The sequence below is a fragment of the Ruegeria sp. YTSA075 genome (genome assembly GCF_059610245.1).
This window is the reverse complement of the sequence record NZ_JBXWNG010000004.1, coordinates 169675-223703: the sequence shown is the minus strand read 5'-3', so window position 1 is coordinate 223703 and position 54029 is coordinate 169675. Positions and strand designations below refer to the sequence as shown.

The following is a 54029-nucleotide window of genomic DNA, read 5'->3' as shown; positions in this document are numbered from 1 at the left end:
TGGTGGGGTGGATTGCCCGCGAAACTGAAAGGGTTGATCGACCGGATGTTCATCCCAGGGCGCACATTCGACACGCGCAACACGACGAAACTGGGTTTTCCAGCCCCAATGCTGACCGGGCGTACTGCGCGCGTAATCCTGACCTCAGACACGCCCGGCTGGTTCATGCGCCTGATCTATCGCCAAGCGCTCATCCGTCAGGTGCGTGATCAGATATTGGGGTTTGTCGGTTTCAAACCAACGAAGTTCACTTACTTCGCCGGTGCCAGCTATCCAAAAGCCGGCAGCGTCGAGCGCTGGATCTCGAAGGTTGAAAAAATTGGGGCGGCGGCGGTTTGATCGCTATGCTTACCACATCGTTTTGGCGGCGCGCGGAGCCCACGCCTGGTCATAGCGTGCGCCGCCCTCCTCACCGTCCGACGCTTCGGCCAGAATCTCTCCCACCGTTGGAAGGTCTTGGGATTCATCATCGCTCGACCAGGTTTTTGCCCGCATCAGCGCACGGGCGCATTGCGTGTAGATTTCCTGGATATCAACGACAATCACGGTCGCCGGACGTTTGCCGTGCTTTTCGAACTGCGCGCGCAAATCTTCATCAGCCGTCAGCCGTGCCGACCCGTTTAAACGCACCACATTGTTCGAACCCGGCACAAAAAACATCAACGACACGCGCGGGTCACGCACGATATTGCGCAGCGAATCCAAACGGTTGTTTCCTCGCCAATCCGGCAGGGCCAGCGTAGCGGGATCCAGTTCCAGAACCACCGGGCCATCGTCACCGCGCGGGCTGCCATCTACGCCTTCCGGGCCAACCGTACTCAGAACGCATAGTCGGGACGCCATAATCCACTTACGATAAAGTGGCGTAAGCTGTCGCACCACCTTACGCAAAGATGGCGCGCCCGGTGTGCCGTAGAGCCCTTCTAACGTGCTTAGATCGTCAATGAACTGCATCCGGATCAAACCCCACTTCTTGCATCAGCGCGTCAGAACGTGTTTCGATTACGTTTTCTAGACGTTCCAGAAATTCTTCGCGTTCTACACCGGGCTCAATGGGTTCAAGGAAGTCTACAATCGCAAGGCCCGGCTTGCGCATGAGACCCGTACGCGGCCAAAACACGCCCGCATTTGTCGCCACAGGGACACAGGGAAAACCCAACCCTTCGTACAAAACGGCAGTGCCAACTTTGTAAGGTTTCTTGGCCCCCGGTGCGACGCGGGTGCCTTGCGGATAGATGACCAGCTGACCGGGTTCGGTGAATTCTTTAGCGACGTCCTTGACCATCTTGGCCACTGCGGCGCCCTTCTTGCCCCGGTTCACGGGAATACAGCCCAAACGGCGCGCATACATCCCGATGATCGGGGTCCACAACAGCTCTCGCTTCATGATGAACTTGCCATGCGGGATAGCGTTGAAGATCATGATGATATCGAGAAAGGATTGATGCTTGGCACCGATTACAACCTCACCTGTCGGCGGTGTTCCGCGTACTTCGCTGCGAATACCCACCATCCAACGCGCCAGCCACAATGTGCTGCGCGCATAGGTTTTGCAGGCCCTTGATGCCCCCCGTTTTGCAAAAATCGCATAGGGTAAAAATACGATGCCTAGAATCAACATCCAAAGGTAGATCACGAACATAAAGACCAACGAGCGGAACCATTGAACAGCCTTGGACATCAGGAAAGCTCCTTCAACTTGCGGCGCGCAGCGGTCCAGGTCGCGAAGAAAGCGACAACGGCACCCAGAATGGGGATCAGCACGGGCAACGCCCAATCCCTCCCCTGAAATCCGACGCCGGACAAGAACCCTCCGGCATCCGAGGCTTCGGGCAACAGCAGAACACCGATCATGCCCAGCATTGTGCCCACCGCTGCACCGAACAGCGCGCGATAGGTGAACCGACGCACAAAGGCGCCCGCTATAAACCGGTCGCGCGCACCGACCTGGCGCAGCACCTCGATGATCTGCGCATTCGCCGCCAGCGAAGCATTGGCCGCTAATGTGATCATGGCCGCCGTTGCCCCGCCAATCAAAAGGATCGAAATCCACCCAAGACGTCGCAGAGACGTCGCCGCATCCACCAAAGGTTCGCGCCATCTTGTGTGGTCATCGAGAACGGCACCCGGCACCTCGGCCCCCAGGCGTAGGCGCAGGCCAGCGGCATCCAGTCCAGGCTCACCCTCTACAATCTCGATCAGTTGTGGGATGGGCAGCGTATCCAGCGGCAGATCCGGCCCGAACCAGGGCGACAGCAACGCAGCCTGTTCATCCGCAGTCAGTGCACGGGCTGATGCCACACCCGGTGTCTGGTTCAGAACAATCAGCGCGGCCTCGGTCTGGGCGGCCAGTTGCTCGGCAGGGGCGTTGATCCGCAGCGTTGCCGCCCCGGCCAGTTCCGAGGCCCAGCGATCCGCGATCCGGCCCGAAGCCAGAGACAAGGCCAACGCAAAAACCGTCAGAAAAGCCATCGCACCAGAAACAAACAGCGTCAGATGGGCGGTATAACCAGTGGGCGGCACCACCCGATCAGCGCGGCTGTCGCGGCGCAGCAGGTTTCGGATGTCACCCTTGCTCATAGATCTGCCCCCGCCAGCTGCAACCGGCGCTGCGAAATACGCAGCACGCGGGCCTGAACCTGGCTTTTTGCGGCGCGGATCAGGCTTAGATCATGGGTTGCGATCAGGACGGTTTTGCCCATTTTGTTCAACTCGACCAGAAGGCGCAACAGACGCTGCGACATCTCCCAATCCACGTTTCCCGTGGGTTCGTCCGCCAATACGACATCGGGTGACAGGATCAGGGCACGCGCCAGTGCCGCACGTTGGCGTTCACCTCCGGACAGTTCGGGCGGATGTGCGTCTAGCCGGGACCCCAATCCGACCCATCCCAGCAGTTCCGACAGGTTGCTTTGTTCCTCGGCCTCGGCGCGGCCCGAAACCATGAGCGGCAAAGCCACGTTTTCTGCCAGCGTCATGTGATCGAGAAATTGACAATCCTGATGCACAACACCAATTCGGCGGCGCAGCAACGCCATCTCATCGCGGTCCAGTGCTGAAATATCCTGCTCAAAGGCGCTCAGACGCCCCGAAGTTGGCAACAACGCGCCATAGCACAGCTTTAGAAATGTGGTTTTACCCGCACCAGAGGGACCCGTCAGAAAATGAAACGAGCCCGGCTGCAATTGCACCGAGACGTCGCTCAGCAATTCGCCGCCACCATAAGTGTAGCTGACATTTTCCAGCTCGATCACACGTGCCCCCTTTTTATCTGCTCTTCTTGCCCGAGCGCGGGTGTGGTTTCAATGCCTGTACCGAGTCCAATTGGTGACACTTGGACCGCGAAACCGAAAACGCGCTTTGCTGTTGGGTCTTAACGGAATAACATGCCTGAAAAAACTATTATCCGCCGAATTGTCGGCCGGGGAGGCAGCATGCGTCTTACATGTCCGAATTGCAGTGCCCAATATGAGGTACCAGACGAGGTCATCCCCGAAGAAGGCCGCGATGTGCAATGTTCCGCCTGTGATAAGACATGGTTTCAGGCGAAATACCCCACCGATGAAACACCTGAAACAGCTGGGGTGGAAACCACCGAACTCAAGGCCAAGCTGTCTGAGCTCGAGACGTCGACACCTGAGGAAGAAGACGACTCAGGCACTGACAGGTTGCCGGTCGAGGAAGCCTTTTCCGACCAGGAACCGGAAGTGGCCACGGCTGAAACCAAGACTTCTGGAAATATCGACCCCTCTGTTGCCAATATTCTTCAGGAAGAGGCCGCGCGCGAATCCGAACTTAGGGCGCAGGAAGGCAGCAGCCTTGAAACGCAGCCTGATCTCGCATTGGATGTCGCACCAATTCCGAAGGTCGAACCCAAAACGCCAACCGCATCAGAAACATCCCAAGATGCCGGTCAGAAAGAAGCGTTGCCGGATGTCGAGACGATCAACTCCAGCATGTTGGCCGAAGACCCGGATGCCGTGCAACCAGCACGCAAATCCGGTGGCTTTGTGCGCGGGTTTGCATTTGTTCTCATCATCGCGGTGATCCTGTATCTGATTTACGGCAATGCGCAGCAAATCAGCGAAGTCGTCCCACAGGCCGATCCAGTGCTGAAACCTTACGTATCTCTGGTCGATCAGGCGCGTATCTGGCTTGAGGCACAGGCCGGATCAGGCGCGCCACAGAACTAACGGCCTCAGAACCGTTCCAGCAGCCGTTTCAGGTATTCCAGTTCAATCGTGGGCCGGTCCGTTTCGCCGGTCCGGCGACGGATTTCGTCCAGCAGCTCACGCGCACGGCGGTAGACATCTTCGCCTTGCAACAGATTGTCATCCGTCGAGATCGACCCTGCAGCCCCGGGGTTTCGGCCCAGTGGGTCACGGTTATTCGCCTGGGCCTCGCCTTCCTCGGCGCCTTGGCCAGGCTGGTTTTGCTGGTTCTCGGCCAGCGCCTCACCTAATGAGCGCATGCCTTCGCGCAGGGCTTCCATCGCCTCGGATTGGCGATCTATCGCCTCGGCCAGATCGTCGCCGCGCAGGGCCTGTTCGGCCTCATCCATGGCCCGACCCGCACGGTCCAGCGCATCACGGGCGGCTTCACCTTCCTGCGTGCCCGCACCTGGCAGGCCCTGTTCCTGACTCCGCAATTCATCGCGCAGCGCCTGTTGGCGATCCGCCAGACTTCCCTGACCGGACTGACCTTCTCCTGCCTGATCGGAATCCTGACCCTGACCACCCTGCCCTTCGTGGCTTTGACCCCGACCCTGACCACCATTGCGGCCTTCGTTGCCCTGGCTCTCACCGGCCTGACCGCCCGGATTGAATTGTTCCTGCAAATCGCGGAAGGCCTGATCGCTCAGCCCTTGTTGTTCGCGCAGTGTCTCGGCCAGACCTTCCATGGCCTGTTGCCCCTCAGACTGGCCGCCCTGACCCTGACCTTGGGTGACGCGCATGTTCTCCATCATCTGCTGGAACTCTTCCAGCGCCTGCTGAGCTTCGGCCATGCGACCCTGTTCCATCAGTTCCTGAATACGGTCCATCATGGCCTGCAGATCATCCTGCGACATCTGCAGCGACTCGCCATTTTGCCCGGACTGACGTTCGCCATCTTCGCCATTCTGTTGCGCCAGACGCTGCAACTGCTGCAGATAGTCTTGCGTCGCCTCGCGCAGCTCCTGCATCAACTCTGCAATCTCCTCATCGCTCGCGCCGTTTTTCATAGCCTCGCTTAGGCGTTCCTGCGCGCGGCGCATTCGCTCAAGTGCGTTGGCCAAGGTACCGTCTTCGATAAGAACCGCCAGATCCCAAAGGGCTTGCGCGATTTCATCCTGCTGAGGCTGCTTCAGCCCGTATTGATTGAAAGCTTCCAAACGACGCAAGAGAACGCGCAGTCGTAGGTAGGCCGTATCCGAGCGGAACAAACCCTCGGGCTGATGCGAAACGGCCCGTAACACCTGAGCGACTCGCACCCCATTTTCGCGCGACCATAGCAGATCGCGGCGTTGTTCGATCACAGCCGCCGCCAGCGGGTCAAAGAACCGGCGCGCAGGCAAGGCGGTCAGATAGGGTTCGGATTGCGATTGCTGATCCGCCGCATCGCGCGCCATCAACGTGATCCGCACCGGCAGATGCGCCCAAGGATGTTCCGAGAAATCTTCGATCAGGTCTTCGGTGAAATCGGCCCGGTCGCCGGTGATGGGCATGGGCAATTCAATCTCGATCACCTCGCGCGGCTCAGGTTCTGTGGTCAAACCATACCGGCGATCTACGGCATCCAGATCAAGTTCGATCAGGGCAGAGCCAGAGACAACGCCATAGTCATCGCTGGATTGAAACGGCAGTTTCATCTGCCCGCCTGCTTCGGCCTCGGCCCGACCTGCCACGTCAATGGTCGGAGGGGCATCGCCAATCACGTCAACAACCCAATCCCGGCCTGCGGGTCCTTCGATCCGCAATTGCCCCGATTGAGTGACAACAAAATCCTGTTCTGGTTCAGTGGCAGCTTCGGTTCCAGTGACCGAACTTGTTTCGGTCAGGCTGTGCGCACCGACCTCGCCATAAAACCTCAAAGTAACGCTACTGCCCGCAGGCACGGATAGGGTGGGGCCCGACTGATCGGCAAGATAAAGCGTTGGCAGGCCGGTATAGCGCGGTGGCTCGACCCAGCCTTCCCAAGTCGGTCCCTGGCCGGCGATAGCTGTTCCCGGCGTCATCTCGGCGACGGAGCCAATGCGCCAAAGTGATCCGAACAGCATGGCGACAACCAATGCCAATAGAGCGGCATAGCGCAGGGCATATGGATCGCGCGAAGCAAGGCGCAGATCAGGTTTCACTGCCTCGGCCTGAGAAACGCGCTGTGCCATCCGCTCCTTGTGCGCCTGCCATAAAGCAACCGAATCCGCATCCGTCGCCCCGATGGCCTGGTCATCGATCAACGCCTGAATAGGGCGTCCGGGCAAAGCCTCATCCAAGCGCACAAGCGCCTCGGCGCGCGTCGGCCGATGGAATCGCCGAAGCCCAACAGCCGCAGCCACGCTCAGCGCGATCAGGCTGACTGCACCTGCGGCCCAGACAAATTCAACGCGAACCTGATCCTGAATGCCGAGCATCAAAGCAGCCAGAACGGCCATCAAAATCGAGAAAAACGGCCAGAATGCACGCAAAACCTGCTCGGCCAGCATCCCAGCATGGGTCAGCCAGAGCGATCGTCTTGGTATCGGCAGCTTCATTTTATCGCGCAATGCGGGCCTCCTGATCGGGCCCTTACGCTGATTGCGTCAAAGCCACATAGGTATGGTATCGCGGTTTATGATTTCGTCAAAGCTTGGGCGTTCACGAATAACTGCAAATTGATCCCCATGCACCAGAACCTCGGGGATGAGGGGTCGCGTGTTGTATTCGCTCGACATCACCGCGCCATAAGCACCGGCACTGCGGAACGCCACCAGATCGCCCGCATCAAGCGGCGGCATGTTGCGCTGTTTGGCAAATGTATCGCCGCTTTCGCAGACTGGGCCGACGATGTCATAGGGTTGTTGTTCAACGCCAGGGACAGGTTCCTGAACGGCTATAATGTCGTGATACGCCTCGTACATCGCCGGGCGGATCAGATCATTCATTGCGCCATCAAGGATCAGAAAATCCCGACCCTCGCCGGATTTCACATAGATCACCTTGCTCACCATCAATCCGGCATTGCCCGCGATCAGACGTCCGGGTTCGATCTCAATTTCACAATCCAGATGGCCCAGCGTCTTCTTGATCAGCGCGCCATATTCGACAGGCAGCGGCGGCGCATCATTAGAGCGCGCATAGGGAATGCCCAAACCGCCCCCCAAATCGAGACGGCGGATATTGTGCCCTTCGGCCCGCAACTGCTCGGTCAGTTCAGCGACCTTGGTATAGGCAAGCTCAAACGGCTCCAACTCGGTCAATTGTGACCCGATATGAACGTCAATCCCAATCACTTCGAGCCCCGACAAGCTGGCGGCCAGCGCATAAACCTCGGATGCGCGCGAGATCGGAATGCCAAATTTGTTTTCGGATTTACCTGTCGCAATCTTGGCATGAGTCTTCGCATCCACATCCGGGTTTACTCGGATTGTGATCGGCGCAACCATCCCCAGCGCTGCCGCGACCGCGCTGATCACCTGCATCTCGGGTTCGGATTCCACGTTGAACTGACGGATACCGCCGGTCAGGGCAGTCCGGATCTCATCTGCCGTTTTGCCGACACCCGAGAACACGATCTTATCGCCCGGAACGCCTGCGGCCTTGGCCCGCAGGTATTCCCCGCCCGAAACAACATCCATCCCGGCGCCTGCCTGTGCCAATGTCTTCAGGATGGCCTGATTGCTGGCCGCTTTCATCGCGTAGCAAACAAGGTGATCAGTTCCCTCAAGCGCATCATCGAACAGCATGAAATGACGCAGCAAGGTGGCTGTCGAATAGACATAGAACGGGGTTCCGACCGCAGCTGCGATTTCGGAGATCGGGACATCCTCGGCGAAAAGCGCGCCGTCGCGGTAGAGAAAGTGATCCATATCTGCGCGCTTAGACCAAAACGGCCCCCCGGTTCAATGGTTTCGGGCCGTCATAGCCCGGTACGGCCCTTTAGAACTCGGTCGAGACGCCAGCACGTGCATAGCCGGATACGGAAATGCCGGACTGTTTTGGCTCTGGCTTAGGATCAGGGCGCGACGCAGATGTCGGTTCGCAAGCCACCAAAACGGCAAGCACAAAAATTAGGCCGATGGTTCGCATATGCCGTTCTCCTTAGAGTCTGTACTGCCGGTGTTGGATTTCAGATCAGACACCCAGATAAAGGCCAAAGCCGCCCTTGCGCAGGCCAACGCCTCCGCCAACATGTGTCCCGCTGGACCCAACGCCAACGCCCAGGCTGGCCGTCGGCTGAACGGGTTCGCCATCGGCACCGCAGGCTGCCAAGGCAAACCCAGTCAAGATCAGCAGAATGACCCGAAACATACGCATCACACCAGCGCCTTCCATCGTTTGATCTGAGCCCGCACCTGATCAGGCGCAGTCCCCCCATAAGATTGACGCGAGTTTACCGAGTTTTCAACGGTGAGGACAGAATAGACGTCATCGGTGATATCAGCGTGCACCGATTTCATATCCTCAAGCGTTAGGTCGGGCAGGTCGCAACCCTTGGTTTCGGCCATCGCGACCAGCGATCCGGTCACGTGGTGCGCATCGCGGAACGGCAGGCCCAGCACACGGACCAACCAGTCAGCCAGATCGGTTGCAGTTGAGAACCCCGACCCTGCCGCTGCGGCAAGGGTTTCGCGGTTGGCGGTCATATCCTTGACCATGCCCTCCATCGCGGCCAGCGCCAGCATCCAGTTGTCGGCGGCGTCAAAAACCTGCTCTTTATCTTCCTGCATGTCCTTGGAATAGGCCAGCGGCAGGCCTTTCATCACCATCATCAGCGCGGTATTGGCCCCATAGATGCGGCCCACCTTGGCGCGGATCAGCTCGGCGGCATCGGGGTTTTTCTTTTGCGGCATGATTGACGAGCCGGTTGAGAACCGGTCGGACAGGGTGACAAAGCGGAACTGGGCCGAGGACCAGATCACCAGCTCCTCGGCAAAACGCGAAAGGTGGACGGCGCAGATCGAGGCGGTGGACAGGAACTCCAGCGCGAAGTCGCGGTCGCTGACCGCATCCAGTGAGTTCGCGGCGGGGCGGTCAAAGCCCAGCGCCTCGGCAGTCATGTGACGGTCGATAGGGAATGATGTCCCGGCCAGCGCGGCGGCACCAAGTGGGGATTCGTTCATCCGGGTGCGCGCATCGCGCACTCGGCTGAGATCGCGGCCAAACATCTCGACATAAGCCATCATGTGATGGCCCCACGTCACCGGCTGCGCCGTTTGCAGATGGGTAAAGCCCGGCATGACCCAATCGGCTCCGGCCTCAGCCTGCGCCAAAAGCGCGCGGATCAGGGCCAGCAATCCGGTTTCCGCCGCATCGAACTGATAACGGACCCACAGCTTGAAATCGGTCGCAACCTGATCGTTGCGCGACCGGCCTGTGTGCAGACGGCCTGCGGGTTCACCGATCACCTCTTTTAGCCGTGCCTCGACATTCATATGAATGTCTTCCAGCGCGGTCGAGAACTGAAACGAACCGGATTGGATTTCTGACAAAACGGTGAGCAGCCCTTCCCGAATAGCCTGCGCATCACTATCAGTTATAACGCCTGTGGCAGCCAACATGGCGGCATGGGCCCGCGAGCCTGCGATGTCCTGGGCTGCCATCCGCTGATCGAACCCGATCGAGGCATTGATTGCCTCCATGATCGCGTCTGGACCGGCGGCAAAGCGGCCGCCCCACATCTGGTTCGAGGATTGATCGGTCATGAAAGAAAACCCGGAGTTGATATGCGCCTGTTTCGTCTGATCCCCCTTTATATGGCCCTTGCGCTGGGTGCAAACGCCGCTTTGGCCACCGATGCCGAGACATTGGGCCCGCTGCGTGAGGATAGCCTGAAGCGACTGATCCTGCACAAAGAGCCAAAACCGGTCGAAGCGGTTGAGTTCGAATTGGAAGATGATGGCAGCACGGCCACTCTGGAGGACTATAAGGGCAAATACATCCTACTGAACTTCTGGGCCACCTGGTGTGCGCCTTGCCGCAAAGAAATGCCCCAGATCGCTGAGCTGCAGGAGGAGTTCGGCGGTGACAGGTTCGAGGTGCTGACACTGGCCACCGGGCGCAATTCGCCCGCCGGGATCAAGAAGTTCTTTGACGAGAACGGGATCGACAATCTACCCCGCCATCAGGACCCCAAACAGGCAGTTGCGCGTGAGATGGGCGTTATCGGTCTGCCAATCACCGTGATCCTTGATCCGGACGGCAATGAGATCGCGCGTCTGATTGGCGATGCCGAATGGAACTCGGATAGCGCGAAGGCGATTATCTCGGCTCTCGTCAACGCTGAAAGCTAAGAAATTCTGCTCTAAACCGTTAGAATCATAATACTCTCCCGCCGTTTAGTCAGGAGAGTATTTTATGAAGAGTATCACGACACTTGCCGCCGCGACCTGCATTCTGCTTGGTGCGGCGATGGCTGCTGACGCCAAGGACATCAAAAAGGAAAAACAATTCCTGGATGCGGTTGCAGGCAAAACGCTGACCGGAAACGGGGCGACCCTGGTCATCTCGGCCGACGGAATACTGTCTGGTAAACTGAAGGACGGTCGAAACGTTGCCGGGGCCTGGGTTTGGAACAAACGGTTCTGGTGCCGCAATCTGGTTGTTGGAAGCGATACACTGCCGCAGGATTGCCAGACCGTTTCGCTGGATGGCAATCAGGTGACGTTCACTCGCAACAAAGGTAAGGGTGACTCTGGCGGGACCTACACGATCAGCAACTAATATCAGTTTGAGTGGATCAAGTTTTGAAGGGGCGCAACCACCACGGCTGCGCCCCTTCGCCGTTCCGCCTTACGCCACGCCACCTTTGACAGCCGCAAGGGTCGGCTGCACTCTGGCCGCGGGAGGGCCAAATGCCGCTGGATATTCTTCTGGTGCTGGTGGTCGGAGGAATCGCCGGTGTCACGCTTTTGCTGCACCTGACAGGCCGATCGCAGTTGCGCGATCTGACACAGGAAAACACGCGTCAGGAATGGCTACGCCATTTCCCGGACGATGACGTCATTGATCTCACAATTGCCCATGATGGCCATACAGCCCTGATCCGGACCGTATCCGGCACCGGTCTGATTTGGTCTTTTGGCGCGGATACCGTCGCCCGACACCTGCAGGATTATGACCTGTTGGACCATCCCGACGGGTTCGAAATCCAGTTTCACGACTTTGCCACACCCAGATGCCTTGTCCATCTGGACGAATTCGAACGCAGCCATTGGCGTAACCTGATGGAGCCCGCATGACAGATCAGATCACCTTTCCCGACGCCGTCCAATGGGCCGTGCCCTTTTTCATCGCTGCCATTCTGGCCGAGTTCTTGTGGATCGCTGTCAAAGGCCGGGGTGGCCGGTATGAGACACGCGATGCGGTAACCTCATTGATCATGGGGGCCGGGAACATCGCCTCGGGATTTCTTCTGGGGTTCATCGCCTATGCATTCTTCATGTGGCTGTGGCAGATCACGCCGCTTGATCTGGGCACCTCGATCCCGGTGATCATCCTGTGCTTTGTGCTGGATGACCTGCGGTACTACTGGGTGCATCGGTTCGGTCATCGAATCCGCTGGGTCTGGGCCAGCCATGTGAACCATCACAGTTCTCAACACTACAACCTGACCACCGCTTTGCGGCAGACATGGACCTATACGTTCACCTTCATGATGGTGGTCCGCGCACCGCTGATCCTGCTAGGTTTTCACCCGGCCATGGTGCTGTTCGTGGGTGGCTTGAACCTGATCTACCAATTCTGGATTCATACGGAGGCCATCGGCAAAATGCCCCGCTGGTTCGAGGCGGTGATGAACACACCCAGCCACCACCGCGCGCATCATGGCCGCAATGCCCGCTACCTGGATTGCAACTATGCCGGCGTCTTCATCATCTGGGACAAGATGTTCGGCACCTTTGTGCCCGAGCAGGAAGATGACCGGGTCGATTATGGGCTGGTTCACAATATCGGCACGTTCAACCCGTTGCGCGTGGCCTTTCATGAATGGGTTGGTATTTGGCGCGACGCCACGCAACCCGGCCTGACTTTGCGCCAACGGCTTGCCTATTGTTTTGCACCGCCCGGATACAGCCATGATGGCAGCCGGGACAGTTCGGACCAAATCAAACAGAAACACCTGGCACGGCATCCAGAAGACCACGGAACGCCCGGTTTCCAGCATCTCGGAGAGAGATTGCCCAATCTAAAGGCAAAACAACACTGAACTGTGCGTGATCGCGCAGGCCTGAGCTTGAATTGCCGGTTGCAAGTGCCATATGGGGTCCATGGTTTAAAACAACGAGTGACCGGAGACCCGCACATGACCCGCTTAACCACCCTTTCGATATCCGTGGGTCTGATGGGTCTGATGCTCGCCATGATCGCCGCGCTTGCCAGTGCTTTAGCCGGTTTGATCGCGTTGGGTTTCCTGATGATGCTGTTGGGCTTTACCGGTGCCGTGATCGGGGCTGCGGCCACTTTGGTACGCGCTGAACACTCGGCCCGCTGAAACTTCACCCATTTTAACCGCAGATTCACCTGTTTGCCCTGACACTGGGACCGAAATTCTATTCGGACATGTTCAGGGAACCGGCGCTAATGCGGGACAAGAAACTTGCGGATTTACCCGAAGGATCGGACAACCCGTTAAACTCGGCCATCTCGGCGCGGGATCGATCCGTGGTGAAAATGGCGACCGAAGCGGTAAAGCATAAGCAGTGCAAGCTGGCCTTTCAGCCTGTTGTACAAGCGCAATCGCCTGGTGGCATTGCCTTTTACGAAGGCTTTATCCGCGTGCTGGACGAAACCGGGCGTGTGATCCCGGCGCGAGAGTTCATGCCGCAGGTGGAAAACACGCCTCTGGGGCGCGAGATTGATTGCATCGCGCTGGAACTTGGGTTGCAGACGTTGGTGCGAAACCCCGACATACGCTTGTCGATCAACATGTCCGCGCGCTCAATCGGGTTTTCGCGCTGGGCAAAGGTACTGGATCGATTTCTGAAACGGGACGAGAGCGTTGGTGAGCGGCTGATCCTGGAAATTTCGGAACAATCCGCCATGCAAGTGCCCGAGCTTGTGATCGACCTGATGGATCGCCTGCAGGAACGTGGCATTGCCTTTGCGTTAGACGACTTTGGCGCCAGCGATTTTGGTCTGCGCCATTTTCGTGAGTTTCTGTTCGACGCCGCAAAGATTGATGGCCAGTTCATACGAGGCATAAGTGAACAGCCCGACAATCAGGCGCTGGTGCGCGCGTTGATCCAGGTCGCACAGGAATTCGAGATACTTGTAACCGCCGAATCGGTTGAAAACCGCGCAGATGCTGAGTTTCTGCGCAATAGCGGTGTCGATTGTTTGCAAGGTTTTCTGTTCGGAGCGCCCTCAGTCGCTCCACCTTGGAAGCAGGAAAACAACTCCAAAACAGGATCTTAAGCAACAATCGGCCTGGCTGCTTCGCTCGCGTAATCGGCTGAGACAAGCTGCCCGTTGCTGCATATGCAGCATTGCGATATGCCATAAAGCGCTGGAGCGGGGAACTTGGGGCGCTCTTGTTTTGTCAGAGACCTCTCTGCCACCTGCGCCGTCAGATTTCCCAAAGGACCTTGACGGTAAAGGACTGACTATATGACCAACGTAGTAATCGCATCCGCCGCACGCACAGGCGTGGGCAGCTTTAGCGGTTCGTTCGCGAACACACCTGCACATGATCTGGGCGCTGCCGTTTTGGAAGCGGTCGTGGAACGCGCCGGGGTGGACAAGGGCGAAGTAAGCGAAACCATCATGGGTCAGGTTCTGACGGCCGCTCAGGGCCAGAACCCCGCCCGCCAGGCGCATATCAATGCGGGCCTGCCGCAGGAAAGCGCGGCCTGGGGCATCAATCAGGTATGCGGCTCGGGCCTGCGCGCTGTGGCTCTTGGTGCGCAGCATATCCAACTGGGTGATGCAGACATCGTCGCCGCCGGAGGCCAGGAAAACATGACCCTGTCGCCCCACGCCGCCGCGCTGCGCGCCGGTCACAAAATGGGCGACATGAAGTATATCGACACGATGATCCGCGACGGTCTGTGGGATGCCTTCAACGGCTATCACATGGGTCAGACCGCCGAGAACGTCGCCGAGAAATGGCAGATCAGCCGAGACATGCAGGATGAATTTGCCGTGGCCAGCCAGAACAAAGCTGAAGCTGCGCAGAAAGCAGGCAGGTTCGCTGATGAAATCGTGCCCTTCACCATCAAGACCCGCAAGGGCGACATCGTGATGGACAAGGATGAATACATCCGCCACGGCGCGACCATGGATGCAATGGCCAAACTGCGCCCGGCCTTCACCAAGGACGGCTCGGTCACCGCCGCCAACGCCTCCGGTCTGAATGACGGCGCCGCGGCCACGTTGCTGATGTCGGCTGAGAATGCCGAAAAACGCGGTATTGAGCCTCTGGCCCGTATCGCATCCTATGCGACCGCCGGTCTCGACCCGTCGATCATGGGCGTTGGCCCGATCTATGCGTCGCGCAAGGCGCTGGAAAAAGCAGGTTGGTCGGTTGACGATCTGGATCTGGTCGAAGCCAACGAAGCCTTTGCCGCGCAGGCCTGCGCTGTAAACAAGGATATGGGTTGGGACCCGTCCATCGTAAACGTCAACGGCGGTGCGATTGCGATTGGCCACCCTATCGGCGCCTCGGGTTGCCGCGTTCTGAACACGCTGCTGTTCGAAATGAAACGCCGCGATGCAAAAAAGGGTCTAGCAACCTTGTGCATCGGTGGCGGCATGGGCGTTGCCCTTTGCGTGGAGCGTGATTAAGTGCGCTGAAAACCAGATAAAAAAGGGCGTCCACCGGGCGCCCTTTTTTGTTACAATCGGATCATATCCCTTTGATGCGACAATATCTCCGAACAGAAAGACAGAACGATCACGAAACGATATTGCGCATCTCTGACTCTCAGAGTAACAGAATTACCAAGACGTTTAAATTTGAAGGAGTCCTAAATGGCACGTACAGCACTCGTCACCGGCGGTTCCCGCGGCATCGGCGCAGCGATTTCCAAGGCGCTTAAAGCCGAAGGGTGTAATGTTGCAGCGACTTACGCAGGAAACGATGAAGCCGCAGCAAAATTCACCGAAGAAACCGGCATTGCCACATACAAATGGAACGTGGCCGACTACGACGAGTCCAAAGCCGGCATCGAAAAGGTCGAGGCCGAAGTTGGCCCAATCGACATCGTTGTGGCAAACGCGGGTATCACCCGCGACGCGCCGTTCCACAAAATGACGCCCGAGCAGTGGCATCAAGTGATCGACACCAACCTGACCGGTGTGTTCAACACGGTCCACCCTGTCTGGCCTGGTATGCGCGAGCGCAAGTTCGGTCGTATCATCGTCATCAGCTCGATCAACGGTCAGAAGGGTCAGTTTGCGCAGGTGAACTATGCCGCGACCAAGGCGGGCGATCTGGGCATCGTGAAATCGCTGGCGCAGGAAGGCGCGCGTGCGGGTATCACCGCAAACGCGATCTGCCCCGGCTACATTGCCACTGAAATGGTTATGGCCGTGCCAGAGAAAGTCCGTGAATCCATCATCGGCCAGATCCCGGCAGGCCGCTTGGGTGAGCCAGAGGAAATCGCACGCTGCGTCGCATTCCTGGCCTCAGACGATTCGCAGTTCATCAATGGGTCGACCATCTCGGCCAACGGTGCTCAGTTCTTCGTCTGATCACACTCAGTAGTAACAAAAAACGGGCCGGTCCTGTTGGACCGGCCCTTCTTTATCCCGTAAGATCACGCGCGCTGTGATCAGCGGGAACCAGTTAACCAGGCCCAAAGTTGGTGAATGACTTTGCTGCGTTCTTCATGGGCGCGACGGATCGCATCTTGAACAGACGGGTTGGTCGTCATCTCGATCATGGCATATCCTCTTGGCTAAAGCTGAACTTGACTTGCACCCAAGATGCCGCTTGATTTCCAGATACACAAACGAGAGTTTTCGACTGTTCACATAAGTAAATCTTAACCGATATGTCCGACAGACTGCCCCCTTTGACCGCTTTGCGCGCCTTTGATGCCGCCGCGCGCCATATGTCATTTGCCAAAGCTGCGGATGAGCTGAACGTAACGCCCGCTGCGCTGTCTTTTCAGATCAAGTCACTAGAGGAGCATCTGGGCCACCCTCTATTTCGGCGCTTGAATCGCGCGGTGGAACTGACCGAAGCTGGCAAAGCACTGGCCCCCGGTACAGCAGATGGTTTTGCCGCGCTCAAATCTGCATGGGCTGCGACGCGCAGATTGCACGACAACACAACGCTGACCGTCACGGCCGGGCCAGCCCTGACGGCGAAATGGCTGGCCCCGCGCCTTTATGATTTTGCGCGCGCCTATCCGGAAATCGATCTGAGATTCTCGGCTACCCTTCGCAATATGGATTTGGAACGGGACGATGTGGATGTCGCAATCCGCTTTGGCTACGGTCAGGATGACGGTTTGTACTGCCTTCCGGTTCGCAAAGAGTGGCTGACCCCGGTCATGACGCCGGAATTGGCCGAGCAGTTCAGAACCCCCGACAGCCTGCGTGACGCACCATTGATCCATGATGACTCAATTGCGTTCCTAAAACCGCCCGCCGATTGGCCCGCCTGGTTTCGCGCAGTTGGCGTGGATTTCATACCCACACATGGCGCGCATTTTTCGAACGCGGATCACGCGATTGATGCTGCGGTTGCGGGGGTTGGTGTCGCTTTGGGGCGACGGGCGATGATTATCAAGGATATGACCGAAGGGCGATTGGTCGCCCCGTTCAAAACCGCCATCGAAACCAAAGGGCGGTTCCGGTTTCTGTGCCTGCCCGGTGCGGAAAACCGGCCACAGGTGGCCGCATTCCGAGATTGGTTTCAGGCCGAGATTGAAAAGACCGCCCACATCTCGGATGAGTTCACGATCATTCCTGTAGAAGACGTTTTAGCCAAATGACAAGAAACCGCGCTACTGCCATCGGATTCATCGCTGTTCTGCTATGGGCCTTGCTGGCGTTGTTCACGGTCGGCTCGGCCCCAACCCCACCTTTGTTGCTGAACGCCATCTGCTTCAGCATCGGCGGTTCTCTGGGTTTGATCTGGACATGGCGATCCGGTGGGTTTTCCAAACTGCGCAGCATCAGTTGGAAAATCTATGCATTCGGTGCTGTCGGCTTGTTCGGATACCACGCGCTCTACTTCTCGGCCCTGCGCATGGCTCCGGCGGCAGAGGCCGGGCTGATCGCCTATCTCTGGCCCCTGCTCATCGTCCTGTTTTCTGGATTGCTACCGGGTGAGCACCTGAGACCGGGTCATCTGGTCGGGGCCTGCCTCGGCTTTGCCGGGGCCGCGCTGATCATCACCGGCGGTGGAAGCGCGGGCTTTCAGATCGACCACCTACCGGGATACGCGCTGGCGTTCCTCTGCGCGCTGACATGGTCGGGCTATTCGGTTCTGTCCCGCAGACTGGGCGAAACGCCCACAAGCACAGTCGCAGTGTTCTGCGTGCTGACCGCCATCGCCTCTTGGGTGCTGCATTTCGCACTGGAAACGACCATCTGGCCAGATACGACCCTTAGCTGGGCCTCGACCCTGGCGTTGGGTTTAGGGCCTGTGGGGTTGGCGTTCTATGTCTGGGATATTGGGGTCAAACTGGGCGACATACAGATGCTGGGAACCAGCTCTTATGCAGCACCATTGCTTTCTACTGTTGTATTGGTTGCTGCCGGGATCGCCATGCCGACATGGACATTGGCGATCGCGGCGGTACTGATCACCGGCGGCGCTGTGATTGCGGCGCACGCCAGCCTAACTGGTTAAGCTGACAGGCGTTCGATCTCTTCTTTTAGCTTGAGTTTCTGCTTTTTCAGCTGGGCGATATGGAGATCATCGATGCCTGGCGAGCGTTGGGCTTGTTCCACTTCGAGACCGAGAGATTCGTGCTTCTTCTTCAGTTCCGTCAGATGTGCGCTCACGCTCATGGCGATCCTCCTTAGTTACGTGTCTAAATGTCACGTAAGAAGTTGAGCACATCGTTTCCACCCTGTCACGCTGCAGGCGCACAGAATCTGTAATAAATCCGACAAATTCGGCTGGTCATCGCCGAGCGGTATGAAACGGCCCCATGGCTGCACCATCCCTCAGCACCGCTGAAATCTCGGGGGTATAGCTTTCGCCATCCCGTTCGTGGCGATCCCCCTGATGTAGAATCAGCGAGGCATGCAGACGGAATGCAGCGCGTCCACCCTTGCGGGCACGCAGAATGACCAGTTCGGCTTCACGCCCTGACCGCGCCGCCAAGGGCTGCGCTTCGACCGAGCCAAGCTGGCCCTGGCAAGCCATCAGCATATCCGGCAGGCGATCGGCTCTTTGGATCATGTGTAGATACCCACGCTGCGCTAGGCGTTTGGTGGCCACGTCGATCCAATTGGCCAATGGTGTCTGTTCACCCAAGGCAACACTGCGCCCTGAATCTAGGGCCGGGCTATGGGCACCAGCGCGGTAATAGGGTGGGTTTGCGATTACATGATCAAACTGGCGTTGTTTTAGCTCTGGCGGAAGTGCGGCCAAATCGGCGGTTACAACGTCCAGTGCAATGGCGTTATCTGCGGCATTTCGACGTGCCAGATCCGCGTAAGGCGGCTGCAACTCTACCCCAAACAATTCCAACCCTTGCACGCGTGCCGCGAGGCAAAGAATGGCCGCCCCGGCCCCGCATCCAAGCTCCAACACTGATTGTCCACTGGTGGCCGGAACCGACGCGGCAAGCAAAACAGGGTCTACCCCAGCGCGATACCCGTTCACAGGCTGCCACAAGTGCAACCTGCCGCCCAAAAACGCATTTTGGCTTAGGTCATGATCCTCGAAGCAGATCATCGCCCCAGCGGGACCTCATTGTCGCGCATTACGCGTTCGGCGCGGGTCAGGTCATCCGCACGGACCATCAGACGGCGGGGGAAGATTCCGATACCGCCTTCGAGGATGCTCATATTTACGTCCATCTGAAAGCAGTCTATATCCTCGCCTTCAAGAAGAGCGGATGCAAAGGCCAAGATTGTCGGATCGGTGCTGCGCAATAGTTCTTTCATGGGGATGGATGTAAGGGCAAGGCATGGCAGAAGTCGAGCCTTGTATCAGGAGTGTGATGGACGTCAGCACAATCTCGAAACCGCACGAGCGGCTCGCCGAAATTCTGACCGGCGAAATGGAGGCGGTGAATACGCTGATCCGGACGCGGATGGCGTCTGAGCACGCGCCGCGCATCCCCGAGGTGACAGCGCATCTGGTCGAGGCAGGCGGCAAGCGCCTGCGTCCCATGCTGACATTGGCAGCGGCACGGCTGTTTGGCTATACGGGCGAACATCATGTGCGTCTGGCTGCAACGGTCGAGTTCATCCATACCGCAACCCTGCTGCATGACGACGTGGTCGACGAAAGCGCCCAGCGGCGTGGACGGCCCACGGCGAACCTGCTTTGGGACAATAAATCCAGCGTGTTGGTGGGCGATTATCTGTTCTCCCGCAGCTTTCAGTTGATGGTCGAAACCGGATCGCTGCGTGTTCTGGACATTTTGGCCAACGCTTCGGCCACGATTGCCGAGGGCGAAGTGCTTCAGATGACCGCCGCGACAGATCTGGGCACGGATGAGGCCGTCTATCTGCAGGTTGTGCGCGGCAAAACGGCGGCGTTGTTCTCGGCAGCGACCGAAGTGGGCGGTGTGATCGCCGGGGCGGCAGAACCACAGGTCAAAGCTCTGTTCGATTATGGCGATGCGTTGGGTATTGCCTTCCAGATTGCTGATGATCTGCTGGATTATCAGGGCGATAGCAAAGCGACCGGCAAGAATATCGGCGACGATTTCCGCGAACGGAAGTTGACCCTGCCGGTGATCAAGGCCGTGGCGCAGGCCACGCCTGACGAGCGCGTGTTCTGGGAACGCACAATTGAAAAAGGACGGCAGCAAGATGGCGACCTGGATCATGCGCTGAGCTTGATGGCCAAGTATCAGACGCTTGAAGCCACACGTCAGGATGCGCTGGGTTGGGCGAACAAGGCCAAGGCAGCACTGGAGGTGCTGCCAGATCACGAGTTACGGACCCTACTGAGCGATCTGGCTGATTACGTGGTGTCTCGGCTCAACTAAGCCGGGCCGCGCGACACCACCAATCTGGATGCGCTGCACCGATCTCATAGGCTGCAAAATGCGCGGCTTTCATTGACGGGTAAAGTGCGAAGCAGGTTGAGCCCGATCCGGACATGCGTGCCAGCAAAACGTCCCGTGTCCCAGTCAATTCGCCCAGAACACGCCCAATCTTGGGGGCAATGCCGCTCGCAGGGCTTTGCAGGTCATTTCGCTGATCCGACAACCACAAGGCACAGTCAGCCACGCCCTTAAAAGCCGGAATATCATCTGGCATCGGCGGGTTTTGACGCGACTCCATGGCTTTGAATACTGCACCCGTAGGCACTTCAGCGCCGGGATTCACCAAAAGGGCAGGCAACTCAGGCAAATGCATAGCAACCAACCGCTCACCAATCCCGCGCATCCGCGCGGCCCTCGCGATCATACAAACCGGTATGTCCGCCCCCAGAGAGACGGGAAGATTAGGCGGGATATCAATGCCTTGACCTTGCGCATGGCGCAGCATGGCCGCCGCGTCAGATGATCCGCCGCCGATCCCACCACCATGCGGTAGGGCCTTGTTCAGATCGACATGCCCGGTCCAGCCTATGGTTTCAGCGGCCTTCCAAACAAGGTTACGCGCGTCTTTGGGAACGCCAGCCGCGTGCTCACCGCTAACGGAAATCGACAGATCGGGCCCCGGCTCAAACTCCAATTGATCCCCGACATCTGCAAACGCCACGAGCGAATCCAACAGGTGATACCCGTCCGCCCGTTGGCCAGTTACATGCAGTGTCAGGTTTATCTTGGCGGGCGCAAAGGCCTTAGTTGCCATTGGCAACCTTCAAAGGATCGGCGCCTTCCTCGGCCAGCACCGCATCCAGACCCACCTCTAGCTTACGGCGGATGCGCTCGGGGTCCGCTTCGCCATCGGTCTCTTCCGAGTCAATGAAGGACAATGCGCGTTTCCACTGGAACTCGGCCTCACGATCCCGGCCAACGGCCCAATAGACATCGCCCAGATGATCATTGACGACTGGATCAACCGGCATCAGGGCTACGGCACGTTCCATATGCTCCACGGCTTCGTCATAGCGCCCAAGGCGGAACAGGACCCAACCCAGACTGTCGACAATATAGCCACTGTCCGGGCGGGCCGCGACGGCCCGTTCGATCATATCCAGCGCCTCATCCAGCTTTTCGCGGCGTTCGACCAGCGAATAACCCAGATAGTTCAGAACCTGCGGCTGATCCGGGTTCAACTCCAGCGCCTGCCGAAAATCCGCCTCGGCCTGATCCCAGTTCTTCAATCGCTCATGCGAGATGCCACGCGCGTAGTGCAGAAACCAGTTCCCGCTTGATGCGGCGTCTGTCAGGACGATTGCGCTGTCATAAGACACAACGGCAGCGGCATAGTTTTCCTGCTGGCGTTGTAAATCCGCAAGCGCCACGTGAACGCTGGGCAGATTGGGTTTCTTTGCCGAAAGATTCTGAAGCACTTCGATGGCAGCATCAGTTTTGCCTGACCGGCTGAGCACCTCGGCCCGACCCAGCTCAGCGGCATGGTGATCATTGCTGTCAGCCGGAACCTTGCGATAGGTATCGACGGCCAGGTCATATTGCTTCAATTCATCCAGAAGTTCTGCGCTCAGCAAGATTGCATCCACATGGTCGGGGCGCAGGAAGCTTGCGACGCGGGTATACAGCAGCACATAGTCGGGCGACGCTTCGGTGTTCAGCACCGCAGCGACCGAGAAAAAAATCTCGGCCATACCATCCTGAGCGGATCGAACATGGGTGAAGGGCAGAGTTTCCCCTGCATTCAACTGGCTGACGTAGTCTTCAATCGAAGGGTCACTGCCCGCCGCAAAAACGGTATCCAAAAACGCGAGCGCATCGGCGTTTCGGTCAAGTTGCGACAGAACCTCAGCCCGCGCCATTGCTGCACGGCGCGAGAATTGGGCAATCGCACCATCATTTTCTGCAAAGATGGCTTCCGCCCCTTCAAAATCTCCGATTGAAGCTAGCGCCATGGCCTTGTGATACAGCGCAAATTCGCGAAGCCCATCTTGCGTGGAAACAGTTTCAAACTGCTCCATTGCTTTGGTCATCTCGCCCTGACCCAGATAGGCCCAGGCCACCATCAGCCCGTCCACCAGCGGGCCAACACCCTTTGTCTGAGGGTCGCGCGCCAAAAGCTCTGCCAGTTTGTCATCCGCAATCAGATTGGCGGCAACCACCATTCTGGCGGCCTGGCTGGGCAGTTCGGCCTCTTCAATCGTTTGCGCGATGGGCAGGGCACGCTCAATCTCTCCCAGCGCCAGTCGCGCCACCACGACACTTTCCAACAAAAGCGCGTTCTGAGGGTCAAACTTCAGCGCCTGCGCATAATACTGCTCGGCTGCTGTATAGTCGCTTTCGTAAATCGCCTGACGGCCGGCCAGATAGGCCCCTGCCCCTGTATCCGCAGACACTGGCACACTGACCGTCGAAAAAAGCAGCGCGGCCAACACCGCGCGTTGCACAAGGGAAATCACCTAAATCCTGCCCTGCTATCTAAGATTGACCAATAAGCTAGGGCCTTGGCTGGCAAGAGGCAATGGCAGAGCCTTCACGACCCTGCCAGTGCACCGGTTTTCGCCTACATATTGGGATAGTTCGGACCATCCCCACCCTGCGGCGTGGTCCAGGTGATGTTCTGGCTGGGGTCCTTGATGTCGCAGGTTTTGCAATGCACGCAGTTCTGAAAGTTGATGACGAATCGCGGGCCGTTCTCATCTTCGACAATCTCGTACACACCCGCCGGGCAGTAGCGCTGCGCCGGTTCATCGAATTTGGGCAGGTTGACCTTTACCGGAACTTCAGGATCGGACAGCCGCAGATGGCAGGGCTGGGTTTCCTCGTGGTTGGTCATCGCAAAGGACACGTTGGTCAAACGGTCAAAAGACAGAACGCCGTCGGGTTTCGGATAATCGATGGGTTTGTGTTTGCTGGCATCCTCGGTCGCCTCGGCATCGTTCTTGCCGTGACCGATAGTGCCAAGCAGTGAAAAGCCCAGCGTGTTGGTCCACATGTCCAGACCACCCAGCATCAGCGAGGCAGTCAGGCCCCATTTCGACCAGATCGGCTTGACGTTGCGCACCTTCTTGAGGTCGCTGCCGATGGGGCCGCTGCGCACTTCAGTCTCATAGTCGGACAATTCATCACCAGACCGCTCGGCCTTGATGGCGTCGTAGGCAGCCTCGGCTGCGGCTTTGCCCGACAGCATCGCGTTGTGGTTGCCCTTGATGCGCGGTACGTTAACCATTCCTGCCGAACAACCCAGAAGCGCCACACCCGGCGCGACCAGTTTCGGCATCGACTGGAACCCGCCTTCGGTGATCGCCCGCGCACCATAAGCCACGCGCTTACCGCCTTTCAGCAGATCAGCGACAACCGGGTGATGCTTGAAGCGCTGGAACTCCATATAGGGGTACAGGTGCGGGTTCTTGTAGTTCAGGTGAACCACAAAACCGACATAGACCTGATTGTTTTCAAGATGATAGATGAACGACCCGCCACCAGCGTTGCTGCCCAACGGCCAGCCCATGGTGTGCGTAACGCTGCCTTCCTTGTGCTTGGAAGGATCAACCTCCCAAATCTCCTTCATGCCAACGCCGTATTTCTGTGGCTCTTTGCCAGCAGACAGGTCGTATTTGGCGATGACTTCTTTGGACAGCGACCCGCGCACACCTTCCGACAGGAAGACGTACTTGCCGTGCAGTTCCATGCCCGGTTCGGTGTTGGGACCGTAGGAACCATCGGCCTCCAGGCCAAAGACACCTGCAACCACGCCTTTGACTTCGCCATTCTCGCCATAGACAAGTTCCGAGCATGCCATGCCCGGGAAGATTTCCACGCCCAGTTCCTCAGCCTGCTCAGCCATCCACCGGCAGACATTGCCCATCGAGACAATGTAGTTGCCGTGGTTGTTCATCAGCGGCGGCATTGGGAAGTTGGGGATGCGGATCTGACCCGCCTCTCCCAGCATGTAGAAGTTGTCCTCTTTGACCGGTGTGTTCAGCGGCGCGCCTTTTTCCTTCCAATCGGGGATCAGTGCATCCAGACCGCAGGGGTCAAGCACCGCGCCTGACAGAATATGCGCGCCCACTTCGGAACCCTTTTCCAGAACCACAACGTTCAGATCGGCATCCAGCTGTTTCAGACGGATGGCCGCCGACAGGCCCGCAGGGCCTGCGCCCACGATCACCACGTCATATTCCATCGCTTCGCGTTCAATATCGGCCATCGCGGGCTCCCTAGCTAACTTTCCGAATTGGCGCTTTTCTCGTGCAGTCGGCGCAATTTTGTTTCACGGCTGATTACATGGTTGGAAAGACCTTGGTCAATCAAAACACGGCGTAACATTGCTGCAATGCGGCAGTTAAGCCTCTGGCGAGTCGCCCATGAGGTATCTGGGGCCGCTCCCATTTGATTTCGCGCGATCATCCGGATTGTACAGGGCACATTTTGGCAGGCTCAGGCATCCGCAGCCGATGCAGCCATCCAGATTGTCGCGTAGCCTTAGCAGAGTATCGATTCGTTGGTCCAGATGCGCCCGCAGCGTTACACTGATGTCCTTCCAATCTTGCGGTGTCGGGGTGCGGTTGCCCGGAAGGCCTGACAGCACCTCGCGGATTTCAGGTAGGGTCAGCCCGAATTGTTGCGCGATCATCACAAAACTCAACCGTCGGATATCGGCCCGTTGATAGCGTCGTTGCCCACCCGAGTTGCGCCACGGCGAAATCAGGCCCTGCGCCTCATAGTACCGGATGGCCGACACCGCCAGTCCCGTGCGCCGAGCCAGTGCGCCGATTGCCAGCCCTTCAGATGCAGCCATCGAACCCTCGCAAAAATACCTTGACCTAAAGTTAGGTTTAGGAATTACGGTGAGTCGTGACAAGCCTCAATTCGCAAAGGAGATCCCATGATGGCGACGCTTGAACACACCAATTTCACCGTCCGCGACCCGCAGGCATCAGCAGCGTGGATGCAAAAGGTTTTTGGCTGGAAGACCCGCTGGGAAGGCCCAGCCATTGCGGGTGGCTATACTGTGCATGTAGGAAGCGCGCATACCTACCTGGCGCTTTATGCGCCCAGTGATCCGAGGCCCGCAGGTGAAAGCAGCTACGACATCGTCGGTGGCCTGAACCATGTTGGTGTTCTGGTCGAAGATATCGACGCTATCGAAGCCAAAGTGCGCGATGCCGGATTCACGCCCCATAACCATGCGGATTACGAACCGGGCAAACGGTTCTATTTCGACGATGACAACGGCATAGAATTCGAAGTGGTCCAATATGATTGAGATGTTGTGGCTATGCACCCATTCGCGCCGTTGGCGCCGGGACAAGCCCCCGGATCACCGCCACAGGCGCGCGCCTGCCTCGTCTGAACGGCGCTAAGCCGCAAATCGAACGCAGGCTGACCCTTGGCCTCTTGCAATTCACGCCTCATTTAGGTCAGGTACTGAACGACCCATCATTCGCCCCGACGCTTTCTATGCGGCGGGGCGGCTCAATTTATGCGTGGACGACAAGACTATGGAAAAAATTCCAATGACGCCTGCGGGCAATGCCGCGCTTGCGGCGGAGCTGAAAAACCTCAAATCCGTCGAGCGTCCGGCGATCATCGAAGCCATCGCTACGGCGCGGGAACTGGGTGATTTGAAGGAAAACGCCGAATATCACTCGGCCCGCGAAAAGCAGGGCTTTATCGAAGGCCGCATCAAGGAGCTGGAAGGCATCCTGTCACTGGCTGATGTGATCGACCCCGCCAAACTGTCTGGCGCGATCAAATTTGGCGCCAAGGTCACGTTGGTCGATGAGGATACCGACGAGGAAAAGACCTGGCAAATCGTCGGCGAGTATGAGGCCGATATTGAAAACGGCCTGCTGAACATCAAATCTCCTATAGCCCGCGCGCTGATCGGCAAGGATGAAGGCGACAGCGTCGAAGTACGCACGCCGGGCGGTGTGCGATCCTATGAAGTTCTGAGCATCGAATACGCCTGACCGGAGCGTCTGTCATGTCGGGGACCGAACCTGACCAGGAAACCGAACGGCCAACCTCGCTGGGGATCTATGATCGCCCGGACCGGACAGCCGTGACCTCGATCGAAATCGCAGCGGGCGTGCTAAGCGTCATCTGGCTGGTGGTTTCGGTGGTGTTTCTGGTGCTGCCCGATCAGGCCGAGGGCGGAGGGATCATCGTGACCTTCCTTGCGGTGTTTATGCCGGTGGCGATGATCTGGGTGGCCGCTACAGCCATGCGTGCCAGCCGTGTCATGCGCGAGGAAAGCGCCCGATTGCAGACCGCAATAGATGCGATCCGCCAGGCCTATGTGGTGCAACAACAGCGCGCAGCCAGCTCTTACGAGCCGACGGTCACCAAGAAACTGGACGAGATTGCCGCTGCGACCAAAAAGGCCGAGGATGCCTTGGCCACGTTCTCAACCAAACGGCGCGAACCGGTGCAGGCCCCTCAGCCGACCCCGGTTCAGGGCGATCAGACCTCATTGGCGCTGGGCACCACGGCCGAAGACATCGCGCCGCCGCTGACAACCGATATCTTCATCCGCGCCCTGAACTTTCCGGAGACGGATAAAGACACCGAAGGTTTTGCCGCATTGCGGATGGCGCTGAAGGACCGAAAGGTCGCCAAGCTGATACAGGCCTCGCAGGATGTGCTGACCCTGCTCAGCCAGGAAGGCATCTATATGGATGACCTGCGCCCTGATATGGCTCGGCCCGAGATTTGGCGCCAATTCGCCCAAGGGGCTCGCGGGCGTTCGGTGGCGGCTTTGGGGGGCATTCGGGATCGATCGTCACTGGCGCTGACTGCGGCGCGGATGAAACAGGACCCAATTTTCCGGGATGCGGCGCATCATTTCCTGCGGCGCTTCGACAATATGATTGTCGAATTTGAACCTGATGCCAGTGATGCCGAACTGACCGCGCTGGGCGACACCAGAACGGCGCGCGCTTTCATGCTGGTGGGACGTGTTGCAGGGACTTTCGATTAAACGGGCGACTAAGCGGGCGTAACGGCCCAACTCATCTTAGTGGCGCTGCCGAATCCGAACAGATAGCGGAACGGCCCGGTTTCTTCATGCCCAACCGGCTTGAAGCCTTCGCGTTCGTAGAGGGACTTGGCCCGCGGATTTGTATCGATCACATCCAACTGCACTTCGGTCATGCCACGGCTGCGCGCCTCTTCCTTGATCGCGCTCAGCAATGTCGTCCCGACGCCTTTGCCACGCGCCTCGGCGGCGACAAAGATACCATCCATTTGGAACACACCGGGTTTCAGGTCCCGTTCCAGCACGCCCAGAACCGTGCCGCGCCACAGTGCCCCGAACCATCCATAGACACGCGCAAGGTCCGACAGGCTGCCACCGGCCAGACCACCCTCATTGGTCTTGAACCCGGCAAGGCCCAGTATTTGCCCGGACGAATCGCGTGCAACCAATGCGAAATTGGGATTAAGAGCCCGCTCGAAAAAAGCCAAACCCCGATCTTCCGGGCCCATCACCTTGTGCAATTTCGCCGCGAAGGCCTGCCAGAACAGTGCAGCAGCCATCGGCCGTTCATGTGGTGTAAACCCCTTTGAGACAGTGACGCTCATAGCCCGAAACTGCCGTAAGGAATGAACCGTACCGGATCGCCCGGCTGAATATGCCGCGCACCGTCTTCGATTTCGACCAGCCCTTCGGCCCAACTCAGCCCACTGATCCGGCCTGACCCTTCCGAATGAAACACCTCGGCCCGGCCATCGCGCACACGCGCGCGCAGATATTCACGACGCCCGGGTTTCTTGCGCTTCTCAAACGCGGCAGGCACCTCGAATCCCTGCGGTTCAACCCATCCTTCTCCTGACATCAGGCAAAGAGCAGGTCGTGCGAAGATCAGGGTGCACACCATGGCCGCCACGGGGTTGCCGGGCAGCCCAAAGACAGGCGTGTCCGACCACATGCCCAGCGCCAAAGGCCGCCCAGGCTTAAGCGCAATCCGCCATTCCTGCATGGCGCCCGCGTCACGCAACAGGGCAGAGACATGATCCTCATCCCCTGCCGAGGCCCCTCCGCTGGTCAGGATGACATCAGCCTGCGTGGCGGCCTCATCCAGCCGATTGCGCAGCGCATCCCGATCGTCCTCGACCCGGCCCATATCAACAGACAGAAATCCCATCCGCTCAATCAGAGACAGCAACATTGGACGATTGGCATCGAAGATTTGTCCAGCGCCCGCAACATCGCCCGGCTCGACAAGTTCATCCCCGGTCGACAGAACCGCCACGCGCAGGGTTTGACGCACCGGAACCTCAGCGATGCCGACGGCGGACAGCAAGGCCATATCCGCAGGGGTCAGCCTACGCCCGGCTGACAATGCCGTGTCACCCTCCACCACATCCTCACCCGCGCGGCGCGTATTCGCACCTTTTTTCAACGGCCCGTGGAAGGCGATGTGACCGTCCTTTAGCATCACATCCTCTTCAAGGATCACCGTATCCACGCCCTTGGGCAAGGCCGCCCCGGTCAGGATGCGCAGCGCATGCCCCGACGGGACTTGGCCATCAAATGGAATGCCCGCCGCCGCGCGGCCTTGGGTCAGAGGCATCACCTGCGCGCCAACTGCGGCTGGACCTGCAAAGCCATAGCCATCAACCGCCGTGTTGGGTTGCGGCGGGTTCGAGCGTTTTGCCACCACATCTTCGGCCAGCACACGGCCCACAGACTGCATCAGCGGAACCGTTTCTACCCCAGTCACTAGATGCAATCTGCTCTGCAGCAGAGCCAAAGCATCATCGACCGGCGTCCAGCTCACCCCCGCAGGCAGCGCAAAACAATCGTTACGCAATGGCGGCGGCGCTATGTTCGGTTTGTCTTGTGGCACACCCAAAATCCACCCCTCCTCGGGGGCTGAAACATCCAACTGTTCTGTCAATTCCTGATCGCTAAGCCGGGACAAAGTCAAGGCGACCTGTTCCACCTGCCAGGCATCTTTGATCCGGTCCGACGGGGCGGAACACAGGTTGAGCGAGGGCCAAATCTCGACAAACGCGACCGGTTTATCCAGCGGTTGAAACGGCCAGACCGCAACCTTTCCATCGAATGCTTGCCGCAATCGACTGAGCACCGGCAGGCCCATCATCACCTGCCCCCCAACAGACCCTGCCCCGGCCATTTGCCAGCAGGTAAAACTGCCCTTCGCCAGCGTTTCGACTGCCCTGCGGTCTGGGAACGGGTTGTGGTAATCCTGTTTGGTGCGCGGTAGCCCGTCGATATCGCGACGCAGCGCATTCATCCAAAATGGGCCCTTGCCACCAAAACGTTGGTTAATGCGCCCCGCCAGATCAAACCGGTTATTGGCGTTGGGTGAATCCTCGACTTGCGTCTCCAGCCAATCCCACAATGCCAGCGGATCATCGTGGCCTGTCATGGCTTTGGCAAATCCTTGAGGGTAGCTAAACGGGAAATCAAACCCCAGAAACAGGCGTCGACCAGCCGCCAGTTCGGCCGCGATCAGCTCACGCAGCCAGGTTTCAGCCACCACACGATTGCGCAGATATTCAAGCGACCGCACTTTACCATCGCGCACAACGCAGACCCAGATCGCATCTTTGCGCGGGGTCGGCCCGGTATCGTTACCACCTGACCAGTCCACCATGGCAAAGCTGTCAAACAAGCTCACAAACCGACCTCGGCCAGTATGAAATCTGCAATCGCGCCTGTGTCATTCAGATCGAAAACGCGACGATCCAGCGTCAGCGGCGTATCACTGGCAACTGCATGGATCGTGGGGTCGCTCTTAGCGATCAATTCATTGCCCGGCTCAGCACGAAATGCTTCGACTTTGGGGTGAGGTTCGCGCTTGTACCCCTCGACCAGCACCAGATCGACCGGTGACAGGCGGTCCAGCAAATCCTCAAGCGCGGGCTCCGGGGCACCGCGCAATTCCTGCATCAACGCCACACGCTGCCCCGAGGCCAGCAGAACCTCACTAGCTCCCGCCATTCGGTGACGATGGCTGTCCCGCCCTGGCTGATCAACGTCAAAAGAATGATGCGCGTGTTTGATGGTCGAGACGGAAAATCCACGCCCGGTGATCTCGGCCACCAGCCGCTCCATCAACCCGGTTTTCCCCGCGTTTTTCCAGCCGGTCACGCCGTAGACCTTCATGCCTGCTCCAACAGTTTTTCGGCCAACGCCAGATCAGCCGGCGTGTTGACGTTAAAAAACGGATCGAACGGCTCAGCCGGGAAGAGCGCCTCACGACCGTCATGCTGATCGGTCCACAACACCACCTTACGCAATCCGCCGTTCAGCGCAGCCCGCAGATCATCGCGCAGTGCAACGGGCCAGAGACCAAAGGTCGGATGCCGATTGATCCGTTTGCTGCCACCAGACTTCAACGCCTCCTCCCCAGTGTGCGGCGTAGCGGCCAGAACAAGTGGATGGGTCTGACCTTCGGCTGCGGCGGTCAGGTGGTCAACCAGATCACGTGGCAAGAACGGCGTGTCCGCTGCGGCGGTCACGATACTGTCCACCCCTTGCTCTGCCGCCCAGTCGAGCCCCGCCAGAACTCCGGCCAGGGGTCCAACGAAGCCGTCAATCGTATCCGGTATGACGGGCAGGTTGAGTTCGGCGAACCGTGCCGGATCACCATTTGCGTTCAGAAACAGCCCACTCACCTGTGCGGACAAACGGTTGATCACGTGGTTCAAAAGGCTCTGCCCGCCAATCTGCAAGAGGCCCTTGTCACCGCCGCCCATTCGGGTCGCAAGCCCGCCTGCGAGAATGATGCCGAGGGGTTTGGTCATGTCGGCAATCCTTTCAGCGTGGGCCAGTTTGGTGTTCTCACAAAAATAACGACAGCAAGCAAAATCAGAAGGCCGGCCAACCAGACAGACCAAACGCTAAAGATTAGAAATCCCGATAGGAACATAAACGTGTTGTTTAGCCGGTATCGCCGCGCTGCAGTTAAGGCCGGCCTATTCAGCCCTTTCAACGCAGGAAGTCCCCAAAACAAGATACGCAGGCGCGTCGATTTTCGCCGTGAAGAGATACCGGTAGCACGAGAGGCTGCGATCAAATCGGTCAGAGCGCTCCACCTAAGCTGATCCAGTACGTCATCGGGATAAGCCGCCAGCGCCATATCCATCGCCAGTTCATCCGCATATTGGAACTTCATGGAATAGAGCGTTGTGACAAAGAGAACCGGGAGGACCAGCAACTCTTCAAGCCCTGCGAGCATTTCAATCATCCCGCACTTTTCCGTCTATGCTTCTTGTCCTCAACCGCCACACTCGCCGGGTCCACATCCCGCAGCAACCGATCCTCACCCGACAAACACACAAACCGCTGACCCCGCATCCGGCCAATCAGGGTCAATCCAACCTCGCGCGCGATTTCGACGCCCCAGGCGGTGAAACCGGATCGGGAGGCCAGAATCGGGATGCCCATCATCGCGGTTTTGATCACCATCTCCGATGTCAGGCGGCCTGTGGTGTATAAGATCTTGTCATCGGCCGTCTCTCCCTCGGTCAGCATCCAGCCCGCGATCTTGTCGACCGCGTTATGGCGGCCCACGTCTTCCATATAGACCAGCGGACGGTTCTGGCGGCACAGGACCGTGCCATGGATCGCGCCTGCCTCAAGGTACAAAGACGGTGTGCGATTGATCTTGGCGGCCAGATCATACAGCCAAGAGGTGCGCACCGAGACCTGAGGTAGACGCACATCTTCCAGCCCCTCCATCATGTCACCAAAGACGGTGCCCACAGCGCAGCCACTGGTGCGGGTCTTTTTCTTCAGCTTTTCCTCATACGAGGTCTCTCGCTGCGTCCGAACCACAACCGTTTCCAGATCATCATCATACTCGACCCGCATGATCTGATCATGAGGCAGCAACATGCCCTGATTGCGCAGAAAGCCCAGCGCCAGGTATTCGGGGTAGTCGCCGATTGTCATCGCCGTCACGATTTCCTGTGAATTCAGAAAAATCGTCAGCGGGCGTTCTTCGACAACCGAGATCTGGCTGACCTCACCATTCTGGTCCACACCTTCGACGGCACGCGTCAACCGGGGCGCTCCCGGATCAGGTGCGATGATGTAGTCCGAAGCATTCGGTTTCGTGGCCAATTGCAACCCTCTCTCAAGATCGCTACTGCTGCTGCGATCACCATAGGATTTCGCCATGGCAGACGCCACATCCAAGTCATACTTCTGGAAGGGTTTTCGCGACGGGACACCGTTCATATTTGTCGCCATCCCGTTCGGTACCTTATTCGGTGTCTTTGCGACCGAGGCGGGTTTGAGCGTTGTGCAGGTGGTTGCCTTTTCCGCCACGGTCTTCGCCGGCGCGGCGCAATTCACCGCCTTGCAACTGATGCAGGAAAACGCACCAACAGTGATTGTACTGGCCTCGGCATTGGCAGTGAACCTGCGGGTGGCGATGTATTCTGCGTCACTGACACCGTTTTTGGGCGCGGCCCCGATATGGCAGAGGGCTTTCGCGGCCTATCTGACGGTCGACCAATCCTATGCCTGCAGCATCGTGCAGTTCGAGAAAGAACCCAAGATGACGCTGCCCCAAAGAATGGCGTATTTCTTTGGCTCGGTCACACCGATCACGCCGCTTTGGATACTGGCCACTTATCTGGGCGCCGTACTGGGTGCGCGCATTCCCGAAAGCTGGGCGCTGGATTTTGCCCTGCCGATCACCTTTCTGGCCATGATCGGGCCGATGATGCGCACGCTTCCCCACGTGATCGCAGCCCTTGTCGCAATCATCGTCGCCCTCCTGACCGTCTCTGTCCCGTTCAACCTGGGCCTTTTGATCGCAGGAACAGCCGGAATGATCGCGGGTGCGCAGTCTGAAGTGTTGCTGGAGCGGAGGAAGACATGACCCAGATCGATCCTGTCACCATGTGGACTGTCATCATCGGGCTGGCGATTGGCAGTTTTGCCCTGCGATTTACCTTTATCGGTCTGGTCGGAGACCGCCCGATGCCGCCATGGCTGCTGCGCCATCTGCGCTATACTGCCGTGGCGATCCTGCCCGCGTTGATCGCGCCTCTGGTTGTCTGGCCCTCGGCGACCGAAGGCCAGCCCGATATCGCACGTATGGCAGCGGCTGCAATGGCATTGGGCGTCGGGGTGCTTACCAAAAACGTACTCGCCGCGATCTTTTCAGGGGCGGCAACGCTTTACGGCTTGCTCTATTTACTCGGCTAGGGCCGCGTCCAGCTGATTGAGGCGCGCATTATTCGCCGCAAGACCTTTTTGCAGATCGGCATCATCGTTTTCACGATAGTCTTCAGTCGCCACACCGGGCAATTGACCAAACTGATCCGAGAGTTTCACAGGATAGAAGGTCACATCAATCTGCTCGAATCCGGGAACCTGTTGCAGCAATCGCGCTGTCGAGTTCGCACAGAACGCGCCCGCTACCGGGCCGCTTTGTTTGGCCAGTTGCAAGGCAATTTCTGCCTGCTGTGGTGAGACCTGAATGGTCTGAACACGCGCATAATGTGACTCGCGGGCATGCGAACTGCGATAGGCCTGCTCAACTGCCGGGGTAATGCCATAGAGAACATCGTCCTTGACCGGCACGACATCGGCCCGGAAAGACCCCGCTGGATCAAAGATCACCCGCTCACTGCCACCAATCATCAGCGATGTATGCGCCCCGGACCCAGTACGCGTGTTGATCATGGTATAGAGCGTCAAGGTTGACGGCCCAGGATCACGGTAAGACCGGGATACGATCTCTGACGGATCAGCTTGAGGGCGCTGTGAGCCCGCGCAACCTGCAACAGTTGCTGCCAGGAGGCAGGCAATCAGAATCCGGAACACGGGTCGCCCTCGCTATGGGTTACGCAGCAAAAACCGCCAGGAACAGGCAGAGGAAGGCGATGGCAACCGCACACCAGGTCGTGGCTTTGATAAAGCCGTTGAAGGTTTTGGTTTGAACGGTGATGTCCATTTCGCCGTGCTTGTGGTCAGCCATGAGTCTCAGAATCCCAATTCGCGTGTTTTCCTGTTGGATAATCGAAAAGGCAGGGGCTGTCACGACGTCATTCGCGCGCAGGGGTACGATCCGCGAAAACGGAACACCCCGGATACCCAAACCCCCAACGCCACGGCAGCCCGCTGCAAGGTCCGCCGCCGAACCGGACAGCCCCATACATGGCATCCGCCGTCAGCGCATGAACGTTGCGCACCTGATCCGGCGTCATGTCATATCGCTGGGCGTAGTCTTCGGCATATGTGTCCCCATGATCCTTGACGCAGGTGCGCAGGGTTTGATCTGCAGACAGGCGCGCGTCGTAGCTGTCCTCGGGCAGCAAGGCTGCGCCCGCATTGTGATAGGCCCGGTCGTGAACCACGCAGCATTCCTCCCACGGGGGACGGGCTTCATATAAGTCTCCGATCTGCGGGAATGTATCGGCAACCCAGCGCCAACTGGCCGACAGACCGCCTGAACAGCCATCTGTTTCAAACGGTGTCAAAGGTGCGGTGCCCCGTTGTGCGATCAAAGCGCGATGTGCAGGCATCTCGACGCTGCGCATCAAATCCTGAGCCGCCGCATCGCCGGACAGGCAGACCAACAGCACCGCGAAGTTACGGGCTGGCATCGCGCATCGCCTGCGTGTCGACCTGCATACCAAAGGTGGTGGCGAGCCACAGCAGAAGGCGTTCAGCCGGACCCATCTCGGCCCGGATCCTCAAAACCTCGCGCGCCATGGCCGGGCGATCGGTAATCAACCCGTCAACGCCCATCGAAGCCATGGCAGACATCTGTAGCGGATCATTCACCGTCCAGACATAGATATCCTTGCCCGCGTCGTGCACGGAACGGATCAACCCCGGAGAGACCGACGCCGCATTCACGGCGACAAAATCGCCTTCAAGACCAGATAAATCACCCACTGCCGTTGCGGCCAAAACACCCGCGCGCCAATCGGGGCGCAGAGATTTCATCTTTTGCACGGCAGGGTATTTCAGAGACATCGTGGCGATCTGCTCCTGCATCCCAAACTCTTCGACCAGCGCAACCACCCGGTTTTCCAGATCGATATCGTGGCCATAGTACTTCAGTTCGATGATTACCTTGGCTTTGCCCTTTGTGGCTTCCAGAACCTCGCGCAGCGTTGGGGTACGCTGATCCGCGTATTCGGGGCCGAACCAACTGCCGATGTCGATCTGTGCCACATCCTCCATCGTGGCATCCCAAACCTTGAGATCGACCTGCGCCAATTTCATGAAGTCACTGTCGTGCGCAACAATCACCTCATTATCCGCAGTTTCCTGCACATCGATCTCAACCCAATCTGCACCGTCTTCGATGGCTTTCAGGACCGAGGCCATGGTGTTTTCGGGCCGCAACGCTGCCGCACCACGATGGCCGATCACCTCGGCCCGATCCGGCGCCTGTACCTGCTCCAGAAGACGATGGCCAAACCAGCTGCCGACCAGCAGCGCAATCACCGAAAGGCCCACCGCCCCGATGAGTGAGGGGCGCAGATGACGCGGTTCGGGATGCGGCAGGTCCGCGACTTGTGGCTCAAAGAATCCATCCAGCAGCAACGCAAGCGCGCCGAGCGCCGTTGCCGCCAGCACCAACCCCGACAATGACCAAAGCCCCGCGATCACAAGGCTATAGATCAGCGCCATCCGAAGGTGATCGCTGCCTTGTAATGGAACCAGAGCAAATAGTAGCCCAGCAATCGCCGCAATCGCCGCTGCGATCACAAGGCGCAGGCCGAGCCAGGCAACCAAAGACAACTTCAGGCGTCCTTGCCGCCCCTCCATCCGTATGGCGCTGACCCCAAACACATGCGCCGGGTGGACATTCTCGAAAAGTACCAGATGCAGCGACAGCGCCCATGCGGATAGTCTGCGGATCAGGACCCAAGCCATCACCAAAGCAAGCGCACCGATCAGCAGAACGGCAATCCAGAAGGCGGGCGGATGGAAGGTCAGGTAGTAGTTGATGTCGTATTCCGTAAACGCCCACCACGCGATCAACCCAGAGATGGCGAGAAAAGGCAGCGCCAGAATCAGAACGCGCAGAATAAAGCGCCAAGCAAACCCAAACAGGGCTGGCAGGCGCGACACCACCAGCCGGATTGCAGAACTGCCCGCCCGCCACGGATTGGGCTCGTCCATGCGTAGCGAGCCTGCCATGACAGCAAAGACAAAAACCTCGGCCATCAGAAACAGGCTCAGCACGACCAGGGCCGCGGTGAACCCTGCGGGAGAAAGGATGAAGGTCGCGATATCCTGATCCGTCAACGCCGACTGATCAGACAGGGAGACCGCCAGATTGACCGCTGCGGCCATAGCAGGCGCGATGAGTGCGATCAGCAGCAGGCGCACTGCAATGTAGATGGGAACAAAGGTCTGCCGCCGGGCCCAAGCCCCAAAATAGGCCTGGACTATGGCTGTGATATAAGACACGTCGTGGCCTCCTGAATGATCAATTCATTCAAGGCTGCGCAGGCGTGAATTGCAAGTCAGCTTTCTTCCAGATCGGCGGCCAGCCGGAACCCGATGCGATTGGCCGGTTTGTCTTCGACCGACTTTGGCAGCGCCCGCAACATCACGTTCAGCTGGCTGACATGCTGCACCAGCTGTGTGCGTCCCCCGGCCCCGTCCGAGCCATAGAAGGTGATGATATCAGGGTCAAAATAGCCCATACCTTCAATCCGCAGCACTCCGGCGTCACCGCCAGTGAACCCCATTGCCACCTCGTGATCGCCATCCAGTGTCTTCTCGAAGTTCTGGATGTACAGGATCAGTCGTTCATAAGCCCATTGTGCCGGGCTTTTGGTTTCAACCGGTTTCTGCAAAGGCTCCGGCAGGGGCTTCGACCCGGATTCAGCTTCGGAATTGGCGTGCACCTCATAGCAACGCGGCAGTGCTGCTGCTTCGGCTGCCTCGGCTGAGGTCTCGATCTCGTCCTGCATTCTTTACCCTTTGCGTTGGTAGACCCAGGCTCCGTCTGCGCGGCGCGCCCGGGTGACGGACCCAATGTGGTAAAGATGGTTCATATGTGCAACCGCTTCGACCAGCGCGAGGCCATATTCCCCCTCACGAATGGTCCGTTTGAACAGCGGCGCAAAGCAATCCGCCGCAGCTTTGGGTTTATCCAGATCATCCAGCAGGCGCTTTAGCGCTCCGTGATGGTTGTCGATCAGCTGCCGCATGCGCAGGGGCAAACCGGAAAAGGGCAGCTTATGACCCCCCAGAACCAGATGATCGGCCCGCGCAAGCCCTTCCAGCCGTTCGCACGCCTCTAACCAGCCTGAGACCGGATCGGCCATGGGTTCGGTTGCATAGACGCCAAGATTGGGGCTGATCGAGCTGAGGATCTGATCGCCGCTCAGCACAAGATTGTCATCTCGGCTCCAGAGTGTGACATGTTCCGGAGCGTGGCCGTTGCCCATATGCACATCCCAATCGCGCCCACCTGCGCGCAACACATCGCCCTGTTTTACCCGCGTGAACCCCAATGGCATGGGATACACCGTGTCGGCAAAGTTGAAGGGGCGGTCAGCCTTGCGTTTGTTCAGAACCTCGGCAGACATGCCCGCGCTTTGGTAGAAATCCAGCGTTTCCTGGGGCCAGCTTTCCTGAACATCCAATGTCAGCATACGCGCAAACAACCACGCCGTGCGGCTGGTCAGAAGTTCGGCACCATGCTCAGACTGAAACCAACCCACATTGCCGACATGATCAGGATGATGATGGGTCGCCAGCACGCGGCGGACAGGTTTGCCCGCAAGCGGACCGGACATCAGCTGCTGCCAGATCGCGCGCGTTTTCCCGGATGAAATCCCGGTATCCACAAGGGTCCAGCCATCCCCATCGTCCAGCGCGTAGACATTGACATGGTCCAGCGCCATGGGCAGCGGCAGGCGCATCCACAGGATACCTTCGGCAATCTCAATCGCCTCACCGGGTGCGGGCGGGTCGGGCCAGGGATATTCGATCATCGACACCGCCATTCAGTTCTTAAGCCGCCAGATCATCTGCACTGAGCGCAAACAGGTCCTCTGCCCCGTTTTGCGCCTGAACCAGCAGACTGGAATATTGTGGGAGCAAACTGTTAATATAGAACCGCGCCAGCTTACCTCGCGCACCCTGCGGATCGGCCAATGCCGCCTTAAGGTGATAGTGCCCGCCCAGAACACGCGCAAACGCGTGCAGGTAGGCATGCGCCCCGGCAAACCGGTTGTTCATATCCCCTTGGCTGACAATCCATTCTGTTGCTTCGCGCAAGGACTCGGTCGCCTCCCACACGGGACCGGCAAGATCAGGCAGCGCAGCGCGGGCCTGTTCGGCATGATCCTCGATCTCATCCAACAGGCGCGAGGCGGCTTCGCCCTCATCCATCATCTTGCGGGCAACAAGGTCCATGGCCTGAATGCCATTTGTGCCTTCATAGATCGCTGTTACGCGGACATCGCGGTAGTACTGAGCCGCCCCGGTTTCTTCGATCACACCCATGCCGCCATGCACCTGAACACCTGTTTCCGAGACGCGCATCCCGGTCTGTGATCCAAAGGCTTTGCAAACAGGGGTCAACAGTGCCGCACGCGCGGCCCATTCGGCATCCTCAGTGGCCTGCGCCATATCAATGGCCACCGCATTCGCCAGCATAATTGCGCGTGCTGCAAAGGTGTCGGCACGCATCTCGGCCAACATCCGGCGTACATCGGCATGATCTATGATGGTGCCCGAGGGCATTTTGCCCTGTTTGCGATCCAGCGCATAGGTCAGCGCGTGTTGATAGGCTGCCTCGGCCACGCCCACGCCCTGTCCGCCCACGCCCAGGCGTGCATTGTTCATCATGGTGAACATGGCCGCCATACCGCCATGTTCTTTCCCAACAAGCCAGCCGGTTGCACCGTCATATTGCATCACGCAGGTCGGTGAGCCGTGCAGGCCAAGCTTATGTTCAAGCGAGACAACTTTCAGATCATTGGCAACGCCCGGATTGCCCTCGGCATCCGGAATGAACTTGGGCACCAGAAACAGCGAAATCCCCTTGGTGCCGGGAACCCCATCAGGCAGGCGCGCCAAAACAAGATGGCAGACATTCCCCGCAAAATCGTTATCACCCCAGGAGATATAGATCTTCTGCCCCGTGATTGCGTAGGTGCCGTCCCCTTTGGGTTCAGCTTTCGAGGTCAGCGCGCCAACATCGGACCCGGCCTGCGGTTCGGTCAGGTTCATGGTCCCCGACCATTCGCCCGCCATCATCTTGGGCAGGTACAGCGCCTTGAGGTCATCGCTGGCATGATGTTCCAGTGCCTCGATCTGGCCTTGAGTCATCAGCGGGGCCAATTGCAGCGACAGGCAAGCTGCGCTCATCATCTCGTTCACGGCGGTGGTGATAGTCATCGGCAGGCCCATGCCGCCATATTCCGGATCGCCACTGATGCCGATCCAGCCACCTTCGGCAATCGCATTCCAGCCATCGGCATAACCGGGCGAGCTGCGCAGAACGCCGTTTTCCAACCGAGCGGGCGTCAGATCACCAGGCCGCTGAAGCGGGGCCAGAACCTCTTCGCACATCTTGCCTGCCTCAGACAGGATCGCGCTGACCACATCCGGGCTAGCATCTGTAAAGCGATCCGTCGCAGCGATCTGATCGAAGCCCACAACGTTTTTGAACAGGAACTGATAGTCTGAAAGCGGCGCGCGGTATGGCATTGTTTCCCTCAGGGGCTGTCTGATCGGCTGTTTGCAGGCGGGCTTGGAATTCCGACACTGCACCGGTATGCATCAAGGCTTGGAAGCATTACCTAACGTTCCCTATGATCCGAGCAACCGAAACGCGGCGTCACCAGACATGATCTCAACGACTCTCGATCTGACAGCGAACCCAGGCGGCATTGCACGGGCCGCAGACCTTTTGCGGCAGGGCTTGCTGGTGGCCTTTGCAACCGAGACCGTCTATGGCCTTGGCGGCGACGCCCGGAACGGCGAGGCGGTCGCCGCGATCTATGAGGCCAAGGGACGGCCCAGCTTTAACCCGCTGATCGCCCATGTCGCCTCGGTAGAATCGGCCCGGCGATTTGTCGACTGGTCAGACCATGCAGAAACGCTTGCCAATGTTTTTTGGCCCGGACCACTGACACTGGTTCTGCCCTTGCGGGATGGTCATGGAATCTCTCCGTTGGTCACTGCAGGGTTGGAAACACTGGCCGTCCGCGTCCCGGCCCACCAAACGGCCCGAGACCTGCTGACCGCCTTTGACGGCCCAGTGGCAGCCCCATCCGCCAATCCCTCTGGCCAGATCAGCCCGACCACCGCCGATCATGTGCGTGCAGGGCTTGGCGACCGAATTTCTGCCATTCTGGATGACGGCCCCTGTGGTGTCGGTTTGGAATCGACCATTGTCGGGCTGGCCGGGGAGCCCACCTTGCTGCGCCCCGGCGGCATCGCGCTTGAGGATGTCGAAACCGCCCTCAACACACGCCTGCACTTGCATCAAGCCGGAGATCATCTGACCGCACCGGGACAACTGCAATCGCATTACGCGCCGGACGCGCCGGTTCGCCTGAATGCGCAGTCGAAGCAGGGTGATGAGGTTTTACTGGGCTTTGGTTCGGTCGACTGCGACCTGAACTTGTCCGAGAGCGGGAACCTGATCGAAGCCGCCGCCAATCTGTTTGCCGCATTGCACAGATTGAACGAAACGGGCCGACCGATTGCTGTGTCCCCAATTCCCGATCATGATCTGGGGGCCGCTATCAATGACCGCCTGCGCCGTGCTGCAGCACCGCGCGACAGCTGATCACGCGCGCCCGGCACTGGCAGACAAGCTCAGCGGATCGACACCCAGCGTGGCCAGAGCGGCCTCCCATTTGTCATCATCGGGGACGTCGAACACCAGTTGCGAGCTCGCCTCGGCTGTCAGCCAGCCATTCATGACGATCTCATCCTCCAGCTGTCCGGGGCCCCAGCCAGCATATCCCAGCGTGACCATCGAATCCAATGGACCCCGACCAGAGGCAAGATCCTCAAGCACATCCAGCGTTGCGGTCATGCTGAAAGACTCCGAGATTTGCAACGAATGCAGATTGGCGTCGTAGTCAGCACTATGCAGAACAAAGCCGCGCGACATCTCGACCGGGCCGCCGAAATGCACAAGGCGTTCCCCGACAACCGGTATGCGGCAGGCGATGTTAAGCTGCCCCAGCAGGGCTTTGATACGAAGGTCCGAGGGTTTGTTGATGATCAACCCCATCGCGCCGTCATCGCCATGGCTGCACATATAGACAACCGAATGGTCGAAACGCGGATCGCCCATGCCGGGCATCGCAATCAACAGTTTTCCGGTCAGGTTCATAGGGCGGGGTCTCTTTGTGATGGTACCTCAACAATGACCTTGTGGCCCTGCGATTGGCAAGATGCCACATAGGTTTTTGGCAGATTTCAGTCCGGTGACCCGAACGTGACTTGGATTTCAACCGCGTACCGCGCATGTATAGGGCATGAACGCGCTCAAGAAACCCATCGCAGCCGCTGTTGCAGCCTGCCTGTGTGCCATTTCACCTGCCTCGGCACAGCAGTTAGATGGTGTTGTCCAACTGGACATTCTGGATGGGGGTCAGACCACCAATGGCACCTATCTGGGGGCGTTGCGCCTGACCTTGCAGGATGGCTGGAAAACCTACTGGCGCGCGCCGGGGGATGCGGGGATTCCGCCGCAATTTGACTGGACCGGTTCGCGCAATGTTGGCGATGTGTCGATCACATGGCCTGCACCGGATGTGTTTGACCAGAATGGGCTGCAATCCATCGGGTACGAGGATCAACTGGTTTTGCCGGTTGAGATCACGCCGAAAAACCCAGCTAAACCTGTTCGCCTGCGCGGCGAGATGGATTTGGGCGTCTGCAAGGATGTCTGCATCCCCGAGCGGCTGGATTTCGACCATACACTGGACGCCAAGGCCGACCGCAACCCGACTATCGCTGCAGCGCTGGCCCAACGTCCGTTTTCGGCAAGAGAGGCCAATGTTTCATCCGCACGATGCAGCCTGACACCGACAGCAGACGGCATGCAGATCGAGGCGCGCGTGACCATGCCGTCAGCAGGTGGACAGGAGATAGCGGTGATCGAACCGGGCAACCCGGTGCTTTGGGCCTCGCAGCCCGAAACAGTGCGTCGGGGCGGTACGCTCATCGCAACGGCTGAGGTCATTAACGCCTCAGGCACGCCCTTCGCGTTGGAGCGCTCCGAGATTCGGATCACGGTTCTGGGTGCGAACCATGCAGTAGATATACAGGGTTGCACCGGAGGGTGATCGCATGACCCAGACCCCGAAGATCGGTGCGCTGGCGGTAGTGCTGCATCAGGATCAGGTTCTGCTGGTGCAACGCAGCAAACAGCCAGACCGGGGATTATGGGGATTTCCAGGCGGCCATGTGGAATGGGGCGAAACCGTTCTTGAGGCGGCACAGCGAGAGTTGTTTGAAGAAACATCGGTCACCGCGCAGCCATCGCACTATCTGAACAATCTGGATCTTTTGCACCGGGATGAGGTCGGGGATGTGATCTCACACTACCTGCTGGTGGGGGTTGCCTGTAACTATCAGTCCGGTGAGCCAACAGCCGGAGACGACGCATTGGATGCGCGTTGGTTTCCGATTGAGCGGATCCGCCGCGGCGATCTTCAAATGAGCGCGCGGGTTCCGCAGCTGCTGGAGCGCGCTCTGCGTGACAATTAAGCACCCACGTGGTTTTTTAGCCGCGCGTAGAGCAGCCCGGACGCGGCAAAACTCAGCACAACAATCGGAATAGCCCCGATCAGAAATGCGCCCAGCCCCATATCCAGAACGCCCGCGCCATCATCAGCTGGGTAGAGCGCGGACAGGATGCCCATCGGTGCACCGGCGAATGCAGGCCACATCATAGTCACTGCAAACCAAAGCATCAGCGCCGCTCCGGTGGCCGCGACAGCGCCCTGCAACACCCGATCCGGCGCGCGCACGGCACGGCGCATGGCTGTCATCGGGCGGGAGACGTCATTCAGAATGGCCAGCAAGGCCGGAACCAGAACCAAAACCAGCAACATGCCAAAACCCAAGCCGTAGACCAGAGTGATCACGGTCGGCTTCAAAAATTGTGCTTGCTGAGAGCCTTCATACAGCAACGGCGTCAGGCCCAGCACTGTCGTCAGCGTCGTCAGCATCACCGGGCGCAAACGATCAGCGGTGCCTTCGACAATCGACGGCACCAGACCGCGTTCCTGCTGATAGCCATCTATGGTTGTCACCAAAACAATTGAATCATTGATGATAATCCCGGTCATACCCAGCAGGCCAACAACCGTGAACATGCTCAGCGGCACATCCCAGATATAATGCCCCCAGATCGCACCCACCAAGCCAAACGGGATAATGGCCATCACCACCAGCGGTCTGGACCAACTGGCAAAGACCCAGGCCAGCACCAGATAAATCCCGGTCAGGCACAGGATCAGGCCCGTGCGCGCCTCGGACAGGAACTCGTTTTCCTGCTCGCTCAGCCCCGCCATGCGCCATTCGACCTGTCGTTCAGCAGCGATGTTGGGCAAAATCTCTTCGTTCAGCGCGCGTTCAATCTCTGCCGCGCGGGTCGGGTCATCCTCGGAGATGTCGCCATTGACCGAGATCACCCGCAACCCGTTTTCGCGCCGCACGGTTGAGAAGCCGGATTTCCGCTCGACCGAGACAATATCGGCCAACGGCACATAAACCCCATCGGGTGTGCGCATCAGCGTGCGTTCAAGGAAATCAGCCGTCAGTTCGCCTTCGGGCAGTTCCACCCGAATTTCGGCACTGCGAGGCCCATCCGGGAAGGTCGCGGCCTCGATCCCGTTCAATCTGTTGCGCAATACGCGCCCCAGAGTTTCGATGCGGAAGCCCAAAGCCTGCCCCTGCGCGGTCAGGTCCAGAATGTACTCTTCCTTGTCGTAGGCAAGATTGTCCTCAAGCGCCGAGACCTCAGGGTATTTAGACAATTCAGTCTGAAGGTCCTCTGATGCGGCCTTGAGCGTGTTCACGTCGGAACCGTAGAACTGCACGTCGATGGCATCGCCACCTGGGCCGGACCGCCAGCCTCGGAAGCTGATCAGCTCGACCTTGGGATGGCGGGGCACGAAATCCTGAAGCTCGCCCACAAACTCAAAACTGGAATATGGGCGCAGGTCAGCATCAATCAGTTCGATCGAGATGCCGCCCAGCAGATCATCATCCTTGCCTTCGGCGGCGGACAGGCCAAACCCGGCGCTGCCGCCAACTTCAGCCAGAACATAGTCGATGGGATTGCGGCCATGGCGTTCTTCGTAAATTGCGCCCAGTTCTTCGGCGGCCTGCTGCAACTGGCGCATCATCTCGAACGTATCGGAACGGGTCGCCCCTTCGGCCATGATAAAGTTGCCGGTAACCGAACCGCGCTCGGGCGCATTAAAGAACCGCCAATTCACATCGCCCCGGATGAACAGGGCAATCTGGCTGGCCAGAATGACAACCATCAAGGCGACGACCACATAGCGTGCCCAGACCACCCAGGCGATGAAGGGCCGGAACAGACGATCCCGCACCCAGCGGAACCCGCGGTTGACGATCCGATTGGGCAGGTCGTACCAGTGCTCCTTCGCCGAATGGGCGATGGCATGGGCCATGTGGTTGGGCAGGATCAAGAAACACTCGATCAGAGAGGCCGCAAGTACAGCGATCACGGTGAATGGGATATCCCGGATCAGCTCTCCGAACCGACCACCGACAAGGGTCAGGCCGAAGAACGCGATCACGGTTGTCAAAGTCGCCGCGAATACCGGCATGGCCATCCGTCGGGCGGCGCGTTCAGCCGCAACCATGGGCGGTTCGCCTAGACGGCGGGCACGAAAATCAGCGTGTTCGCCCACGACGATCGCGTCGTCCACCACAATGCCTAGGGTGATGATCAGGCCGAACAAAGAGACCATGTTGATCGACAGTCCGCCTAGGTACATCAGCGCAATGGCGGCTGACATCGCGACGGGAATGCCTGCGGCCACCCAGAAAGCAATCCGCGCATTGAGGAACAGAAAAAGCAGGCACACAACCAGCCCAAGCCCGACAAGGCCGTTGTCGATCAGAATGTCCAGACGGTCTGTGATGGACTGCGCCCGCGTCCGGATCAACTCGACCGTGACGCCTTCAGGCAGGCTGGCCTGCATCTCGGCCACCACGTCTTCGACCTGGTGTTGAATGCCGATGGCATCGCCGAGATTTGAACGATCCACCCGAATGGACATGGCCGGATCTTCGCCAACAAAGTAGCTGCGATTGCGGTCAACCCCTTCAACCCGGATCTGCGCGACATCGCCCACGAACAGTTTGGAGCCGTCCGCAAAATTGCGCAGTGCGATGCCTTCGATCTCTTCCGGGGTGCGTTTCTCCGAACCTGTCCGGATACGGGCATTGGCGCCCGTGACGTCCCCGGCGGGGCTGGCGTTAACCTCGGCAGCAATGGCCGAGGAGATGTCAGACAAGGCAATGTCGTTGGCGATCAATTGCGCCGTTGGAACCTCGACCACCACGCGCGGCGCAGCCAAACCTCGGATCGTGGTGCGTGTAACACCCGCAGCGAACAGCCTGTTGATCAGTTCATCGGTAAACTTTGCCAGCTGGTCAGGCGCCACCGGGCCGGTGATCACAACATCTGTTACACGATCACGCCAAGCCCCGCGCCGGATCGAGGGTTCTTCGGCGTCTTCAGGCAAAGTTGTGACACTATCAACGGCGGTCCGAACATCTTCGACGGCGCGGGACATATCCCAGTTGGCTTCGAACTCAAGCCGGATGTTCGCGGACCCTTCTCGTGAAGTGGCTGTGGTACTGGCTACGCCCTCGACCGCCAGCAGCTCGGGCTCCAGCAGTTGAACAATACCGTTATCAACATCCTCGGGGCCTGCGCCCTCCCACTCGACGTTAACATCGACCCGTTCCAGTATGACATCGGGAAAGAACTGCGCGCGCATGTTCGGGATCGCGGCAGTCCCGAGAACGAGCATAACCAGTAACAGAAGATTGGCGACCGTCCGGTGTCGGGTGAAATAGCTCAGAATGCCGCCCGCCGCGCTTGGGATTTCGCGCATCATAGCGCTTAGCCTCCGGCCCGGTTTTCAATACGACGGACCAGCGAGGCAGGCACTTGAGCCGCTTCCAACTGACCCAGCATTCGGGTTTTGACATCCTGAGGCATACCTTCGCTGGCCTCAACCTGCGCGACAAGCTGCGCGCGCTGCGTATCCGTCAACTCGACCATATCCGCGTCGGCGCTTTCCTCGACCCGCAGGGGGCGCACGCGCACGCCCGAGCCCAGCAACGGCGTGCGGCCAATAACCACTTCGCGACCTTCCAGGCTGTCGCCGCGCAGCAAAACCTCATCTCCCTGCCGTCGGACCAATTGCACCGGCAAGGTTTCCAGACGGTCATCCGCGCCCAGCACCAGTACCGTGCCCGCCGCATCCAGAACGGATGAGGGCAAACGCACCACGGCGTCGACCGCCTGTTCCTGAACGGTGACCGTCACAAAATCCCCTGGTTTGAAGCCCGAAGCGCTATCCAATCGTGCGAAGATCAGACGACCTGTCTGCCCTTCGCCCGCTGATCCGCTGTCGCGGCTGATCCGTCCTGTTGCAGTCAGGTCGGCCCCCGTCACCTCAAGCGACACGGTTACCGGAGCGTTTAATAGGGTTCCATCTTCATCCAGCAATCGGACAAATTGGGCCGTCGAAACCCGAAAGGCAACTTCCAACGCATCAGGGTCTACCAGCTCGGCCAGTTTTTCGTTGGCCGAAACCAAGCGCCCCTCGACCAATGTGACATCGGTCAGCGTGCCTGCGAACCCGGCCCGAATGGTCATATCATCCAGATCGCGTTCTGCCGCTTCAAGCGCAATCCGCGCGCGGGCCAATAGCGTGGTGGCCTGATCCACACGCGATTCAGCCTGCGCCAGGGCGATGCGACGCGCCAGAACAGATTGCTGGGCAGAGGTGGCCGACAATTCGGCCTCCTCCACGCTCGCAGTCGCGCCCACACCGCGGGATTCCAGATCGCGTTGCCGTTGCAGGGCACGTTCGCGCAGCTCAGCCTGCGCTTCAGCCGATTTCAACTCATCCTGCGCCAGCAGCAGGGACCGTTCCGCATCGCGTTCCTCGAACTGGGCATCCAGCAGATCGGATTTGGCCCGGTCCAAGGCAGATTGCGTATCCGCAGGGTCCAGCTCGACCAAAACTTCACCCGCCGTGACCGTCCCGCCATCCTCGAAGTCATCGGCGAGTGAGATCACGCGACCACCCAGCGCTGCGCGCAGTTCAAGCCGACGGCGGCTTTGCACTTCACCAAAGGCTTCCAAATAAGGCGTTACAGTCTGTAACTCAGCTGTTCTGACGGACACTGTGAAAACACGCTCACGCGCCGCGGGTTTTGCAGTGTCGCGCGCGATCACATCTTGGACCGCGCCCGTGATCATTTGGGCTGCGACAAACAGCAAAGCCAACGTCAGCGACGCCAGAAAGACACCGACAAGACTTTGCCTTAGAAAACGCATTCTCACTTACCCCGGTTGCGATGGGCTACCTTTCGCAAAATGTAGCTGGACGGTGAAATATGCCAAGCCACAATGCGGTTATAAGGTGTTAAACGTAGGAACAGTCTACTTCCGTCGCAGATGTTCGTCCAATCGCGGCATTATTTCCACAAAGTTGCAGGGGCGATGGCGGTAGTCGAATTGTTTTTCCAAAATACCGTCCCATGCATCCTTGCACGCACCCGGGCTGCCCGGCAGGGCAAACAGATAAGTGCCGCCAGCAACACCGCCAGTCGCGCGGGATTGCACGGCAGAGGTTCCGATCTTCTCCATCGACAGAATGGTGAAGACGGTTCCAAAGGCATCAATCTCTTTCTCATAGACATCGCGATGCGCTTCGACCGTGACATCGCGCCCGGTCAGGCCCGTGCCTCCGGTTGAGATCACAACGTCGATCTGCGGGTCTTCGATCCATGCACGCAGCTTATCAGCGATCTGCGCACGCTCATCGGGCAGGATTTGCCGATCTGCAACGGCGTGACCCGCCGCTTTGATCCGATCGACCAGCGTTTGACCGGATCGATCGTCGTCAAGCGACCGCGTGTCCGAGACCGTCAGGACCGCAATACGAACCGCAATAAAGTCTTTTTCCTGATCGATCATCACGACACCTCGAACCAATTCACCTTGGGCCCCAGATTGGCGATTTGAGCCCGGCCCAGCGTTCCGCGATAGCCCCAGCTGTCGTGGATATGGCCACAGAAAACCAGCTTGGGCTGAAGCCGTTCCACAGCATCGCGCACAGCCACCGAACCGACCGAGACACCTTGCGATGTTACATCTCCATACCCTTTAGGCGGAGAATGCACGATCAAAACATCGGCGTCGTCACAGCGATCCAGCAGTTCCGAAGCCTCTGGCTCGGACAGATCACAGGACCAATCGCCAAATGGCGTGGCGGGTACTCCGTAGCCCAGCCCGAACAGTTGCATCCCATCGACCGTCATTCCGGTGCCATGCAGAACATGGGCGCCATCCGGCGCGGCATCGCTCAGCTCATCCGCGCTTTCCGCATTTCCGGGCACCAGCACCAGCGGCGCCAAGATACCCGACAGCATCTGCATGGCCTCGCCCAATCCCTGGCGCATATTGCAGTAGTCCCCGGCCCCGATCACCAGATCGGCCTGCGCGCTGGCCGCAACGAGATCAGCCGCCCGGTTGCGCGCCATATGAAGGTCTGAGAAAGCCAAAACACGCATCATCCTGCCCCCAGCCGTGCTTTCAACTCCAACAGATCGGCCCAAGCCTCTCGTTTCATCTGCGGTTGGCGCAGTAGGTAAGCGGGGTGGAACATCGGGATCACCGGCAAATCCAGCGCGTGTTCCCAAGTACCGCGTAAGCGCGTGATGCCGCGTTTACCCAGAACGGCTTGGCAGCTGATATTGCCCATCACCACGAGAACCTCGGGCTTGGCCAGCGCCACATGGCGTTCCAGAAACGGCTTCATCATACCGATCTCTTCCGGCTTCGGATCGCGGTTCTGTGGGGGGCGCCAGGGCAACACATTGGTGATATACACATTCTGCGCGCGATCCAGATCAATCGCCGCCAGCATCCGATCCAGCAGCTGACCCGCGTGTCCGACAAAGGGCTTGCCCTCACGATCTTCATCCCGGCCCGGAGCTTCGCCAATGATCATCACGCGCCCGCCCGGAGTACCATCTGCAAACACCAACTGCCGCGCACCGCGTTTCAGCTCACAATGTTCAAATGTCTCCATCGCCGCGCGCAATTCATCCAGTGATCCGGCGCTTTGTGCTGCGGATTTTGCGATGGCAACCGGGTCAACCTGCTCTGGTTTCTCGGTCGCGGCCTCGGGGTTGGCCTGTTCCTTGGGCTTGGGCGCGGTATCGGGCAGCGCATACCGGTCGATTGGCGCGTTGCCAATCGCCTCGGTCACGCCCAGTTCGATCTGCCAGTCCAACAGCGCCCGTGCGGTGTGATAATCCATGCCCGATTCCATACCCCACAATCTAACCGGCTTTTGACCGATGGAAAGCGAATAGACCTTGCCACGGCGCTGGGTCGCACCGACCATGATCCTGTTATGCCATCGATCTTGCGATTCCTTCTGATTGCTCTGCTTCTGAGTGCCCCGGCGGGCCCGCTACACGCGCAGCTTTCCATCGGCAATGACCAATGCCGCGGGGGTCAATTCGCCTGCGGCAGCCGGTGTTGTTCGGGCGGGCAAAGATGCAGCTTTGATGGACACTGCATCCCTCTGGGTGGCACCTATTGCGGTGGCGGGCGCAGCTGTGGCCCATTCGAGCGCTGTGTCGCGGGTGGCACGCGATGTGCACCGCAAGGTGCAAATGCCTGCAATTCGAGCCTCGATTGCCCCAGCGGGAGCCGCTGCAATGGCCGTGGCAAATGCGAGCTGATCCGCCCCGATATCGAACTAAACCTACCGCAGCCCTGCGCCGATGGCCGGATCTGCGTGCGCGGATCCTACTGCCTGCCGCAAGGTGGATGCTCGCGTCCTGGGTGGTACCTATGCGAAAAAACCGGATCGCAGTGTCGCCAAGGTTTCAAATGCTCCAGAAATCAGGGCTGTGTCCCTGTCAAAGCCATCGATTGCGGATATGGCAAATGGTGCAAACCGGGCGAACAATGCCTGCCGCAGGGGGGATGCCAGAAACTGCCCGACAGCACAGAACCTTAGGTTGCCTTGCCTCGCGCGGCTTTCTATAAGCGGTCCGATTGTCAGACAGGAGCCCGCCCATGCGTTTCGCCCATCGTCACCTTCTTGGCATCGAGCATCTGTCGCAATCCGATATCACCGCCATTCTTGACCTGGCCGAGACCTATGTCGATATGAACCGTCAGTCGACCAAACACTCGGACGTGCTGTCCGGGCTGACCCAGATCAACATGTTCTTTGAAAACTCGACCCGCACGCAAGCGAGCTTTGAGATCGCGGGTAAGCGTCTGGGCGCGGATGTGATGAATATGGCGATGCAGGCCAGTTCGATCAAAAAGGGCGAAACCCTGATTGATACAGCAATGACATTAAACGCGATGCATCCCGACCTGCTGGTGGTGCGCCATCCACAATCTGGTGCAGTCGATCTGCTGGCGCAGAAAGTGAATTGCGCCGTGCTGAATGCAGGCGACGGGCGGCACGAACATCCGACCCAAGCGCTGCTGGATGCATTGACCATCCGCCGCGCCAAGGGGCGCTTGCATCGCCTGAACATCGCCATTTGCGGCGATGTGGCCCATTCCCGCGTGGCGCGTTCGAACCTGATCCTGCTGGGCAAGATGGAGAACCGCATCCGTCTGATCGGCCCCCCCACGCTGGTGCCTGCGCAATTCGCCGAGTTCGGGGCCGAGATTTATGATGATATGACCGAAGGCCTGCGGGATGTGGATGTCGTCATGATGCTGCGCCTTCAGAAAGAACGGATGGATGGCGGGTTCATTCCGTCAGAGCGCGAGTACTATCACCGCTATGGCCTTGACGCAGTCAAACTTGCGCAAGCCAAACCCGACGCCATCGTCATGCACCCGGGTCCAATGAACCGAGGGGTCGAGATCGACGGCACGCTGGCGGATGACATCAACCGTTCGGTCATTCAGGAACAGGTCGAGATGGGCGTCGCCGTCCGCATGGCCGCCATGGAACTGCTGGCCCGCAACCTGCGCGAGGCCGCATGAGCGACCTGACCGTTCTTCCCCACGAACGCGGTGTCATTCGCCTGTTTGCACTGAACATGCGCCCGGAAGAGGCCAAGTTTCTGCGCGAACCTGGTGCTGCTGATCAGGTTTTGGGGGTTGCCAATCTGGACCCAGAACAGATCGACATCTTTCCTGTGTCTGATCTCGAAGACCTGGGCCTTTGGGGCTATCTGAACGAAGGGGGCGGCGTCTCCGAAGACCAATTGGATCGCGCGGCGCTGGACGCTGTTAAAGGCTGGGTCATGGCTCTGCGCAGCGCTGCGTTCAAAGGACAGTCTGCGGTGCTTACCCCGGATCCGCGCGTTCAGTTAATTGGTTTGTTCACGGAAGAGGCCACAAACTGGACTGGCGGTCGGATCGAAACCGAAAGTGCCAAGCCGTTTTCAGCACCGCAGCCGCCGGCGCAAGACGACAGGCCGCGCCGAATGGGCTCGGCTGCGCTGGCCTTGTTCATATTAATGGTGATCGGAGGTGTCCTGTGGCTGATCCTGTGATCTTTGCCCCCGACAAGGGCGCATATATTCGTACCAATGCCTGGCTGGCCGCTGCTGCAATGGCCGGGGCGATGGTCGTGCTCTGGTTGGTCGGAAACCCCTATGTCTGGACCGGTGCGCCTGCTGGACTAGCAGCCATCGGCCTGCGCGCATGGTATCTGGCTTCGGAAGAACTGACCGCCAAATGGGAAATGACCGATACGTTGCTGACAGGCCCGGGCCCGCGCAAGGTTGCGCTGACCCAGATCGAAGCCGTGAACACCATGGGCAGTTTCGTCCAGCTTGTGACCAAGAGCGGCGACAAGCATCTAATCAAGTACCAGGCGGATCCCACCGCAACCAAAGCCGCTATCGAAAGGGCCTTGCCATGAGCACCGTTTTGTTTACCAACGCGCGCCTGATCAACCCGGAGAACGGGACGGATGCGACCGGATGGCTGCAAGTCGCGGACGGGCGGATCGTGGCGAACGGCGAAGGCGATGCCCCTGCGGTGGACGGGCAGGTCGTGGACTGCAATGGCAAATGCCTGGCCCCCGGCATTGTCGATATCGGCGTTAAAGTGTGTGAACCAGGCGAGCGGCACAAGGAAAGCTACAAATCCGCAGGTCTCGCGGCAGCGGCGGGTGGGGTGACCACGTTGGTCACGCGCCCCGATACCACACCTGCCATCGACACGCCGGAAACGCTGGAATTTGCAACACGCCGCGCCCAGGCTGATACGCCTGTGAACGTTCTGCCAATGGCCGCTCTAACCAAAGGGCGTGAGGGGCGCGAGATGACCGAGATCGGGTTTCTGATGGATGCCGGTGCAGTCGCCTTTACGGATTGCGATCATGTGGTGACCAACACCAAGGTATTCGCGCGCGCGCTGACCTATGCGCGGTCCTGCGGGGCGTTGGTGATAGCGCATCCGCAGGAACCGGGGCTCAGCGCCGGGGCTGCTGCGACCAGCGGTAAATTCGCCGCGTTGCGCGGCCTGCCCGCAGTGTCAGCCCGGGCGGAACGGATGGGGCTGGACCGCGACATCGCATTGCTGGAAATGACTGGCGCGGCCTATCACGCAGATCAGATCACGACGGCTCGCGCCTTGCCCGCATTGGAACGCGCCAAGCGCAATGGTTTGGACATCACCGCCGGAACCTCGATCCACCACCTGACGCTGAATGAGCTGGACGTGGCCGACTATCGCACTTTCTTCAAAGTCAAACCACCGCTGCGGTCAGAGGATGACCGGCAGGCGGTGATTGAAGCGGTGCGAACGGGCCTAATCGACACGATCAGTTCCATGCACACCCCGCAGGACGAGGAAAGCAAACGCCTGCCGTTTGAAGAGGCTGCCTCGGGCGCGGTTGCGTTGGAGACATTGTTGCCCGCAGCGCTGCGCCTGTATCATTCGGGTCAGTTGGATTTGCCAACCCTGTTCCGTGCCATGACCCTGAACCCGGCCAAACGCCTGGGTTTGAACACTGGTCGTTTGTCCACAGATGCGCCAGCCGATCTGGTCTTGTTTGATCCTGATGTTCCTTTTGTGCTGGACCGGTTTACACTCCGATCCAAATCACAAAACACGCCATTTGACGGGCAGCGGATGCAGGGTAAGGTCATTGCGACCTACGTGGCCGGCAAAGAAGTCTACCGGAGAACTTGATGCCCTTGATTGACAGTACACAATCCGAATTGCTGCTGTGGGCGGCCATGGGCTACCTTTTGGGGTCAATTCCCTTTGGCCTGATCCTGGCCAAGCTTATGGGGCTGGGCAATCTGCGCCAGATCGGGTCAGGTAATATCGGAGCCACCAATGTGCTTCGAACCGGCAACAAGGCCGCCGCCGCCCTGACCCTGCTGTTCGATGCTGCAAAAGGCGCTGTGGCGGTTCTGCTGGCGCGCGCCTTT

62 protein-coding genes (2 of these 62 only partly in view) are annotated in these 54029 nt (G+C 58.8%); 27 read left to right on the top strand and 35 right to left on the bottom strand.

The genetic code is table 11. From position 1 onward, the window contains the following. A protein-coding gene (locus tag AC2FGE_RS09670; protein WP_480548535.1) for an NAD(P)H-dependent oxidoreductase crosses the window boundary here: on the top strand, positions 1-339 show its 3' portion. 255 nt of this gene lie to the left of the window's left edge; only the last 339 of its 594 coding nucleotides appear in the window; its start codon lies off the left edge, out of view; it ends in the stop codon at positions 337-339. A gap of 9 nt (positions 340-348) precedes the next feature. On the opposite strand, the gene AC2FGE_RS09665 is transcribed toward AC2FGE_RS09670, so the two are convergent. From AC2FGE_RS09665 to AC2FGE_RS09650, 4 genes are read right to left on the bottom strand one after another with little or no spacing between them, the layout of a single operon-like run. Further along, positions 349-954 carry a pyridoxamine 5'-phosphate oxidase family protein gene (locus tag AC2FGE_RS09665; RefSeq protein ID WP_496819006.1) on the bottom strand — a complete coding sequence of 202 codons (606 nt, stop codon included), beginning with the start codon at positions 952-954 and terminating at the stop codon, positions 349-351. Continuing rightward, entirely contained in the window at positions 941-1681 is a 741-nt protein-coding gene (locus AC2FGE_RS09660; protein ID WP_496819005.1) for a lysophospholipid acyltransferase family protein, read from the bottom strand. Before AC2FGE_RS09660 ends, AC2FGE_RS09665 begins: the two co-directional genes overlap by 14 nt. Further along, complete coding sequence (locus AC2FGE_RS09655; protein WP_496819003.1) at positions 1681-2580, bottom strand: cell division protein FtsX; 900 nt, start codon at positions 2578-2580, stop codon at positions 1681-1683. Before AC2FGE_RS09655 ends, AC2FGE_RS09660 begins: the two co-directional genes overlap by 1 nt. Beyond that, on the bottom strand, positions 2577-3254 hold the full coding sequence (locus AC2FGE_RS09650) for a cell division ATP-binding protein FtsE (RefSeq protein WP_496819002.1): 678 nt from the start codon (positions 3252-3254) through the stop codon (positions 2577-2579). The genes AC2FGE_RS09655 and AC2FGE_RS09650 overlap by 4 nt, the downstream gene beginning before the upstream one ends. Before the next feature lie 180 nt (positions 3255-3434). On the opposite strand from AC2FGE_RS09650, the gene AC2FGE_RS09645 reads away from it, so the two are divergent. Next, positions 3435-4193 (top strand): zinc-ribbon domain-containing protein, encoded by a 759-nt coding sequence (locus tag AC2FGE_RS09645; protein ID WP_496819001.1) that lies wholly within the window; start codon positions 3435-3437, stop codon positions 4191-4193. Positions 4194-4198: 5 nt separating this feature from the next. Here the strand turns inward: AC2FGE_RS09645 and AC2FGE_RS09640 are convergent, their stop codons facing one another. From AC2FGE_RS09640 to argH, 5 genes are all read right to left on the bottom strand, one after another. Continuing rightward, entirely contained in the window at positions 4199-6730 is a 2532-nt protein-coding gene (locus AC2FGE_RS09640) for a TIGR02302 family protein (RefSeq protein WP_496819258.1), read from the bottom strand. A 48-nt stretch (positions 6731-6778) separates the two neighbouring features. Beyond that, positions 6779-8044 carry a diaminopimelate decarboxylase gene (lysA, locus tag AC2FGE_RS09635; RefSeq protein WP_496819000.1) on the bottom strand — a complete coding sequence of 422 codons (1266 nt, stop codon included), beginning with the start codon at positions 8042-8044 and terminating at the stop codon, positions 6779-6781. 70 nt (positions 8045-8114) lie between these two features. Continuing rightward, positions 8115-8264 (bottom strand): hypothetical protein, encoded by a 150-nt coding sequence (locus tag AC2FGE_RS09630; protein ID WP_496818999.1) that lies wholly within the window; start codon positions 8262-8264, stop codon positions 8115-8117. A 45-nt stretch (positions 8265-8309) separates the two neighbouring features. Next, on the bottom strand, positions 8310-8492 hold the full coding sequence (locus AC2FGE_RS09625) for an argininosuccinate lyase (protein ID WP_298935422.1): 183 nt from the start codon (positions 8490-8492) through the stop codon (positions 8310-8312). Beyond that, on the bottom strand, positions 8492-9880 hold the full coding sequence (gene argH / locus AC2FGE_RS09620) for an argininosuccinate lyase (protein ID WP_496818998.1): 1389 nt from the start codon (positions 9878-9880) through the stop codon (positions 8492-8494). Before argH ends, AC2FGE_RS09625 begins: the two co-directional genes overlap by 1 nt. A 21-nt stretch (positions 9881-9901) precedes the next feature. On the opposite strand from argH, the gene AC2FGE_RS09615 reads away from it, so the two are divergent. From AC2FGE_RS09615 to yddG, 10 genes are all read left to right on the top strand, one after another. Continuing rightward, complete coding sequence (locus tag AC2FGE_RS09615; protein WP_496818997.1) at positions 9902-10468, top strand: TlpA disulfide reductase family protein; 567 nt, start codon at positions 9902-9904, stop codon at positions 10466-10468. Positions 10469-10532: 64 nt separating this feature from the next. Beyond that, a complete protein-coding gene (locus tag AC2FGE_RS09610; protein ID WP_496818996.1) occupies positions 10533-10898 on the top strand; it encodes a hypothetical protein in 366 nt (121 codons plus the stop codon). A gap of 131 nt (positions 10899-11029) precedes the next feature. Continuing rightward, positions 11030-11416 (top strand): hypothetical protein, encoded by a 387-nt coding sequence (locus AC2FGE_RS09605; RefSeq protein ID WP_496818995.1) that lies wholly within the window; start codon positions 11030-11032, stop codon positions 11414-11416. Continuing rightward, positions 11413-12384 carry a sterol desaturase family protein gene (locus tag AC2FGE_RS09600; protein WP_496818994.1) on the top strand — a complete coding sequence of 324 codons (972 nt, stop codon included), beginning with the start codon at positions 11413-11415 and terminating at the stop codon, positions 12382-12384. The genes AC2FGE_RS09605 and AC2FGE_RS09600 overlap by 4 nt, the downstream gene beginning before the upstream one ends. A 96-nt stretch (positions 12385-12480) precedes the next feature. Next, entirely contained in the window at positions 12481-12669 is a 189-nt protein-coding gene (locus AC2FGE_RS09595) for a hypothetical protein (protein ID WP_496818993.1), read from the top strand. An 89-nt stretch (positions 12670-12758) separates the two neighbouring features. Beyond that, positions 12759-13592 carry an EAL domain-containing protein gene (locus AC2FGE_RS09590; protein ID WP_496819257.1) on the top strand — a complete coding sequence of 278 codons (834 nt, stop codon included), beginning with the start codon at positions 12759-12761 and terminating at the stop codon, positions 13590-13592. Between the two features lie 192 nt (positions 13593-13784). Beyond that, the gene (locus tag AC2FGE_RS09585; RefSeq protein WP_496818992.1) at positions 13785-14960 is read left to right on the top strand and encodes an acetyl-CoA C-acetyltransferase; all 1176 of its coding nucleotides are present in this window, start codon (positions 13785-13787) and stop codon (positions 14958-14960) included. 186 nt (positions 14961-15146) lie between these two features. Next, complete coding sequence (gene phbB / locus AC2FGE_RS09580) at positions 15147-15869, top strand: acetoacetyl-CoA reductase (protein ID WP_353012069.1); 723 nt, start codon at positions 15147-15149, stop codon at positions 15867-15869. Positions 15870-16171: 302 nt separating this feature from the next. After that, positions 16172-17119 carry a transcriptional regulator GcvA gene (locus tag AC2FGE_RS09575; protein ID WP_496818989.1) on the top strand — a complete coding sequence of 316 codons (948 nt, stop codon included), beginning with the start codon at positions 16172-16174 and terminating at the stop codon, positions 17117-17119. Beyond that, positions 17116-17982 (top strand): aromatic amino acid exporter YddG, encoded by an 867-nt coding sequence (gene yddG, locus AC2FGE_RS09570; protein WP_496818987.1) that lies wholly within the window; start codon positions 17116-17118, stop codon positions 17980-17982. Before AC2FGE_RS09575 ends, yddG begins: the two co-directional genes overlap by 4 nt. On the opposite strand, the gene AC2FGE_RS09565 is transcribed toward yddG, so the two are convergent. The 3 genes from AC2FGE_RS09565 to AC2FGE_RS09555 all read right to left on the bottom strand — a co-directional run bounded on the left by AC2FGE_RS09565 (position 17979) and on the right by AC2FGE_RS09555 (position 19250). Next, positions 17979-18143, bottom strand: a complete 165-nt coding sequence (locus AC2FGE_RS09565; RefSeq protein WP_083445267.1) for a YdcH family protein — start codon at positions 18141-18143, stop codon at positions 17979-17981. The genes yddG and AC2FGE_RS09565 overlap by 4 nt on opposite strands. A gap of 115 nt (positions 18144-18258) precedes the next feature. Beyond that, on the bottom strand, positions 18259-19038 hold the full coding sequence (locus AC2FGE_RS09560; protein WP_496818986.1) for a tRNA1(Val) (adenine(37)-N6)-methyltransferase: 780 nt from the start codon (positions 19036-19038) through the stop codon (positions 18259-18261). Further along, a complete protein-coding gene (locus AC2FGE_RS09555) occupies positions 19035-19250 on the bottom strand; it encodes a putative signal transducing protein (RefSeq protein WP_496818985.1) in 216 nt (71 codons plus the stop codon). Before AC2FGE_RS09555 ends, AC2FGE_RS09560 begins: the two co-directional genes overlap by 4 nt. 56 nt (positions 19251-19306) lie before the next feature. On the opposite strand from AC2FGE_RS09555, the gene AC2FGE_RS09550 reads away from it, so the two are divergent. Next, on the top strand, positions 19307-20305 hold the full coding sequence (locus AC2FGE_RS09550) for a polyprenyl synthetase family protein (RefSeq protein WP_496818983.1): 999 nt from the start codon (positions 19307-19309) through the stop codon (positions 20303-20305). Here AC2FGE_RS09550 and AC2FGE_RS09545 read toward each other — a convergent pair. The 4 genes from AC2FGE_RS09545 to soxR all read right to left on the bottom strand — a co-directional run bounded on the left by AC2FGE_RS09545 (position 20298) and on the right by soxR (position 25163). After that, positions 20298-21119 (bottom strand): 4-(cytidine 5'-diphospho)-2-C-methyl-D-erythritol kinase, encoded by an 822-nt coding sequence (locus AC2FGE_RS09545; protein ID WP_496818982.1) that lies wholly within the window; start codon positions 21117-21119, stop codon positions 20298-20300. The two genes, AC2FGE_RS09550 and AC2FGE_RS09545, sit on opposite strands and share 8 nt — an antisense overlap. Further along, a complete protein-coding gene (locus AC2FGE_RS09540; RefSeq protein WP_496819256.1) occupies positions 21109-22764 on the bottom strand; it encodes a tetratricopeptide repeat protein in 1656 nt (551 codons plus the stop codon). The genes AC2FGE_RS09545 and AC2FGE_RS09540 overlap by 11 nt, the downstream gene beginning before the upstream one ends. Before the next feature lie 161 nt (positions 22765-22925). After that, complete coding sequence (locus AC2FGE_RS09535) at positions 22926-24572, bottom strand: electron transfer flavoprotein-ubiquinone oxidoreductase (RefSeq protein WP_496818981.1); 1647 nt, start codon at positions 24570-24572, stop codon at positions 22926-22928. 135 nt (positions 24573-24707) lie between these two features. Beyond that, on the bottom strand, positions 24708-25163 hold the full coding sequence (gene soxR / locus AC2FGE_RS09530) for a redox-sensitive transcriptional activator SoxR (RefSeq protein ID WP_496818980.1): 456 nt from the start codon (positions 25161-25163) through the stop codon (positions 24708-24710). An 87-nt stretch (positions 25164-25250) separates the two neighbouring features. On the opposite strand from soxR, the gene AC2FGE_RS09525 reads away from it, so the two are divergent. The 3 genes from AC2FGE_RS09525 to AC2FGE_RS09515 all read left to right on the top strand — a co-directional run bounded on the left by AC2FGE_RS09525 (position 25251) and on the right by AC2FGE_RS09515 (position 27347). Next, the gene (locus AC2FGE_RS09525) at positions 25251-25631 is read left to right on the top strand and encodes a VOC family protein (protein WP_496818979.1); all 381 of its coding nucleotides are present in this window, start codon (positions 25251-25253) and stop codon (positions 25629-25631) included. A gap of 235 nt (positions 25632-25866) precedes the next feature. Further along, on the top strand, positions 25867-26337 hold the full coding sequence (greA, locus tag AC2FGE_RS09520; RefSeq protein ID WP_496818978.1) for a transcription elongation factor GreA: 471 nt from the start codon (positions 25867-25869) through the stop codon (positions 26335-26337). A 14-nt stretch (positions 26338-26351) separates the two neighbouring features. Next, entirely contained in the window at positions 26352-27347 is a 996-nt protein-coding gene (locus AC2FGE_RS09515; protein ID WP_496818977.1) for a hypothetical protein, read from the top strand. A gap of 8 nt (positions 27348-27355) precedes the next feature. On the opposite strand, the gene AC2FGE_RS09510 is transcribed toward AC2FGE_RS09515, so the two are convergent. From AC2FGE_RS09510 to fdhD, 6 genes are read right to left on the bottom strand one after another with little or no spacing between them, the layout of a single operon-like run. After that, on the bottom strand, positions 27356-27904 hold the full coding sequence (locus AC2FGE_RS09510) for a GNAT family N-acetyltransferase (protein ID WP_496818976.1): 549 nt from the start codon (positions 27902-27904) through the stop codon (positions 27356-27358). 41 nt (positions 27905-27945) lie between these two features. Beyond that, complete coding sequence (locus tag AC2FGE_RS09505; RefSeq protein ID WP_496819255.1) at positions 27946-29991, bottom strand: molybdenum cofactor synthesis domain-containing protein; 2046 nt, start codon at positions 29989-29991, stop codon at positions 27946-27948. 20 nt (positions 29992-30011) lie between these two features. Further along, complete coding sequence (gene mobB / locus AC2FGE_RS09500) at positions 30012-30503, bottom strand: molybdopterin-guanine dinucleotide biosynthesis protein B (protein ID WP_496818975.1); 492 nt, start codon at positions 30501-30503, stop codon at positions 30012-30014. After that, positions 30500-31144 (bottom strand): molybdenum cofactor guanylyltransferase MobA, encoded by a 645-nt coding sequence (gene mobA / locus AC2FGE_RS09495; protein WP_496818974.1) that lies wholly within the window; start codon positions 31142-31144, stop codon positions 30500-30502. Before mobA ends, mobB begins: the two co-directional genes overlap by 4 nt. After that, on the bottom strand, positions 31141-31587 hold the full coding sequence (locus tag AC2FGE_RS09490) for a hypothetical protein (RefSeq protein ID WP_496818973.1): 447 nt from the start codon (positions 31585-31587) through the stop codon (positions 31141-31143). The genes mobA and AC2FGE_RS09490 overlap by 4 nt, the downstream gene beginning before the upstream one ends. Continuing rightward, a complete protein-coding gene (gene fdhD / locus AC2FGE_RS09485; protein WP_496818972.1) occupies positions 31584-32522 on the bottom strand; it encodes a formate dehydrogenase accessory sulfurtransferase FdhD in 939 nt (312 codons plus the stop codon). Before fdhD ends, AC2FGE_RS09490 begins: the two co-directional genes overlap by 4 nt. Between fdhD and AC2FGE_RS09480 the strand changes: the two genes are divergently transcribed. Together AC2FGE_RS09480 and AC2FGE_RS09475 are read left to right on the top strand one after the other, a co-directional pair. Next, positions 32521-33231 (top strand): AzlC family ABC transporter permease, encoded by a 711-nt coding sequence (locus AC2FGE_RS09480; RefSeq protein ID WP_496818971.1) that lies wholly within the window; start codon positions 32521-32523, stop codon positions 33229-33231. The two genes, fdhD and AC2FGE_RS09480, sit on opposite strands and share 2 nt — an antisense overlap. After that, complete coding sequence (locus AC2FGE_RS09475; protein WP_496818969.1) at positions 33228-33560, top strand: AzlD domain-containing protein; 333 nt, start codon at positions 33228-33230, stop codon at positions 33558-33560. Before AC2FGE_RS09480 ends, AC2FGE_RS09475 begins: the two co-directional genes overlap by 4 nt. Here AC2FGE_RS09475 and AC2FGE_RS09470 read toward each other — a convergent pair. The 7 genes from AC2FGE_RS09470 to AC2FGE_RS09440 all read right to left on the bottom strand — a co-directional run bounded on the left by AC2FGE_RS09470 (position 33549) and on the right by AC2FGE_RS09440 (position 40049). After that, positions 33549-34181 carry a hypothetical protein gene (locus tag AC2FGE_RS09470; RefSeq protein WP_496818968.1) on the bottom strand — a complete coding sequence of 211 codons (633 nt, stop codon included), beginning with the start codon at positions 34179-34181 and terminating at the stop codon, positions 33549-33551. The two genes, AC2FGE_RS09475 and AC2FGE_RS09470, sit on opposite strands and share 12 nt — an antisense overlap. 19 nt (positions 34182-34200) lie before the next feature. Next, positions 34201-34335 carry an aa3-type cytochrome c oxidase subunit IV gene (locus AC2FGE_RS09465; protein ID WP_496818967.1) on the bottom strand — a complete coding sequence of 45 codons (135 nt, stop codon included), beginning with the start codon at positions 34333-34335 and terminating at the stop codon, positions 34201-34203. Positions 34336-34402: 67 nt separating this feature from the next. Then, on the bottom strand, positions 34403-34963 hold the full coding sequence (locus AC2FGE_RS09460) for a hypothetical protein (protein ID WP_496818966.1): 561 nt from the start codon (positions 34961-34963) through the stop codon (positions 34403-34405). After that, complete coding sequence (locus AC2FGE_RS09455) at positions 34950-36788, bottom strand: glycerophosphodiester phosphodiesterase family protein (RefSeq protein ID WP_496818965.1); 1839 nt, start codon at positions 36786-36788, stop codon at positions 34950-34952. The genes AC2FGE_RS09460 and AC2FGE_RS09455 overlap by 14 nt, the downstream gene beginning before the upstream one ends. Positions 36789-36844: 56 nt before the next feature. After that, positions 36845-37297 (bottom strand): DUF6173 family protein, encoded by a 453-nt coding sequence (locus AC2FGE_RS09450; RefSeq protein ID WP_353013580.1) that lies wholly within the window; start codon positions 37295-37297, stop codon positions 36845-36847. A gap of 3 nt (positions 37298-37300) precedes the next feature. Next, positions 37301-38326 carry an MBL fold metallo-hydrolase gene (locus tag AC2FGE_RS09445; RefSeq protein ID WP_496818964.1) on the bottom strand — a complete coding sequence of 342 codons (1026 nt, stop codon included), beginning with the start codon at positions 38324-38326 and terminating at the stop codon, positions 37301-37303. A gap of 19 nt (positions 38327-38345) precedes the next feature. Continuing rightward, positions 38346-40049, bottom strand: a complete 1704-nt coding sequence (locus AC2FGE_RS09440; protein WP_496818963.1) for an acyl-CoA dehydrogenase — start codon at positions 40047-40049, stop codon at positions 38346-38348. Between the two features lie 139 nt (positions 40050-40188). Between AC2FGE_RS09440 and AC2FGE_RS09435 the strand changes: the two genes are divergently transcribed. After that, entirely contained in the window at positions 40189-41136 is a 948-nt protein-coding gene (locus AC2FGE_RS09435) for an L-threonylcarbamoyladenylate synthase (RefSeq protein ID WP_496818962.1), read from the top strand. Here the strand turns inward: AC2FGE_RS09435 and AC2FGE_RS09430 are convergent, their stop codons facing one another. Further along, positions 41137-41691 carry a YqgE/AlgH family protein gene (locus AC2FGE_RS09430; protein WP_496818961.1) on the bottom strand — a complete coding sequence of 185 codons (555 nt, stop codon included), beginning with the start codon at positions 41689-41691 and terminating at the stop codon, positions 41137-41139. Positions 41692-41836: 145 nt separating this feature from the next. On the opposite strand from AC2FGE_RS09430, the gene AC2FGE_RS09425 reads away from it, so the two are divergent. Together AC2FGE_RS09425 and AC2FGE_RS09420 are read left to right on the top strand one after the other, a co-directional pair. Next, the gene (locus tag AC2FGE_RS09425) at positions 41837-42649 is read left to right on the top strand and encodes a protein-disulfide reductase DsbD domain-containing protein (protein WP_496818960.1); all 813 of its coding nucleotides are present in this window, start codon (positions 41837-41839) and stop codon (positions 42647-42649) included. A gap of 4 nt (positions 42650-42653) precedes the next feature. Beyond that, positions 42654-43073, top strand: coding sequence for an NUDIX hydrolase (locus AC2FGE_RS09420; RefSeq protein ID WP_496818959.1), 420 nt, complete (start codon positions 42654-42656; stop codon positions 43071-43073). Here the strand turns inward: AC2FGE_RS09420 and AC2FGE_RS09415 are convergent. The 5 genes from AC2FGE_RS09415 to AC2FGE_RS09395 all read right to left on the bottom strand — a co-directional run bounded on the left by AC2FGE_RS09415 (position 43070) and on the right by AC2FGE_RS09395 (position 49927). Next, on the bottom strand, positions 43070-46471 hold the full coding sequence (locus AC2FGE_RS09415) for an efflux RND transporter permease subunit (protein ID WP_496818958.1): 3402 nt from the start codon (positions 46469-46471) through the stop codon (positions 43070-43072). The genes AC2FGE_RS09420 and AC2FGE_RS09415 overlap by 4 nt on opposite strands. 5 nt (positions 46472-46476) lie before the next feature. Then, positions 46477-47925 carry an efflux RND transporter periplasmic adaptor subunit gene (locus AC2FGE_RS09410; protein ID WP_496818957.1) on the bottom strand — a complete coding sequence of 483 codons (1449 nt, stop codon included), beginning with the start codon at positions 47923-47925 and terminating at the stop codon, positions 46477-46479. A gap of 105 nt (positions 47926-48030) precedes the next feature. Further along, a complete protein-coding gene (gene moaB, locus AC2FGE_RS09405; RefSeq protein ID WP_496818955.1) occupies positions 48031-48567 on the bottom strand; it encodes a molybdenum cofactor biosynthesis protein B in 537 nt (178 codons plus the stop codon). Next, positions 48567-49163, bottom strand: coding sequence for a metallophosphoesterase family protein (locus tag AC2FGE_RS09400; protein WP_496819254.1), 597 nt, complete (start codon positions 49161-49163; stop codon positions 48567-48569). Before AC2FGE_RS09400 ends, moaB begins: the two co-directional genes overlap by 1 nt. Continuing rightward, positions 49163-49927 carry a uracil-DNA glycosylase gene (locus tag AC2FGE_RS09395; RefSeq protein WP_496819253.1) on the bottom strand — a complete coding sequence of 255 codons (765 nt, stop codon included), beginning with the start codon at positions 49925-49927 and terminating at the stop codon, positions 49163-49165. Before AC2FGE_RS09395 ends, AC2FGE_RS09400 begins: the two co-directional genes overlap by 1 nt. 169 nt (positions 49928-50096) lie before the next feature. Between AC2FGE_RS09395 and AC2FGE_RS09390 the strand changes: the two genes are divergently transcribed. The 6 genes from AC2FGE_RS09390 to plsY all read left to right on the top strand — a co-directional run. Continuing rightward, positions 50097-50345, top strand: a complete 249-nt coding sequence (locus AC2FGE_RS09390) for a hypothetical protein (RefSeq protein WP_496818954.1) — start codon at positions 50097-50099, stop codon at positions 50343-50345. A 340-nt stretch (positions 50346-50685) separates the two neighbouring features. Next, the gene (locus tag AC2FGE_RS09385; RefSeq protein WP_480548465.1) at positions 50686-51621 is read left to right on the top strand and encodes an aspartate carbamoyltransferase catalytic subunit; all 936 of its coding nucleotides are present in this window, start codon (positions 50686-50688) and stop codon (positions 51619-51621) included. After that, entirely contained in the window at positions 51618-52136 is a 519-nt protein-coding gene (locus tag AC2FGE_RS09380) for a hypothetical protein (RefSeq protein WP_496818952.1), read from the top strand. Before AC2FGE_RS09385 ends, AC2FGE_RS09380 begins: the two co-directional genes overlap by 4 nt. Beyond that, complete coding sequence (locus tag AC2FGE_RS09375; RefSeq protein ID WP_496818951.1) at positions 52121-52507, top strand: hypothetical protein; 387 nt, start codon at positions 52121-52123, stop codon at positions 52505-52507. The genes AC2FGE_RS09380 and AC2FGE_RS09375 overlap by 16 nt, the downstream gene beginning before the upstream one ends. Then, positions 52504-53784, top strand: a complete 1281-nt coding sequence (pyrC, locus tag AC2FGE_RS09370) for a dihydroorotase (protein ID WP_496818950.1) — start codon at positions 52504-52506, stop codon at positions 53782-53784. Before AC2FGE_RS09375 ends, pyrC begins: the two co-directional genes overlap by 4 nt. Then, positions 53784-54029, top strand: the 5' end (the start) of a protein-coding gene (plsY, locus tag AC2FGE_RS09365; protein ID WP_496818949.1) for a glycerol-3-phosphate 1-O-acyltransferase PlsY. Its footprint extends 360 nt past the window's final position; only the first 246 of its 606 coding nucleotides appear in the window; its start codon is at positions 53784-53786; the stop codon falls past the right edge of the window. The genes pyrC and plsY overlap by 1 nt, the downstream gene beginning before the upstream one ends.

Excerpts from the sequence above, each read along its gene's own strand:
- AC2FGE_RS09665 (WP_496819006.1), bottom strand. The coding sequence starts at position 954 with ATGCAGTTCATTGACGATCTAAGCACGTTAGAAGGGCTCTACGGCACA.
- AC2FGE_RS09660 (WP_496819005.1), bottom strand. The coding sequence starts at position 1,681 with ATGTCCAAGGCTGTTCAATGGTTCCGCTCGTTGGTCTTTATGTTCGTG.
- AC2FGE_RS09655 (WP_496819003.1), bottom strand. The coding sequence starts at position 2,580 with ATGAGCAAGGGTGACATCCGAAACCTGCTGCGCCGCGACAGCCGCGCT.
- AC2FGE_RS09645 (WP_496819001.1), top strand. The coding sequence starts at position 3,435 with ATGCGTCTTACATGTCCGAATTGCAGTGCCCAATATGAGGTACCAGAC.
- AC2FGE_RS09640 (WP_496819258.1), bottom strand. The coding sequence starts at position 6,730 with ATGAAGCTGCCGATACCAAGACGATCGCTCTGGCTGACCCATGCTGGG.
- lysA (WP_496819000.1), bottom strand. The coding sequence starts at position 8,044 with ATGGATCACTTTCTCTACCGCGACGGCGCGCTTTTCGCCGAGGATGTC.
- AC2FGE_RS09630 (WP_496818999.1), bottom strand. The coding sequence starts at position 8,264 with ATGCGAACCATCGGCCTAATTTTTGTGCTTGCCGTTTTGGTGGCTTGC.
- AC2FGE_RS09625 (WP_298935422.1), bottom strand. The coding sequence starts at position 8,492 with ATGCGTATGTTTCGGGTCATTCTGCTGATCTTGACTGGGTTTGCCTTG.
- argH (WP_496818998.1), bottom strand. The coding sequence starts at position 9,880 with ATGACCGATCAATCCTCGAACCAGATGTGGGGCGGCCGCTTTGCCGCC.
- AC2FGE_RS09615 (WP_496818997.1), top strand. The coding sequence starts at position 9,902 with ATGCGCCTGTTTCGTCTGATCCCCCTTTATATGGCCCTTGCGCTGGGT.
- AC2FGE_RS09610 (WP_496818996.1), top strand. The coding sequence starts at position 10,533 with ATGAAGAGTATCACGACACTTGCCGCCGCGACCTGCATTCTGCTTGGT.
- AC2FGE_RS09605 (WP_496818995.1), top strand. The coding sequence starts at position 11,030 with ATGCCGCTGGATATTCTTCTGGTGCTGGTGGTCGGAGGAATCGCCGGT.
- AC2FGE_RS09600 (WP_496818994.1), top strand. The coding sequence starts at position 11,413 with ATGACAGATCAGATCACCTTTCCCGACGCCGTCCAATGGGCCGTGCCC.
- AC2FGE_RS09595 (WP_496818993.1), top strand. The coding sequence starts at position 12,481 with ATGACCCGCTTAACCACCCTTTCGATATCCGTGGGTCTGATGGGTCTG.
- AC2FGE_RS09590 (WP_496819257.1), top strand. The coding sequence starts at position 12,759 with ATGCGGGACAAGAAACTTGCGGATTTACCCGAAGGATCGGACAACCCG.
- AC2FGE_RS09585 (WP_496818992.1), top strand. The coding sequence starts at position 13,785 with ATGACCAACGTAGTAATCGCATCCGCCGCACGCACAGGCGTGGGCAGC.
- phbB (WP_353012069.1), top strand. The coding sequence starts at position 15,147 with ATGGCACGTACAGCACTCGTCACCGGCGGTTCCCGCGGCATCGGCGCA.
- AC2FGE_RS09575 (WP_496818989.1), top strand. The coding sequence starts at position 16,172 with ATGTCCGACAGACTGCCCCCTTTGACCGCTTTGCGCGCCTTTGATGCC.
- yddG (WP_496818987.1), top strand. The coding sequence starts at position 17,116 with ATGACAAGAAACCGCGCTACTGCCATCGGATTCATCGCTGTTCTGCTA.
- AC2FGE_RS09565 (WP_083445267.1), bottom strand. The coding sequence starts at position 18,143 with ATGAGCGTGAGCGCACATCTGACGGAACTGAAGAAGAAGCACGAATCT.
- AC2FGE_RS09560 (WP_496818986.1), bottom strand. The coding sequence starts at position 19,038 with ATGATCTGCTTCGAGGATCATGACCTAAGCCAAAATGCGTTTTTGGGC.
- AC2FGE_RS09555 (WP_496818985.1), bottom strand. The coding sequence starts at position 19,250 with ATGAAAGAACTATTGCGCAGCACCGATCCGACAATCTTGGCCTTTGCA.
- AC2FGE_RS09550 (WP_496818983.1), top strand. The coding sequence starts at position 19,307 with ATGGACGTCAGCACAATCTCGAAACCGCACGAGCGGCTCGCCGAAATT.
- AC2FGE_RS09545 (WP_496818982.1), bottom strand. The coding sequence starts at position 21,119 with ATGGCAACTAAGGCCTTTGCGCCCGCCAAGATAAACCTGACACTGCAT.
- AC2FGE_RS09535 (WP_496818981.1), bottom strand. The coding sequence starts at position 24,572 with ATGGCCGATATTGAACGCGAAGCGATGGAATATGACGTGGTGATCGTG.
- soxR (WP_496818980.1), bottom strand. The coding sequence starts at position 25,163 with ATGGCTGCATCTGAAGGGCTGGCAATCGGCGCACTGGCTCGGCGCACG.
- AC2FGE_RS09525 (WP_496818979.1), top strand. The coding sequence starts at position 25,251 with ATGATGGCGACGCTTGAACACACCAATTTCACCGTCCGCGACCCGCAG.
- greA (WP_496818978.1), top strand. The coding sequence starts at position 25,867 with ATGGAAAAAATTCCAATGACGCCTGCGGGCAATGCCGCGCTTGCGGCG.
- AC2FGE_RS09515 (WP_496818977.1), top strand. The coding sequence starts at position 26,352 with ATGTCGGGGACCGAACCTGACCAGGAAACCGAACGGCCAACCTCGCTG.
- AC2FGE_RS09510 (WP_496818976.1), bottom strand. The coding sequence starts at position 27,904 with ATGGCTGCTGCACTGTTCTGGCAGGCCTTCGCGGCGAAATTGCACAAG.
- AC2FGE_RS09505 (WP_496819255.1), bottom strand. The coding sequence starts at position 29,991 with ATGGTGGACTGGTCAGGTGGTAACGATACCGGGCCGACCCCGCGCAAA.
- mobB (WP_496818975.1), bottom strand. The coding sequence starts at position 30,503 with ATGAAGGTCTACGGCGTGACCGGCTGGAAAAACGCGGGGAAAACCGGG.
- mobA (WP_496818974.1), bottom strand. The coding sequence starts at position 31,144 with ATGACCAAACCCCTCGGCATCATTCTCGCAGGCGGGCTTGCGACCCGA.
- AC2FGE_RS09490 (WP_496818973.1), bottom strand. The coding sequence starts at position 31,587 with ATGATTGAAATGCTCGCAGGGCTTGAAGAGTTGCTGGTCCTCCCGGTT.
- AC2FGE_RS09480 (WP_496818971.1), top strand. The coding sequence starts at position 32,521 with ATGGCAGACGCCACATCCAAGTCATACTTCTGGAAGGGTTTTCGCGAC.
- fdhD (WP_496818972.1), bottom strand. The coding sequence starts at position 32,522 with ATGGCGAAATCCTATGGTGATCGCAGCAGCAGTAGCGATCTTGAGAGA.
- AC2FGE_RS09475 (WP_496818969.1), top strand. The coding sequence starts at position 33,228 with ATGACCCAGATCGATCCTGTCACCATGTGGACTGTCATCATCGGGCTG.
- AC2FGE_RS09465 (WP_496818967.1), bottom strand. The coding sequence starts at position 34,335 with ATGGCTGACCACAAGCACGGCGAAATGGACATCACCGTTCAAACCAAA.
- AC2FGE_RS09460 (WP_496818966.1), bottom strand. The coding sequence starts at position 34,963 with ATGCCAGCCCGTAACTTCGCGGTGCTGTTGGTCTGCCTGTCCGGCGAT.
- AC2FGE_RS09450 (WP_353013580.1), bottom strand. The coding sequence starts at position 37,297 with ATGCAGGACGAGATCGAGACCTCAGCCGAGGCAGCCGAAGCAGCAGCA.
- AC2FGE_RS09445 (WP_496818964.1), bottom strand. The coding sequence starts at position 38,326 with ATGATCGAATATCCCTGGCCCGACCCGCCCGCACCCGGTGAGGCGATT.
- AC2FGE_RS09440 (WP_496818963.1), bottom strand. The coding sequence starts at position 40,049 with ATGCCATACCGCGCGCCGCTTTCAGACTATCAGTTCCTGTTCAAAAAC.
- AC2FGE_RS09435 (WP_496818962.1), top strand. The coding sequence starts at position 40,189 with ATGATCTCAACGACTCTCGATCTGACAGCGAACCCAGGCGGCATTGCA.
- AC2FGE_RS09430 (WP_496818961.1), bottom strand. The coding sequence starts at position 41,691 with ATGAACCTGACCGGAAAACTGTTGATTGCGATGCCCGGCATGGGCGAT.
- AC2FGE_RS09425 (WP_496818960.1), top strand. The coding sequence starts at position 41,837 with ATGAACGCGCTCAAGAAACCCATCGCAGCCGCTGTTGCAGCCTGCCTG.
- AC2FGE_RS09420 (WP_496818959.1), top strand. The coding sequence starts at position 42,654 with ATGACCCAGACCCCGAAGATCGGTGCGCTGGCGGTAGTGCTGCATCAG.
- AC2FGE_RS09415 (WP_496818958.1), bottom strand. The coding sequence starts at position 46,471 with ATGATGCGCGAAATCCCAAGCGCGGCGGGCGGCATTCTGAGCTATTTC.
- AC2FGE_RS09410 (WP_496818957.1), bottom strand. The coding sequence starts at position 47,925 with ATGCGTTTTCTAAGGCAAAGTCTTGTCGGTGTCTTTCTGGCGTCGCTG.
- moaB (WP_496818955.1), bottom strand. The coding sequence starts at position 48,567 with ATGATCGATCAGGAAAAAGACTTTATTGCGGTTCGTATTGCGGTCCTG.
- AC2FGE_RS09400 (WP_496819254.1), bottom strand. The coding sequence starts at position 49,163 with ATGCGTGTTTTGGCTTTCTCAGACCTTCATATGGCGCGCAACCGGGCG.
- AC2FGE_RS09395 (WP_496819253.1), bottom strand. The coding sequence starts at position 49,927 with ATGGAATCGGGCATGGATTATCACACCGCACGGGCGCTGTTGGACTGG.
- AC2FGE_RS09390 (WP_496818954.1), top strand. The coding sequence starts at position 50,097 with ATGACCAATGCCGCGGGGGTCAATTCGCCTGCGGCAGCCGGTGTTGTT.
- AC2FGE_RS09385 (WP_480548465.1), top strand. The coding sequence starts at position 50,686 with ATGCGTTTCGCCCATCGTCACCTTCTTGGCATCGAGCATCTGTCGCAA.
- AC2FGE_RS09380 (WP_496818952.1), top strand. The coding sequence starts at position 51,618 with ATGAGCGACCTGACCGTTCTTCCCCACGAACGCGGTGTCATTCGCCTG.
- pyrC (WP_496818950.1), top strand. The coding sequence starts at position 52,504 with ATGAGCACCGTTTTGTTTACCAACGCGCGCCTGATCAACCCGGAGAAC.